Genomic DNA, 56078 nt, shown 5'->3' with positions numbered 1-56078 from the left:
TGGTAACGATTCCCAAGACGGCTTCCCCCACCCGGATGGCGGATAACCTGGAGGTGTTCGATTTCGTCCTGGACCCGCAGGATCTAGCGGATTTGGGGGCCCTGGACGAGGGCCCCGGGACAGGCAACGACTCGGACCGGACGGGACACTAAAGCCGTCCTGAACTGCACTTGTTTCCAAAAACGGGGTTGGCAAAAAGATAGTAAGCATGATTACTATTGAGCCAGAAGGATGAAGTGCCTCCGGTACCTGGAGGCCTCCTTTACCTAGGAAGAGAGCTTCAAATGGGATTTATTGCATTTCTGATTCTCGGACTTATTGCCGGTGCGATCGCTAAGGCGATCCTCCCGGGACGCCAGGGTGGCGGCTGGATCATCACCATGGTGCTCGGCGTCGTTGGCGCCTTCCTCGGTGGCTGGCTGGGCGGGATGATCTTCGGCAGTGGACTGCAGGAGTTCTTCTCGATCCAGACGTGGCTGCTGGCGATCGTCGGCTCGCTGATCGTCCTTGCCATTTACGGCATGGTCACCAAGCGCAGCGCCCGCGGCTAACGGCACGGGCACGCCAGGAAGCCGGCCTGGGGACATCATCCCCAGGCCGGCTTTCATTTTCCCCGGCAAGCGGCGTCACCGCCCCCTGCCGGGACTGACAACCTTCTCGCAGAGCAGGAGATCATCGTGAAAAACAAGCTTCTTTTGGGTGTAGGCGTTGCCGTGGGCTACGTCCTCGGATCTCGGTCAGGGCGTGCTGCCTACGACAAGCTGAAGGCCCGTGCGGCCGGCATCTGGGACAGCAAGCCGGTACAGGACAAGGTCTCCGTAGCGACGGAAACCATCAAGGAAAAAGCTCCTGACGTGGCAGACCAGTTTACGGAAGCCGCCCGCAGGGCAGGAACCGTGATCGGCTCTGCAATGCACCGCGGCAGTCCTGCGGGCCACACTGCAGCAGGCACTTCTGCTGCACCTTCCACGGACACCGGCACCCCCGGCGCCCTGGGCGGAGACCATATCCCCGCCCACAGCACCCACCCCGAGACCACCAACCTTGGCACCTCCGGTGGGACCGGCACGAAGTCCTGATTGACGCTCCACCGGTCATTCATGACGCGGGTCACGCCGCATGACATGGGAATGACCAGCCTTTGTGCTACAACTGAATCGCCTTGCCGGCCGTCGCGATCCTTGGGGGACGCGGCGGCCGGCAGTGCTTAAACCCCGGCAGTGCTTAAACCACAGTCCGGGTTTTTCGCTTAGGGGTTTCGGGGCCCGTAACGTCCGACGACCACAGTCCCGTCCAGCTCTTCCGAACGAACTGTCTGCACAGTGAATCCGGCTGCCGCCAGGATGCCGGCGGTGCCGGCTGCCTGCCGATCGCTGGTCTCGATCAGGAGATGACCGCCGGGCGCCAGCCAGAGAAGACATCCCGCGGCAAGCCGCCGATGGAAGTCCAGTCCATCAGGGCCGCCGTCGAGCGAGGCAACAGGTTCGTGCAGGCGGGCTTCCGCCGGCATCGTGCGAATTGCCTGCGTCGGGACGTACGGAGCGTTGACGGCGAGCACCCGGACCCGGCCGCGCAGCGCGGGCGGGAGGGCCGCGAACAGGTCACCCGCATGAACGTGGCCACCCAAGGGTTCCAGGTTCCGCCGGGCGCATCCCACGGCAGCAGGCGCGATATCCGCCGCATGCAGCTCCACGTGCGGGGCGCGTCGAAGGATGGCCGTGCCCACGGCCCCGGATCCGCAGCAGAGATCCACCACCACCGGAGGCGCCGGCAATGCGGCATCCGCCGGCAGGGCCAGGGCCCCCTCCGCCAGCAGGTCCAGAGCCTCGTTGACCAGGAGCTCCGTGCGCCGTCGCGGGACGAAAACGCCGGGCTCAACCACAACGCGGGCGCCGGCAAACTCAGCCCAACCCAGAATGTGCTCCAGGGGGATGCCTCCCACCCGCTGCTGGACACTGCGTAAAAGTTCCTCGGGGCCGGCGCCCTCTGCGAGGAGGAGCCGGGCCTCGTCTTCGGCGAAGACACAGCCCGCAGACCGCAGCCGGGAGACGACCTGGTTGAAGCCCAGCGGCGCGGACCGGCCGTGTACAGTCCGTAGCCCGCCAGGATGCTGAACACCGCCCTCCGGGCAGCCCACGGGCACCTCCACGCCGGCTAGGCCCAGGTCTCCGGGGAGCGCCGGGTCCCGCCAATCACCATCAATCCAGCCATAGCCGCGACCCTCTCCCTTCTGCCAGCGCCGAAAAACCCATGCTAATCGGCGGCCCGGGGTACGGGAATAGGGGACAAAGCCTTGGCAGGATTGGACCATGACCACCGATGCAGCCAACAACAAGGCCTTCAGCAGCAATGCAGCCAGCAACATTCTGTGGATCGGCCCGTACACCCCCGACGGAGGCGGCCGTGCCGACGGCATCGGCGCGGCCCGCGAGCGCCAGGACGGCAGCCTGGAATGGTTGGGGACGGCCATCGAGGCGCAATCGCCGTCGTTCATTGCTGTACACCCAGCCCTGCCGGTGGTGTACGCGGCGACCGAACAGCGCAGGAAAGTCCAGGCCTACCGCCGGCACGGCGAAGCCGCTTTGGAGGCCTGCGGGGAACCGCAGCCGGCCGGCGAGGCCACCTGCCATGTTGCCGTCGACCCGCACGGCCGCTTTGTCACTGCAGCATGCTGGGGCGACGGGCAGGTCCTCCTCTACGAGCTGGATTCCGACGGCGGCATGACCCGGCGGTTCCCCGCCGCGCCGTCGGTTGATCCCCACGCCGCCCTCTCGCCCGGAAGCCCCCGGCAAAGCCGCGCCCACGCCAGCCTGATGCTGCAGGACGGACGCATCATGACCACCGACCTGGGCCACGACACCCTCCGCATCTGGACCTACGAGGCAGGCACCGGACTGGTGCCGGACCACGAGGTCGTCCTCCCCTGTGGCAGCGGCCCGCGGCACCTGGCGCAGCACCCGAACGGGAACGTCTTCATCGTCTCGGAATACTCCGTGGAAGTCTTCGTGGTCCGCCCCGACGCCGGCATTTACGAGCTGGTATTCCGCGGGCCTGCGACGGCAGGCGGAAGCCGGCAGGGCGACTCCGCCGCCGAAATCTGCCTGGGCACGCAGGGGAACTTCGCCTACGCCGGAGTGCGAGGCTCGAACCTCATCAGTGTCCTGGAAGTCGCCGGGAACGGCACCGAACTCATCCCCGTCAGGGACTTTGCCAGCGGCGGGGACTGGCCGCGCCACCACCTGGTCCGCGGAAACTGGCTTCACGTGGCCCACGAGCGGTCGGACAACATCGCCACGTTTGAGCTGGATCCCATCACCGGCCTCCCCGGACCGATCATGCACAACGTCAACGCCGCGTCACCCACCGCACTGGTAGCCGCGGGATAGCGCTGCCGCCCCGCCGGACCACCAGGAGGGACCTTCCCCAAACACTGGAGTAATTCAGTGCAAGCGCTTACAGTTGTGACTCGGTTCACAAGGCAGCATGCTGTCCTTCGAACCCTCCTGCCGCATCCCCATGTCAACGGCAAGCCTGTACAGCAGCGCTGCTTCCCAGGAAGGTCTCAACCCCTTGTTATTCCGCACCCCTCCCGGCGCTCCCCCACGCGCCCACCAACCGGCAAGTCCAGCCGGAACACCGCACCCTTCAGTAACCAGGCCAACCCGGAAGCGCGTTGCAGCCCGATCCGCAGCCGGTCTACTTGCAGCTGCCGTCGCCGTCTCCGCGGCAGTCCTCCCGGCCCAGGCCGTGCCTAACGGTCCAGGTTCCCAGGACCCCGGCAACAAGAACCAGGGCTCCGCAGAGGCCCTGCATTCGCTCCGCGGTCCCGTGACCGACGAAAACTTCTACTTCGTCATGGCGGACCGCTTCAGCAATGGAAGCACCGCAAACGACCAGGGCGGCCTGGGACCCGACCCCATGGTCTCCGGCTTCGATCCCACGAAAAAGGGCTTCTACAACGGCGGTGACCTTGCCGGCCTCCGCAATAAGATCGACTACATCCAGGGCCTGGGCACCACATCGATCTGGCTGACCCCCAGCTTCAAGAACAAGGCATTCCAGCCGGAGGACAAGTCAGCCGGCTACCACGGCTACTGGGTCACCGACTTCACCCAGATCGATCCGCACCTGGGCACCAATGACGAACTCAAGGGCCTCATCGACGAGGCCCACGCACGCGGCATGAAGGTGTACTTCGACATCATCACCAACCACACCGCTGACGTCATCGGCTACCAGGAAGGCGACCGCAAAGGCTACGTGTCCAAAGACGCCGTCCCCTACAAAACAGCTTCCGGAGAACCCTTCGACGACCGCGATTACGCCGGCACCGGCACCTTCCCCCAACTGGACGCGAACACCTCATTCCCCTACAAGCCCGTCCTGGCACCGGGCGAAGAAAACCTCAAAGTCCCGGCCTGGCTGAACGACCCCACCCTGTACCACAACCGTGGCGACACTACCTTTACGGGCGAGGACTCCATGTACGGGGACTTCTTCGGCCTCGATGACCTGTTCACCGAAAACACCAAAGTGGTGCACGGCATGGAGGACATCTACAAGTCCTGGATCGGCGACTTCGGCGTGGACGGCTTCCGCATCGACACCATGAAACATGTGAACAACGAGTTCTGGCAGGAATTCGGCCCCAATGTCCTCACCTACGCCAAAGAGCACGGCAAGGACGACTTCTTCATGTTCGGCGAGGTCTTCGACACCAGCAAGAGCTTCACCTCGCAGTTCACCACCCGCAACAAGATGCAGGCAGTCCTGGATTTCCCCTTCCAGGACGCGGCCCGCAACTTCGCATCCAAGAGCCAGGACGCCAGGGCCCTGCAAACCTTCTTCGCCGGCGACGACTGGTACACCGACGCCGACTCCAACGTCTACGAGCTCCCCACCTTCCTGGGCAACCACGACATGGGCCGCATCGGCAGCTTCATCAGCCAGGACAACCCGGCGGCCGGCGACGCCGAGAAGGTGGCCCGCGACGAACTGGCCCACGAGCTGATGTACTTCTCCCGCGGCAACCCGGTGGTCTACTACGGCGACGAGCAGGGCTTCACCGGCCCCGGCGGTGACCAGGACGCGCGCCAGACGCTCTTCGCCAGCAAGGTGCCGGACTACCTCGACGACGACCTGCTGGGCACCGACGCCACCCACGCCACGGACAACTTCAACCCCGGCCATCCGCTCTACGCCAAAATCCGTGAGCTGGCTGCCCTGACCAAGGAGCACCCCGCACTGCGGAACGGAGCACACCAGCACCGCTACGCCTCGGATGGCCCCGGCATCTACGCTTTCTCCCGCACGGACGCCCAGGACCAGCGCGAATACGTGGTGGCCCTGAACAACAGCGCCCAGCCACAGACAGCCGCGATCCCCACCTACATCGCCAAGCGCAGCTACACACGGATATACGGGCAAGGGGCCGAGGAAGCCAAAACCTCGGAGGACGCCAAGCTGACGGTCACCGTGCCGCCGCTCTCCGCCGTCGTCTACGAATCCTCGGGGCGGATCCCGCACTCCAAGGCCGCACCCGCCGTCGCCCTCCAGCAGCCGGCCGCAGCCCCAGACGACAACGGGCGCATCAACGTGACAGCCGACGTCGACGGTTCCTCGTTCAACGAGGTGACCTTCGAAGCACGGACGGCGGGCGGCCAATGGCAGCCAATCGGCACGGACGACACCGCCCCGTACCAGGTGTTCCACGACGTCGCGGCCCTGGACGCCGGCACTCCCCTGGAGTACCGCGCCACTGTGCTGGACAACGGCGGCCACACCGCCACCAGCCAGAGCCGCCAAGCCAGCTTCCCCGCGCCCGTCCTGACCCTGCAGAAGCCCGCCGAAGGCACCAGCGTGGAAGGCAAAGTTGAGCTGAGCGCCACCGCCGATCCCGAGAAGGCTGGCAACGTCGTGTCCTTTGAGCGCAGCGTCAACGGCGGGAACTGGACGGCGGTGGGCACGGATTCGTCGTCGCCCGTGTACTCGGCAACCGACGATGTCTCCGCACTGGCTGAAGGCACGAAAGTCCAATACCGGGCCGTCATGGCCGGCCCGGGCTTCAGCGTCACCAGCGGCACCAGGACCGTCACTGTGGGCCAGGCACCGCAACCCGATTCGGTCACGGTGGCCGGATCACTGAACCAGGCCATGGGCTGTACGGCGCAGTGGGATCCCACGTGCCAGCAGGCCAAAATGGTCCTGGACCCGGCGGACCGCATCTGGCGGCTGACCGCCGACCTGCCGGCCGGGAAGTACGAGTACAAGGCAGCCCTGAACGGCGGCTGGGACGAAAACTACGGTGCTGACGGCCAGCTCAATGGCCAGAACATCGTGCTTGACCACCCCGGCGGACCGGTCACCTTCCGCTACGACAACAGCACGCATCTGCTCAGCGCCGTCTACGCGTCCCAGCAGCCGTCCGCCGTGGCGGCAGCCGGAAGCATGGACAGCGAGCTGGGCTGCGCCACGGACTGGGAGCCGGCCTGCCAGCAGGCGCAGCTGGTCCTGGACCCGGCAGACCTCGTCTGGAAGCTCACCGTGCCGGACCTGCCGGCGGGGAGCTACGAGTTCAAGGCGGCCCTGAACAAGTCGTGGGACGTCAGTTACGGGGCCGGCGGGGCAACGCCCGGAGCCAACATCGTGTTTGAGCACGACGGCGGCCCGGTCACCTTCCGGTACGACCACTTCACGCACGTGATCACCGCCGGCTAGGCCGGCGGAACAAGGACGATGGCCCCGCCGCTTGAGGAAGCGGCGGGGCCATCGTGCTTTGAGCAGCTGCTCAGGGTCTGTGCAGGGACCCCTCCACGGCGGCGAGCAGCGCGTTGAACCGCTTGTTGCCGGGAAGGTCATCCAGGTAGACGGGCCTGCCGTCCGGGCCGCCCAGGGGAACCTGCCAGTTGGGGTACAGGGCTTCCGTAGTTCCGGGCTGGTTTTGGAGCCGCCGCTCCCCCACCGCGTCCACCAACGCCACGCCCAGCAAAACGGACGGCGACTGGGCCAGCAGGAGGTGCAGCGCCTCGATGGTGTGCTCCTCCGCCGACTGCTGGCCGGGCCCGGCGGCCGTCCCCTCGGCCAGGTAACCGCGTTCACGCAGCAGGGCGAACATTTTCTCCAGCGACGCGTTGTGCTCGGCCCGCTCTTCCTCTTCGGACCGCTCCAGCAGGCCCAGCCGGCTCCGCAGCCCCACATGGTCGCCGGCAAGGTACCCGGCCGTGGGCGGAAGGTCGTGGGTGTTCACGCTGGCGAGCGCCTGCGTACGGTACTTTTCCGGCGCAAGGGGCGAATCGCCGTCGTACTCGAACCACAGGATGGACGTGCCCAGGATGCCGCGGGCCGCGAGGTAGCTACGCACCCAGGGCTCGAAGGTGCCCAGGTCCTCGCCGATCACTACGGCACCGGCGCGGTGCGCCTCAAGGGCCAGGATGCCGATCAGGGCCTCGTGGTCGTACCGGACGTAGGCTCCGTCCCCCGGCGCATTTCCGATAGGGATCCACCACAGCCGGAACAGTCCCAGGATGTGGTCCACGCGGATGCCGCCGGCGTGGCGCAGCACGTTGGCCAGCATGTTGCGGAACGGTTCGTAGCCGGCTTCGGCCAGGCGGGCCGGGTGCCATGGCGGCTGGCCCCAGTCCTGGCCCTGCTGGTTGTACATGTCCGGCGGCGCACCCACACTGGTGTTTGGGGCCAGCACGCGGCCCAGCGTCCACGCGTCGGCACTGTTGTGGTCCACGCCGACTGCGAGGTCGTGCACCACGCCCAGCCGCATGCCGGAGCGGAGCGCCGCCTGCTGCGCGCTTTCCAGCTGCTCGTCGCAGATCCACTGCAGCCAGCGGTGGAAACCGATCCGGTCCGCCAGCTTCTCCCGCAGCGCTTCCGCCTCCGGCGTTCCGATGGCGCACGCCGGATCAGCCCACAGGGGATCCCCGGGGGCCAAGTCCTCGCGGATGGCGGACCAGAGCGCGAAATCATCCAGGCCGGTGCCGGAGATGCGGCAGAACTCATCGAATGCGGCCTGCCGGGATGGTGACCGCCGGGTGTGGTACAGCATCTCCAGTGCCTGCAGCTTGGCGCCGTAAACGGCGTCGCGGTCCAGCCGGGCACCGTCCCGGTTCAGGACTGCTGCTTCCTCGTGCAGCTTTTCCAGTGCCGCGCGCTTCCGCGGCCGCAGGTACGCCAGCTCCGGGATGGCCTCGATCCGGATGTAGAGCGGGTTGAAGAACCGGCGGGTGGACGGCGAGTACGGCGAGGGCTGGACGGGCGGGACGGGTTCGGCGGCGTGCAGCGGGTTGACCAGGACGTAGTCGGCCCCGCGCGCACCGCTGATGGCCGCAAGGTCCGCAAGGTCCGCGAAGTCGCCGATGCCCCATGATCGCTTGGACCGGACCGAATACAGCTGCGTGGCCAGCCCCCAGCCGCGGCGGTCCTCAAGGGGTTTGGCCGTGTCCAGACGGGCCGGCGTGACCACCAGGACGGCACTGGCCGTGGCGCCTTCCGACTCCGCGTGCAGGGTGTGCCACCCCAAGGGCAGGTCCTCGGGAAGGGAGAATGTGGCACGTCCGGTGGAGACGCCGTCCACCTCTCGGGGCTGGATCCAGATGTCCTGCTGGACCGCCTCCCGCGATCCGGTTCCGCCTTCCAGGCTGATGGTGAGGCTCGCGGTGGCACCGTCCCGCACATGGACCGGAACCTGCGCCGGTTCGCCCTGCTTGATGACGACGGCCGGCGGCAGCATCCGCCGCCAGGGCGCCACGTCCACCTCCGCGAGGGCGGCCTCAATCTGCTGGTTGGTGTTGGCCTCGACCCCCAGCGCGGCCAGCACCTTGATCAGGGTGGCCTCGGCAACGGAGTGCGGAAGCCCGTCCCAGCCCTGGAAGGACGTACCCACGCCATGCGCGTCGGCCAGCTGCTGCAGCAGGTGCGGATCCACCGTCCCGGGGGCAGCGGTTGGAGGGTCGGCGGGCGTCATTGGCCGTGCTGCGTCCTGCTGGTCTGCTGCCGTCATGGGTGTCCGCCTCGTCTGTGATGGTCCCGGAACTTACAGTGCTGTCTGTCGTGCCGGGCGCTCACACCCCAGTGCACAACCGTTGGTTCAGATTATTGCAGGGCGGCGCAGAGGCGAAACCGGCGCGGGATCGCGGCCGGACCGTTACGTGGACGGCGAGTGGATTCGTGCAGGCTACGGATCGAAGTGCGTGCTCACCGCTCCGTCGCTGACGCGCCCGAGGACCTCAGCGGCGAGGTCCCGCAGCTTCTGGTTCCGGTGGCTGGATGCCTTGGTGAGCAACGCCATGGCCTCACCCTGGCTGCACCGGTTCTGCGCCATAATCACTCCGCAGGCGAGGTCGATCGTGGTGCGGTTTGCCATGGCCGCCTTCAGGTCGTCTGCCAGGTTTTGGGCATCGGCGATCCGCAGCGCCAGCCGCAGGGCCCTGCCGGCAAGGTCGGCAAACCCCTCCGCTGTGCGGATGACGTTGGGGGCAAAGACGCCGGGTTCCGCGGCAAAGAAGTTCAAGGCGGCGGCCTGGTCGGCGTCCAGGCCCAGGGGAACGCCCAGCACGCTGCGGCAGCCGTTGTCAGCCAGCACCTTCTGGTATTCAGGCCACCGGGTATCGGTCTCGACGTCGGACAGGATCATTGGCTGCATCGCCTCCAGCGATGCGATGCAGGGCCCTTCCCCGAGGACCTGTTCCAGCTTGTCCAGCACCGCGGCCCGTTCGCTGCTGCCGGCAATGGTGGCGTTGCGCTTGCGGCGGCGGAGCGTAACCCCGCATTCGATGAAGACGTTCGCGGCATCGCTGAGCGTGGATGCGGCAACGGTGGACAACTCGGACAGGAAGTCAGCAACGTTGGTGCTGCCGATGATGAGGTCGTGCAACTGGACAAATTGTTCATCGTTATTGAGGGTGCCCATGCCTCAATATAAGCGCTGTTTCGGGCTGTTTGAGCGCCATAAAACGTCATCCCCGCCGCTCCGGTTACTCCGTGCGACGAAAAGAGAAGGACTGCAACGGAAATCTGCGCCGGCCTGCCGGATCTGTGTAGCGTCATGACGATCCAGGGCACGGCAACTGAATGAAGGAGACCGGAGATGAGCCTGAGCGAACTGCGGGTGTTCGGACGGTCGGGAACCCCCATCAGTCCCCTCACCCTTGGGACCATGAACTTTGGCGAGGGGACCGGCAGCGGCCAGGGTGCACCCACCGGCGCTGACGAGAGCATCCGCATCATCCACGCGGCGCTGGACGCCGGCATCACCGCTATTGATACCGCCGACGTCTACTCGCAGGGGGAATCGGAGCAGGTGGTGGGCCGTGCGCTGCGGGGCCGCCGGGACGACGTCTTCGTGGCCACCAAGTTCCACGGCCAGATGAGCCCCAACCCCGCGCACTCCGGCAACTCGCGGCGCTGGATCACCCAGGCCGTGGAGGGCAGCCTGCGCCGGCTGCAGACAGACCGGATCGACCTCTACCAGGCGCACCGGCCGGACTACAACACCGACGTCCTGGAAACCATCACCACCCTCAACGACCTGATCCGCCAGGGCAAGATCCTGTACTACGGGACCTCGGTGTTTACGCCGGCGCAGCTGGTGGAGGCACAATGGCTGGCCACCACCAACCACCTGATCCCGCCGCTGGGCAACCAGGTCCCGTATTCCATGCTGGTCCGCGGCAATGAACGCCACGTACTGCCGATTGCCCAGCAGTATGGCCTGGGTGTCCTCGCCTACGGCCCCCTGGCGGGCGGCTGGCTTTCCGGCAGCTTCGTCCTGGAATCGGGCAAGCCGCCCAACCGGGTGCACACGCTTCCCGGCCGGTACGACCTGTCCGGGCCCGCCAGCGAGCGCAAGCTGTTGGCCAAGGATTCGCTGGCCCGCCTGGCGGACAAGCTGGAGCTGTCCCTGGTGGACCTGGCCGTGGGGTTTGCCCTGACGCATCCCGCCATCAGCAGCGTGATCATCGGCCCGCGCAGCGAGGAACACCTCCGGGCGTACCTTCGCGCCGCCGACGTCCAGCTGGGCGAGACGGTGCTCGACGCCATCGACGACCTGGTACCCCCGGGCACCAACTTCGTGGAGCGGGACGCGGGCGCTATCGTGCCATCCATCGAGTTCGCGGAATTGCGACGACGGTAGCCTGCTTCTGCGGGCCAGGCTCCCACTGCGCGGGGCCGGGTACGGCGGCTGCGCCTGCCTATGATGGCCGCAATGGAAACGCTGTTCACGATCGGTCACGGCACCGGCTCCCAGGAGGACTTCACAGCGCTGCTGCAAACTGCCGGGGTGACGTCCCTGGTGGATGTCCGGATCGGCCCGGGCAGCCGCAAGTATCCGCATTTCGGCAAGGACCGCATGGCGGTGTGGCTTCCGGAGGCGGGGATCGGCTACCGCTGGGAGAAACGGTTGGGCGGCTTCCGCAAACTGCTCCCGGATTCCCCCGACACTGCCCTCCGGAATGACTCGTTCCGCGCCTACGCAGGCTACATGCGCAGTGGCGATTTCCTGGCCGCAAGCGCAGAACTGGTGGCCGGGTCGCAGGTGGAAACCACCGCGATCATGTGCAGTGAAACCCTCTGGTGGCGCTGCCACCGCCGCCTCATCGCCGACCACTGCGTGCTGGTGGCGGGCCTGCCCGTTGAACACCTCTTGCCTCCCGGCAAGGCGGTTCCACACGTCCCCACCCAGGGGGTCCGGGTTGTGGGCGGTGAGCTGCGCTACGACGTCCCGGCATGAGGGCGGCCCGGGGGCAGCTGAAACTATTGACTAAGTGGTAGAAGGCTCCTACGGTTTGATACCGAAACCGCCTCCCAGGGAAGCAGGGGCCTGCCATGCCAATGTCCGACGAGGAGCGACGCCTGCTCAAGGAGCTGGAAATGGGGCTGATCGTGGATGATCCCCACCTGGCCATGGAACTGCTCTCGGGTTACCCGGCACGTCGTTTTCCTGCAGGCCTGTTCCCGGGAGTGGCGGCGGCCCTGATCGGCGTGGTGCTCATCCTCGCCGGGGCCGGGATCCCCGCGCCGGGTGCGGTGGTGCTAGGGATTCTGCTGCTGGGGCTGGGGGCCTGCCTGTTGCTGGGACCCACGGTACTGGCCCGGCGGCAGCACACCGGCTGATTCTGCCGCAGGCTGTTCTGGTGCACGCGGCTGTGCCACTGCACCTGCTGCCCGGCGGCCGCGGGGCGTCAGGATAAACAGGCTGGCCAGGACGACGGCGGCGCCAAGCCACCCGGGTGCCGGGAGCCTTTCGCCCACCACCACTACTGCCAGGACGGCGGCCACCACGGTTTCCAGCAGGGAGATACTGGTGGCGGTGCTTGCGCCGACCCGGGCCAGGCCCCAGCCGAACAGGAGGTACCCGGCAAACATGGGGACCACGGCCATGTAGGCAGCAACACTGACATTGCCCCAGGACTCCAGCAGCGGTCCGCCCGTCGCGGCGAGGACGGGCATCAGCAGGAGCCCGCCCAGCCCGAAGATGCTCCCCATCGCAGCCCTGGACGTGATGCCGCCGGCCGCCAGGCGGTGGGCCGCCCAGGAGTACAGGGCATAGGTGGTGCCGGCCAGCAGGCCAAGGAGGATTCCCGCCGTCGAGCTCCAATCCGTGGCCGCTTCCGCAGCAACCGGTGCGCCTGCTGCGGCGGCCGGCCCTGCCGGCGTGTGCCCGGCGAAGGAGAGCAGCGCGGCGCCGCCGACCCCCAGCAGGGCCCCAATGATCCATTGCCGGCTCAGCCTTTTCCGGTCCGCGAAGCGTTCGATCAGGGCTGCCGCCACGGGGGCGGAGCCGATCGAGACGACCGTGCCCACGGCCACGCCGGAGAGGTGCATGGAGCTGTAGAAGGCCAGGGGGTAGACGGCCACGGCCGCGGCACCGAGCGAAACGAGGCGCCACCGTGCGAGCAGGCTGCCGGCCTGGAGGCCGATGAGCCGTGCTGCGATGATCGCCTGCAGCAGGCCGCCCAGACCCATTGCCACGGCGCCAACAGCCAGCGGGCTCACGCCTGGGGCGAAGGTGGCTGCGGTCCCGGTGGTGCCCCAGAGGACGGAGGCGGCCACGACGGACATCGCTCCCCATGGATGGGCCTTCGGGTGGTGGCGCTCAATGCTCACAGGGCATCCAGCAACTCTCCGGCCAGGCCCCTGGCTTCCCTCAGCGGGCCGTCATTGCCTTCCAGCCCGGCGCGGGCCATGGCACCTTCGAGCAGGAACGCCAGGTGCACGGCGTTTGCGGGGACCTGTTCTTTCCGGGCCGGCAGCAACCCCGCCACATGCCCGGCCAGGAGTTCCTGGACCTCCTCCTTGTGGCGGCGCACGGCGTCCCTGCCGGGATCGCCGGCAGGGAGTTCGGCCGCGGCGTTGAGCAGGCCGCATCCCCGGAAGCCGTGCTCGTAGGTGAAGTTCGCGTGGTCCAGATAGGCATCGAAGACCGCCAGGACCTGGTCCCGCGGCGTTTGCGCCGTCTCCAGCCGCCGGCGGTACAGCCCGAGCCACTCGTCGTGCCTCGCCTCCAGGTAGGCCGCCACCAGGTCCGCCTTGGAACTGAAGTTGTTGTAGAGGCTCTTCTTGGCCACTCCAGCTTCGGCCGTGATGGCGTCGATCCCGGTGGCTGTCACGCCGTTGGCATAGAAAAGCCGCGCGGCAGCTTCCAGCAGCAGTTCGCGGGCGGGGCGGCGCGCAGCGGTTGGGCGGCCGTGGGTTGAGGGGCCTGATGCAGTCACGGGCTCTCCTCATATCGGCGGTAGGTAGACCAGTCTACCTACCACCGAGTGCGCAGGAAACCCTTAGGCAACCCAGGCGGTCTCCACGGTGGGCGCGGCCCGGGTATTCGTCGGTGTCGAGTGCGCCCCAAGCTGCCGGGCCACCGCTTCCACAAGGACATCAAGGGGCTGCGTGATGTCCGCCAGGACATGGGCCTCGTCCGCCTCCAGGTCCTCCAGGGCGGCGAACTGGGATTCCAGCAGCGTGCGGGGCATGAATTCGTGCGCGCGCGCCTCCATCCTCGCGCCGAGGGTTTCCACCGAGCCGGCGAGGTGGATGAAGACCAGGTCCGGCGCATAGCTGCGCAGCAGGTCGCGGTACCGGCGCTTGAGCGCGGAGCAGGCGACGATCGGCGGCGCTGTTGGCCCGCCGTCGGCCGTTCCTCCCGGCACCCTTGCCGCTGCCGCAGGCAACCCGTCCCGTCCCGCCAGCAGCCCGCCCAGGACGGCGAGCCAAGGTTCCCGGTCGTTGTCGGTCAGCGGAATACCGGCGCCCATCTTGTCCTTGTTGGCGGCGGGGTGGAAGTCGTCGCCGTCGAGGAACGGCTTGCCCAGGCGGTGGCCCAGGAGGGCGCCGACGGTGGACTTGCCGCAGCCCGAGACTCCCATCACGACCAGCGGAGGCAGGTGCCCGCTCATGGGGCCTGCCCCGTGTCGCCGAAGGAGAGGAGTACCTTGCCGGAGCTGGTGGAGTCCTTGGCCACCTCGAACGCGTGGAGGGCGTCGGCCAGCGGGAATTGGTGCGTGATGACGGGCTCGATGTGCAGGGAGCCGTCGGCGAGGGCGGCGATCACGTCGTCGATCTCGTCGTTGAAGCGGAACGAGCCGAGCAGTTGCAGTTCGCGGGTGATGGCCAGCGAGATGGGCACCGGCTGCATGCCGGTGGGCAGCAGCCCCACCATCACCACGGTTCCGCCGCGCACCGCGCCGCGGATGGCCGAGGCCAGCCCGTGGTGGTTGCCGGAGGATTCGATCACGACGTCGGCCTCCACGGCGGCGATGGCTTCGGTGTCCGCGGCGTTGATGACCTGGTCGGCGCCCACGGCCGTGGCGATCTCCAGCGGTTTGGGATGGAGGTCGACGGCGGTGATGTGCGCTGCGCCTGCGCGCTTGAGGACGGCGACGGCGAGGGCGCCGATGGGGCCGGAGCCGATGACCAGCGCGGTTTTCCCACGGAGGTCCCCGGCCCTGGACACGGCGTGCCAGGCGACCGATGCGGGTTCGATCAGTGCGGCGGTGCGCAGGTCGATGTTGTCCGGGAGCGGACGGAGCATCCGGACGGGCAGCGTGACGTAGCGGCTGAAGGCGCCATCCGTGTGCGGGTAGCGGGCGGCGCTGCCAAGGTACGTGCAGCCAGGTGACAGGTTGGGCCGGTCCGCCGGATAGCGCGCGGCGCCTGGACCGGGCGTTGCGGGGTGGACGGCGACGGCGGTTCCCGCCTGCGGCCCGGAGCCGTCCGCCGCCTGGCGCACCACCGTGCCGGAGATCTCGTGGCCCAGGACCAGCGGCGCCTTGAGGATGGACTCCCCCGCCGCGCCGTGCAGCCAGTAGTGGAGATCGGAGCCGCAGATGCCGCCGTAGAGGACCTCAACCACCGCTTCGTCAGGTGCGGGCTGCGGCAGCGGGACCTCGTCGATCCGCAGGTCGCCGGCGGCGTGCGCCACCAGCGCAGGACCGGTGGCGGGCAAAGCGACATCAAGGGGCGTTGCCATCAGACCACCACCGTCATTCCGCCATCGATGAAGATGGTCTGTCCGTTCACGAAGTTGGAGCCGTCCGAGGCCAGCCACACCACGGGACCGGCCAGGTCCTCCACGGTGCCCCAGCGGTGGGCCGGTGTCCGGCCCAGGATCCAGGAGTTGAATTCCTCGTCGTCCACCAGGTTCTGGGTCATTTCGGTGTGGATGTAGCCGGGTGCAACGGCGTTGATCTGCAGCCCGGAGGCCGCCCATTCGGCGGTCATGGCGCGGGTAAGGTTCCGCAGTCCACCCTTGGCCGCGATGTACGGGGCGATGGTGGGCCGGGCCAGGTCGGTCTGGACGGAACAGATGTTGATGATTTTGCCCCGGCCCCGGGTGATCATGTGGCGGGCGGCCTCGCGGCCCACCAGGAAGGCGCTGGTGAGGTCCGTGGAGAGGACGCGTTCCCAGTCCGCCACATCGAGATCCAGCATGGGGACGCGGTGCTGGATGCCGGCGTTGTTCACCAGGATCTCGAGCGGCCCCACGTTGTCCTCGATCCAGCGGATGCTGCGGGCTGCGGCGTCGTCGTCCGTGACGTCGAAGGCCACGCTGTGGATCCGGCCGGGCGGGAAACCTGCCGCCATGGCCGCCTCGGCGTCCTTGAGCCGCTCCGGGTTGACGCCGTTCAGCACCACTGTCGCTCCGGCGTCGGCCAATGCCTTGGCAAGGGCCGAACCGATGCCCCTGCTCGAACCCGTGACCAGGGCTACGCGCCCCGTGAGATCAAAAAGCCCTGTCATGTCCTGGTTACTTCCTCTTCATTGTTGTGTCGTGCCCCTGGCTGCATCAGATGCCGGCTGCCATTAGAGCGTGCCCTGCTGGAAGGGCCCCTCCTGCACCAGGTTGGCCGGGGTTCGGCCGGCGGCCAGCGCCTCGAGCTGCTGCTTCAGGAGTTTCAGGATCCGGGGCTCAAAGGCCGAGGCGTTGCCGCCCACGTGCGGGGTGATGAGGGCATTCTCGGCGGACCACAGCGGGTGGCCGGCGGGCAGCGGCTCGGGGTCGACCACGTCGATGGCGCACTGGAGGCGGCCGGAGACCACTTCGCGGGTCAGGGCCTCGGTGCTGACGACGGCGCCGCGGCCCACGTTCACCACCAGGGCTCCGTCGGGCAGGGCGGCCAGGACCTCCCGGCCCACCAGGTGGTGGGTGTTGTCGTTCAGGGGCAGGACGGACACCAGGATGTCGTGGTCCGCGGCGAGGGCAGGCAGTTCGTCCGGGCCGTGGACCTGCCCGTCGGCGTCCGTGCGGGCCGTGCTTCCCACCCGGGTGATGGTCACCTCGAAGGGTTCCAGGCGGCGCGCCAGTTCCTTGCCGATCCCGCCGATGCCCAGCAGCAGGACCTTGCGGTCGGCCAGGGACTGGCGGCGCTGCGGCTTCCAGCTCTCGACCTGCTGGTCCTTGACGGCCTGGTCGATGCCGCGCAGCTTGGCGAGGATGAGGCCAACGGCCAGCTCCGCGGTCGCAGCTGCATGGACGCCCGAGGCGTTTGCCACTGCGGCGCGCGGACCGGCGGCCTCGCACACGCCGTCGTACCCGGTTGACTGCGTCTGCACGAACTTGAGGTCCGGGACCGTCCCCAGGGAACCCAGCACTGCCCCGGCGTTGAGGTAGGGCAGGATCACGCCGTCGATGCTGCCCAGGTCCCCGCCGGGGGCTTCCGTCATGTCCCAGACCACCCCGCGCAGGCTGCCGGGAAGCGGCGACAGATCGGCCAGGAGCTGGGAATCCGGAAAGCTGACGGTGTGCACGTGCTGCATTGGGGACCTATCGTTTGGTGGTGGGTGAAGTGCGGGGCGGGCGTCAGGCGGTGGGCTCGCGGCGGTCGAAGGTCAGGCCGCCCGGGACCTGGAACGTGGGCATAAGTTCAAGCATGCCAACATTCACGTGCCGCGGCGTCTCAATGGCGTAATCAAGGGCGTTGACAATGTCGTCGGTAGTCAGCGATTCGTAGCCCTCGTAGTACGTATTCCAGGCTTCTTCCATGGCCTCGGGGCTGCCGCCGAGGTTGCGGCCGAAAATTTCGGTTTCCACCCGGCCCGGGCAGATTTCGGTGACGCGGATGCGCTTGCCCACGGTGTCGTTGCGGAGCTGGCGGGAGATCTGGTGCACCGCAGCCTTGGTGGCGTGGTAGACGGTGTGGCCGTAGAAGTTGTACACGCCGGCGATGGAGCTGATGTTGACCACGTGGCCCCGGTCCCGCTCCACCATGCCGGGCAGCACCAGCCGGGTGAGCTGCAGCAGCCCGCGGAGGTTCACGTCCACCAGTTCGTCGATGTCCTGCTCGGAGGAGTCCAGGATGTTGCCGGGCCGGGACACGCCGGCACAGTTCACCAGGACGTCCACCTTGAGGTCGCGGACGACGGCGGTGAGCGCGGCAGTGTCGGTCAGGTCCACCACATGCGGGACTGCTCCCGTGCGGTCCGCCAGTTCAGCGAGGCGTTCCTCGTTGCGGGCCACCGCGTGGACGGTCAGGCCGCGCTTGGCCAGCCGTTCGGCGATGGCGGCGCCCATGCCGGTGGAGGCTCCGGTGACGAGGGCTGTGGTGTAGTCGGAAAAAGGCATTTGGTACTCCAGAAAGTGGGAGGGACGGGCTCCTGCGTCCGGCGCGGGGCCGGACGCAGGAGCCCGCCGGTTGGCAGGGGGGTTAGGAATTGGGTAGCGGTTTGTGGGTGCGGTCCCGGGCGGCGGGAAGGGCATTCATGATGTTCAGGCTCCTGACGCCGGGCTGAGTTCGTACCAGCGCTGGCCGGCGCCGATCCCGAGGAGTCCGAAGACTGTGTTCATGGTGTTCCGGAGTTTGTCCAGTTCCAGGCAGGCTGTGCGGTGCATGACCGTTGCTTCAGCCACGGAAGTCTTTCTGAAGGTGACGGCGTGTCCGGGCCTGGACTGCGCCAGGACATCCAGGGAGCGGCTTGTGACCACTCCCAGGACCGGATAGCCCGCCGTGACGCCGCGTCCCCGGTGCAGGACCAGCAGTTCGTCCCGCGACGGAACCTCGATGGCCCCCACCGGGACACCGCGGGAGAGGACCTCGGAGGTGAGCTGGCGTTCGGGCAGTGCGCCGCCGAGCCGGAGGCCGATGTGGTTGCTTCGGGGGCTCACGGTGTATTCCGTGGTGAAAAGCAGGTCTGCGGTGTCGCCGAATTCGGCCACGTCCGGCCCGTCGGTGACGTCGATGACCGGGTGGGTGGTGAATTCCGGCTTTGCCAGTCCCAGCCGGAACAGGGGCAGGCCGAAATGCGGCTGCGTGATGGGTGCGGTGGTCTTTTGTGTTGCGAGCCGGGTGCCCTCAACGAGTTTCAGTCCAAAGCCCACCACAGTGTCCGGTGCGCAGCTGCCCAGCAGCGTGGGGACGGTGAAGGATCCGTGGACGGCGATGTAGGCGCGGAGACCCGTGCGGATTCCGCGGACCGTCACTGTTTCGCCGGCCCGGACGGAGACGGGCTCCCACTGGGGGCAGTCGCGGCCGCCCACCGTGAGGTCCAGGGGCGCGCCGGTCACGGCGATCAGCAGGTCCGTGGTGGCGCGCATCCTGAAGTCCAGGGCGGTGAGTTCCAGCAGCGGATCGTTGTCCCCGTTGCCGGCCAGGATGTTGGCGGCCTTGGCCGAGAACTGGTCCAGGGCCCCGTTGACGGGAAGTCCGAATGCGGGCCCCTTTGTCCGGCCGAGGTCTGTGACTACTGAGTGGCCGGGCTGAAGGATGACAAGGGACCCGGTCATGACCGTGCCTCCAGGAACTGCCCCTGGTAGTTTCCGAAGTCCTCAGCGGGAATGCGGTAGAAGCGCAGTTCATCGCCGGGGACGTAGGGCACCAGGGGTTCGCGTGCCGCGTCAAGGACCGTCAGGGGGGTCTGGCCGATGACGCACCAGCCTCCTGGTGCCACTGCGGGTGCGATCACGGCTTGGCGCCCGGCCACGGATACGGCACCGGCGGGAACGGACAGCCGCGGGTCCTTGAGCCGGGGGACAGGGACCGGGAAGTCTGGTCCGTCCATCATCGGAGAACCGGCCGGCGCTCCGAGGCAGCGGATGACGTAGGTCTTGGCTGTGTGCCGGGCGATGACGTCCTCAACGTCCAGGCCCTGGTGGTCTGCCACGCGTTCCAGGTCCGGCCCGTAGCTGCCGCCGTACACCACGGGGACTTCGAAGCGGCGCGGCTCCCGCATGGCGGTGCCGGTGAAGTCCAGCTGGCGCATGCCCAGGAGCACGAAGGCCCGGACCTGGCGGGCGGAGGTGAGGTAGGGGTCGAATTCCACCAGGACGGAGTCGTAGGTGGGAACGGCGCCGTGGATGCCTTCGACGCCGGCGGCTGCCAGCCAGCCTGCCAAGGAATGGACGGTGGCCCAGTTGGTTTCTGCGTCACCGGACCGTGCCACCACGCGCAGGGCGGCGTCGCCTGACTCGTAGATGTCCAGCGTTGCCTGGCTGGTGGTCGTCGTCATGGCGGCCATGGTCAGGAAACCTGCTGCTTTGCGGCGAGCACCTGCGCCAACGGGGCGATGGTGACGCCCGCGGCGATCAGTTCGCTGCGGATCAGGCGGGCAAGTTCGACGGCGCCCGGGTTGTCGCCGTGGAGCAGCACCGTGTCTGCCTCGATGGCAATGTCCCTGCCGGAGGCCGTCTGAATGAGGCCTTCGCTGACCATCCGCACGGTGCGCTGGACGATGACGGAGGGGTCGTGGATTACGGCGCCGGGCTCGCTGCGCGGCACCAGCGTGCCGTCATCCTGGTAGGCGCGGTCCGCGATGCCAACGATGGCCACCCGCAGGCCGCGCTCTACCGCCGCGGTGGCGAGTTCACCGTCCTGCGCCAGGATGATCAGCTTCGGGTCCACCCGGGCGGCGGCATCCGCTACGGCTCCGGCATAGTCCGCGCGGGTGGCCACCAGGTTGCCCAGGCGGCCGTGGGGTGCCAGGTGGGAGACGGAACCGCCGTGGTAGGCGGCAAACGCCGACAGGGCTCCGAGTTGGTAAATGACGTCGGTGCGGACCTCGTCAGCTGTGAGGTCCATGGCCCGGCGGCCGAAGCCGCGGAGATCCGGGAAGCTCGGATGCGCACCGATGCCGACTCCCGTCCTGACGCATTCAGCCACCGTGGCGTCCATGATGTCAGGGTCCCCTGCGTGGAAGCCGCAGGCGATATTGGCGCTGGACACGATTTCCAGCAGGGCTTTGTCGTCACCGATCGAGTAGGCGCCAAAACCTTCACCAAGATCTGCTACGAGATCGACTGTGGGCATTACGGGCCTTCCTCTGCTGGTACTGCGGGTGTAAATCAGTGTGGCATCGGGATTGGAGCCACACAAAGACGAATGCGGTATCACGCTATAGGGAACGGTTATGACCTTCGCCGGCGATTATCACCGGTCCAAAGAATGTACGGGGTCCTTGTTTCGTGACGAGAGAAATGGTGCTTCCAATAAACATTTTCCCTACCTATGCGCAAAACATATGCCACCATCAAAATCGGTGATGACCGGGGCGGGGATAGAATGTTCTGGTCATTGGAAAGTCATCTGCAATTAACCTATGCCCGAGACTCGGATCACACAAAGACGTAATGACTGTCCCGCCATAGCGCCAACGTATGACCCCGCATGCTGAGCCGTCCCCGGCTGGAAAAGAGGAGCGCTATGGACACCCGGAAACTGGCGTACTTCGTGAAGATCGTCGACTCAGGAAGCATCACGAAGGCGGCCGCCGCCCTCCACGTGGCCCAGCCGGCGCTGAGCCAGCAGGTGTCGGCCCTGGAAACGGAGCTGAAGCAGCGGCTCCTGATCCGCAGCAAGCAGGGCGTGGAGCCCACGGCGGCCGGCCATACCCTGTACCGGCACGCGCAGACCATCCTGCGCCAAGTGGAGCAGGCCAGAATGGATGTGGCAGCTTCGGGAGCGGCGCCTTCGGGCCGCGTCTCCATAGCGATCGCCCCCTACAGCATGGCCTCAAGCCTCACTCCACGGATTATCAGCGAAGTTGGACGGCGCTACCCCGACATCGTGCTGCACCTCACCGAGATATACGGCGGCGTGCTCAGTGAGGCCATCAAGAACGGGCGTCTCGACATGGCACTCATTTATGAACCGGGGCCCATCCGGGGGGTGCAGTTCACCACCCTCATCGTCGAGGACCTGTACCTGGTCGTGAACTCCCGGCGGGATCTTCCGGGAGCGACGGAGGCCGGCACCATCACGCTGGACGAGGTGGCCGACGTCGGGCTCTTCCTGCCGGAACAGATCCACACCCTTCGGCAGGTGGTTCAGGCGGGCATCGACAGCAGGGGCCTGAAGCTGAAGCTGGTGGGCGAGGTGGAATCAGTACCTTCCCTCACGCGGCTGCTGCGCACGGACCTCGGAGCCACCATCCTGCCAAAGTCGGCTGCGGACGCGCTGTTCCACGAGGAGGACTTCCGGGTGCTGCGGATCGTCGAACCGGCACTGCAGTGCAAAATCGCACTGTGCACCCCAGACCACGAGCCCCTGTCCGAAGCCGCGTCCGCCGTCCTGCTGGTACTCAAGGAAATGCTGCAGGAAATACTTCGGAGTAAATATCCCGCGCTCCCCACCACACCGCCCTCGGCGCCATAAGCAGGCCTTATCAGGTCACGCCGCTTTAGTCTTATTCAGGTAATTCAGCAGGTCCTAGGATAAATGCCATAAAGGTTTGCCAAAGGCGCAACCGCGGCAATTATTTTCCCTTGGAGCCCACCATGAAAAAGATCACCAGCGTGCAGTACCGGAATTCAGCTGAAAGAAGGATCCAGCTCAAAGCCGGCACCGGTTCCCACTGCCCCACCAACGGCTTCTGGCGTCCAGAGGACGCGCCCGCCACGGAACCGGTCTTCGTGTTCGAGGGAAGCATGATGCCGCCCGGAAAACGCGGCTCCACCATGTGGTACCTGGATGACGCCCAGGTGGGACCGCCCGCCCACCTGCTGCCCGGCATGAGCTGATCGGCGCAGCGGCTTCAAAGCGGCAACAGGCAAGGCCCGGAGTTCCGAAAGGAACCCCGGGCCTCTGTCGTATAAACCCATCGATTGCTGAGTATCTGCCGTTATGAGGGCTCAAAACGGCACTTACGCAGCAATCGATGGGTATGGAGCTACAGAGCTGGCTCCAGTTCGGTGTCCTCCACCAGCAGGCCCTTGGCCTTGAGCACATCGGTCAGCTTGCACAGCTCGATGGTGGTGCCGCCTTCCTTGTAGCGGCGGATGAGCTCGTCTTCGGCGTCGACGCGTGCCTGCGACAGCTTGATGACTTCCTCGATCTCATCCTTGCGGACCACCACCACGCCGTCGGCGTCACCCAGCAGGACATCGCCCGGGTAGACAATCTCGTCGCCGAACACCAGGGGGTGGTTGATGGGGCCAATGGTTTCCTTGACGGTCCCCTTGATACAGACACTGCCGGAGAACACCGGCAGTCCGAGTTCAATAAGGTCCTTGGTGTCGCGGACACCGGAGTCCGTGACCATACCGGCCAGGCCCTTCGCCTTCATGGCGTTGCCCAGCACGTCGCCGAACGTCCCGGCTTCCTGGTACTCACCGGCTGCCACCAGGACAACGTCGCCCTTCCGGGCGTAGTGGATGGCCACCTGAAGCATCAGGTTGTCCCGTGGTGCGCACACCACAGTGACCGCCGGGCCGCAGAAGGACATGCTGCGGTCGATCGGCTTGATCTTTGAACTCAGGGCACCTTTGCGGCCCTGTGCTTCATGCACGGTGGCGGAGGAGAACTTGGAAAGCCGCTGAACGGCATCTTCGGAAGGCCGGTCGAATTTCGTTTTGACGTGGATCATGGGGTGCTCCTGTTGTTGGGAAAGCATGGGCAAAGTAGTGGTTGGGTCAGGCGAGCGCCGTGACGGCCTTTTCGATCGCAGCGATGGATTCCTCGATCACCGGCAGCCCGGTGGCATAGGAAATCCGGAAGTAGGGGCTCAGTCCGTACGCCGAACCCTGGATGACGGCAACAGACGCCGCTTCCAGCAGGTACAGCGTGAAGTCCTCGTCGTTGGCGATCTTCCTGCCATCGGGCGTCGTCTTGCCGACGACCCCCGCGCAGTTGACGTACGCGTAAAAGGCGCCTTCCGGCGTCGCGCACTGCAGGCCCTTGACCGCGTTCAGCCCGGCGACTGCCGCATTGCGCCGTTCGCGGTACACCTCCACGCTTTCACGGACGAATGCCTGGTCTCCGGTGAGTGCCGCGGCGGCAGCTGCCTGGCTGATGGAGGACGGGCAGGAGGACATTTGGGACTGCAGCTTGTTGATGGCAGCCACCAGGGGCGCCGGTCCGCCGGCGTATCCCAGCCGCCATCCGGTCATCGCGTAGGCCTTGGAGACCCCGTTGGTGACCAGCACACGGTCCTTAAGCTCAGGGGCAACGGCCACGAGACTGGTGATGGGCACTTCGCCGAAGTGGATCTCGTCGTAGATCTCATCGGTGAGGACATAGACGGCAGGGTGGTCCTTGAGGACGGCGGCCAGGCCTGCCAGTTCTTCGCGGGAGTACACCGCTCCCGTGGGGTTGGAGGGCGTGTTGAGGATGACCCACTTGGTGCGCTCCGTCAGTGCCCCTGCCAGTGCCTCAGGGGTGAGTTTGAAACCGGTGTCCTCACCACAGGAAACGATGACGGGGGTGCCTTCGTTGGCGAGCACCATGTCCGGGTAGGAGACCCAGTACGGTGCGGGGATGACAACCTCGTCGCCTGCATCGAGTGTGGCCATGAACGCGGTGAAGATGACCTGCTTCCCGCCCCCTCCGATGGTGATCTCGCCCGGCGCGTACTCCTGGCCGGTTTTGCGATGCAGCGTCTGCAGGATGGCCTTTTGCAGTTCGGGCGTCCCGGTCACCGATGTGTACTTGGTTTCACCACGGCCGATGGCTGCGATGGCAGCGTCCTTGATGTGCTGGGGCGTGTCGAAATCCGGCTCGCCGACCGTCAGGTCCAGGATCCGGCGGCCCTCGGCCTTGAGCTCCCGGACACGGGCCGCCGCGGCAACGCTTGGTGAGGATTTGATACGGGTTACGCGTGATGCGGGCACGAATTCAGGCATGGTTTCTTCCAGGCTTCCGGTACGGATGAGGGTGGTTCAATCGAGCCTAGGGAAGGAGCCGCCCTCTTGGATAAGACCTAAAGTGCGTGGACAGATAAGCAGCCCTTATGACGGAGCAGCTAGAACTTTCGCCTATTGCTCCACGCACTTTCGGTATTGCCTCACCTGCCTGCCGGCGGCGTAACCTGCAGGGTGGATAACGGGCCCACTGAAGGCCCCGCAACGCCGTACAGGCAGGCGGGCCGCACCGGGAGAGGTACGCCTGCCGGCAGGAAGCCGCGCGGGCATGAAGTCACCGACGGAGACAAGGAGCAGAGGTGCCTCGCAGAGAGATGCAGGAACGGATACCTCCGCGAACAGCCGGCACCGGGTCCGGCGGGGCCGGCGCAGCAGCGTACCGGTACCGGGGCGTCCCGAAGCCGGACCCCGCCGCGGCCCGTGCCCAGCAAGCGCTGGCCATGCTGGCCCAGCTGCGGACGACCCTCGCACTTCGGTCCAGCAGGGTCCGTGCCCTCACCGCCGAGCTGGGTGACTGCCTTGCCCAGGCCGTGTGCGACGGCGTGAAGGTTGCCGCCGTCGCGAAGGCCGCCGGCCAGCCTGCCGCCAGTATCCGGTCTGCCACGCTGGCACGCGGCGAGCTGTACCCGTCCGGCCAAACCCGAAGCGGGCATCTGCACCTCATTGCGGGATTGGCTTCGGAGCTGGCGGCAGCCGAAGGCGCCCGGAGTGATGCGGAACAACAACGAACGCAGGTACTGGCACTGGCCAGGAAATCCCGGCTCCTTGACGACCACCAACTCGCGGGGGCAAGCGGCCTGAAGTCCGACGAGATCCGCAAAATGACCAGGGGGTTGGCTTGCGTGTAGCCCAGCCGCAATGACCGTCCCGGCGTGGCTTTGCCTCCCCGCTCTGGCGGCGGCTGGCGAGCAAGCGTAGCGTCTTTCGAAGAGGCCGCCGCAAGCACGGTGTCTGCTTTCCGGCGCTTCGGTAAGCCGCGGAGGAGGCCGGAATGGCGGGATGGAATGCGGATACGGCCGCCGGGCCGCTAGGAGCAGGCTCCGTGACGTTGGTCGAGGGCTCATCGTTCTGTATCTCGTCATCCAACGGGGATATCCAGGCCGATCGGCCGCATGGCCTCTTCGTGGCTGACGTCAGGATCCTTGCGATCTGGCGTCTGACTGTGGACGGACAGGCGCTTGAACCGCTCACCGCGGAGACAAAGGAGCCGTTCCGTGCAGCATTTGTTGCAAGGATCCCCCGGTCCGACGGCTACGCGGACAGCCCACTGATCGTGGAACGGCTGCGGGAGGTCGGAGCCGGCCTCCAGGAGCAACTCACCATCTACAACTACTCCCAGGAGGCGGCTGAGTGCCTCGTCGTCCTGGAAGTAGGGGCCGACTTTGCGGACCTCTTCGAGGTGAAGGAGGCTCGGATCCGGCGACGGTGGGAGGAAAGCCGGGAAGCCGACGATGGACTGCTCACCATCCGGGGCAGTTGGCAGGACGTCCGAAAAGGCACCGCTATCCACGTACCGGGTGCCGACATCTCCGGTGACACCGTCCAATATCGGGTGTCGGTCCCCGCTCATGGGCAATGGAGCACCGTACTGACCGTTCTGCCCACGGACGATGGAGGCCACGCACCGGCTTTCGTCCATTCCGGGGGAGACACCCTGTCCCCCCGGGACCGCCGCCGCCGTGAGTGGGTCGCAAAGATCCCCGTACTGCAGGTGGCCAACCGCTCGGTGGAACGGACCCTGCGCCGCAGTTATGACGACCTGGGCGCCCTGAGAATCGAGGACCCCGACCATCCGGAGCGCGTCGTCGTCGCCGCCGGGGCACCCTGGTTCATGACCCTGTTCGGAAGGGATTCCTTGTGGGCCTCGGTGATGGCGATGCCGGTGGACCCCTCGCTCGCCTTGGGTACACTCCAGACCCTCGCGGATCGCCAGGGCACCTTGGTGGATCCCATGACGGAAGAGGAACCGGGCAAGATCCTCCACGAGGTCCGGCTTGATGTCTCCAGCGGCCTGTCCCTGGGCGGCAAGTCGAACTACTACGGCAGCGTGGACTCCACGCCTTTGTTCCTGATGGTGCTCGGCGCCGTCAGCCGTTGGGGATTCGCCGCAGAGACCATCAAGGCCCTGCTGCCCCACGCCGACCGCGCGCTGGACTGGATCGTGAACTACGGCGACAAGGACGGTGACGGCTTCGTTGAGTACCAGCGGCTCAACGACCAAGGGCTGGTCAATCAGGGCTGGAAAGACTCCTGGGACGGCATCAACTTTGCCGACGGCAGCCTGGCCGAGCCGCCCATCGCGCTCTGCGAAGTACAGGCCTACGTTTACGTCGCCTACCTCTCACGGGCGTGGCTGGCGTACGACGCCGGTGACATGGCCTTGGGCGACGACCTCACCGACCGCGCCGCACGGCTGAAGAAGCAGTTCAACGAGCAGTTCTGGATCCCCGAGCGCGGGTACTATGCCATCGCCCTGGACGGCAGGAAACGGCAGGTCGATGCCTGCGCTTCCAACATGGGACACTGCTTGCTCCAAGGCCTGATCGACGAAGACAAAGCCCCGTACGTCGCCGAGCACCTGATGTCACCGGAAATGTTCAGCGGCTGGGGAGTTCGCACCCTGGCCAGCAACATGGGAGCCTACAACCCGGCCAGTTACCACAACGGGTCCGTCTGGCCCCACGACAACGCCATCATCGTCGCCGGGCTCCTCCGGTACGGCTTCATCGCCGAAGCACAGAGAATCGCCACCGGGATGATGGACGCCGCAGAGTTCTCCGACGGCCGCCTCCCGGAACTGTTCTGCGGCTTCAGCCGCGACCACCTCGCCACTCCCGTTCCGTACCCCACCGCCTGCTCACCCCAGGCGTGGGCAGCTACCGCCCCCATCCAGATCGTGTCCAGCCTGATGCGCTACGACCCGGTCGTGTCAGCCGGTGGAGTGTGGCTCGATCCCGTCCTCCCCCGTTCCTTCGGGGACCTGCACATTTCCAACGCCCCGCTTGGCAACGGCCGCATCACCATCGACATCGCGGACTCCCTCCCCTCCGTCACGGGACTACCCCCGGGCATGGGGCTTCATCGCGGCCACCGGCCCTGGATGTCCGAACTGGTCGAGGAAGCGGTCCGACGCCGTGGAAACACCCGCCCCACAGCAAACCCTCCTCGTTAAAGTCCCCGTTCCACGGCGGGCTTCCCGTTATCCAGGGTCTCCGGTTCCTCGACTCCAAGCCATAACAAATCGCTATGTAGGTACATAAAAGAGGACTTTGTGTGACCCACACCGCAAACGTTAACTTGATGTCTGGGGCCGGTCCGCAAAAGCCGTCAACACGACTTGCGAGAGAGCTCACAGCAGGACCAGCCGGATATTCCACTCAAGATCTCTTTCCGAGAGCCCAGGTTTAGCGGCAACCGGTGTTCACCCATCACCCACGGAGACGAAATGACAGAAACCACACTTCCCAGGAAGACCCCGGTCAAGGCCGCAATCGCGGCCTGGATCGGCACGACGTTGGAGTACTACGACTTCGCGGTGTACGGCACCTCGTCGGCGTTGGTTCTGAACGTGCTCTTCTTCTCACCCGAGCTGCCCCAGGGCCTCAGCGTGCTGCTCGCCATGATTACCTTCGCGGTCGGCTACGCGGTACGCCCCCTCGGCTCCCTCATCCTGGGGCCGCTGGGGGATCGTCGCGGCCGCAAGTTCGTCATGATGATCACCCTGTTCGGCATCGGCGGCTGCACCTTCCTGATCGGGTGCCTACCCACGTACGCCCAAATCGGTCCTCTCGCTCCGATCCTGCTCGTGCTGATCCGCGTCATCCAGGGACTGTGCCTTTCCGGCGAGCAGCCCAGTGCCATCACCATGAGCCTGGAGCATGCTTCCGAAGGCCGACGCGGGTTCCTCGCGAGCTTCACCACGTTGGGTTCCTCCTCAGGCACGCTGCTCACCCTGCTGGTCTTCATCCCGATCGCCGCCATGCCCTCGGAGCAGTTGCTGAGCTGGGGTTGGCGGCTGCCGTTCTGGGCCTCCGCCATCGTGGTCGTTGCTGCTTACCTGATCCGCCGCCACGTTCAGGAGCCGCCCGAGTTCGTAAAGGCCCAGGCCGCCAATGTGAACGTTGCCCCGCTCCGGCATCTTCTGCGCTTCCACTGGCGTGCGGTGCTGCGGATCGTCTTCTGCGCCCTCATCGCGGGCACCAGCTACATGATGCAGACCTTCTCGGTGGCATTCGGAACCGCCGGGTACAAGCTGGATAAGCCAACCATGCTCCTGACGACCACAGTCTCGGCAGTGATCGCCCTCGGAATCACGCCCCTGGCGGGATTCCTTGTGGACAAGATCGGCCGCAAAACGATGTTCCTTATCGCAACGGGCGGCGCAGGCATCACTATGGTGCCCTACCTGTGGTCAATCACGACCGGCAACTGGTCGCTGATCTTCCTGTTTGGCATCATCAACTACTCCCTCTTCTACTCAATGGTGAACGCGTCCTGGCCGTCATTCTTCGCGGAGATGTTCCCCGGCCGGCTGCGCGTCTCCGGACTCGCACTGGGCACCCAGATCGGCTTCGCCATCTCGGGCGTCATCGGCCCCGTTCTCTCGACAGCCCTCGCTGGCCCCGACCTGAAAGATTGGGTTGGACCGTCCATGGTCGCCCTTGGGTTCATGGTCCTGGCAGGAATCTCGGCCCTCACCGCTAAGGAAACCAAAAAGTACACCCTTAGGGAGCTCGACGAGGTGCAGCAGAGCGAGCAGGAAACGTCCGTCCTCACGGCCGCGGCCATATCCCCAAGCACAGCTGCCCGCGGCCTCGCTGGCTAGCCGAAAAGCAGAGGTGAGAAATTTTCGCCCCTGAGCTGATGTGAACAAGTGAAGACCTCTTAGTTACGGCACCAACACAGCCAACAACTAAGAGGTCTTCCTGTTCCGCCTGTAATGCCCCCGGGCTGTACTGCCGAAGCGGCCACGCCGCCCTGGTCCAGGCCGCGCTGGCCCTGCGGGACAACCGCGCCACCCGGAATGGGAATTAGTTGCGCCCATCCGGCGTTGTCGATCTGTCCAGAACAATCTGGACACCAGCAGCTGGACAGGAGAACACACCACATGTCAGTTGACTACGACGCTCCGCGGGTGGCTCCCGAGGAGGAGCCGAATGTCGCCCTGGAGGAGCTGAAGTCCGATAAGTCCGGCCGCCGGGAGGCCGGTCCCGATATGGACGAAACGGACCTCGCGGACAGCTTTGAGCTGCCCGGCGCCGATCTCTCCAACGAGGAACTCCTCATCCAGGTGGTTCCGGTGCAGGCCGACGAATTTACGTGCATGTCCTGCTTCCTGGTACACCACCGCAGCCAGTTGGCGCGTGAGAAGGACGGCAAGAAGTACTGCAAGGAATGTGAAGGCTAGCAGGGGGACAATGCCGGCCAGGTTTGGATTTCAACTAATGGAATCCGGGCTCGTGGCCGGGGCGTGGGGCGGCCATGCTGGAAGTCACGCTCCGGCAAGGCCGGCCGACTGGAAAGAAGGAAACCATGTCCCTCAGCGTTGAGGAAATGAACAAGCAGCTCCCGGTGGCCAACGCGCTGCCCGGCGAGGCGGTCCCGTATTACATGGCCTCGGGCGAAGGCGCGCGCTACGAAATCAACGGCCAGCTGGTCACGGTCATCGCCCGCGCTGCCGACACCGGGGGCATCTTCAGCGCTGCCTACATCTCCGGCGGCATGGGTGCCGAATCCCCGTTCGTCAGCCACAAAGTGGAGCACAAGACGCTCTACGTTTTCGACGGGATCCTGCACGTCTGGCTGCCCGGCGAGAGCCGCATCCTCACCCCCGGCGACTCGGTGGTCATTCCGCCGAACACCCCGCACGCCTACCGGATAGCCAGCCACTACACCCGCTTCCTGAACTGGATGACCCCCGGCGGCGGCGAGGCCTACTACGAGCGGGTGGGCACGCCCATCGATTCGCACGTCCCGCCGGTGCGCCCCGGCCACAAGGCCAGCCTGCAGGAGCAGGCAGAGGTGGGCGCCGAGTTTGGCATCACGTTCCCTGACGTTGAGCGCGTGGCGCCGTCGTTCAAGCACGACGCCGGGCTGCCGCCCACGCAGAGCCCATACTTCCTCAGTGCCGGGGAGGGTGAGCGCCTGGTCAGCTACCAGACCATGTTCACCTACCTGTCCCGGCCCGCCAACACCGGTTCCAACTACTTCGCCGTGCACACCAAAGGCGCCAAAACCCCCTACATCCCGCTGCACTTCCACTCCCAGCACACGGAGAACTTCCTCTGCACCGAGGGCCGGATGTGGCTCTACGCCAACGGCCGCGAGATGCTCCTCACCAAGGGCGACTTCGTGCACGCGCCCGCCGGGACCATCCACTCGTTCGCGCTCGACGCGCACAACACGCAGATGGTGGGCTTCCTGACGCCGTCGATGTTTAACGGCTTCTTCGAGTACTTCAACACGCCCACCGAGGACTACATGTACACCGAGGGCGGCGAGCCGTACATGGACATGGAGGGCTTCGGCCGCGCCCAGGCTGAGATGGACCTGACCGTTGTCGGCCCTCCGCCGCAGCGCCGCGCAGCCCTGGACATCCCCTAACCCACATCCAACACAGAAGGCCCGGACTTCCGAGAGGAAATCCGGGCCTTCTGGTCTTTTAAACCCATCGATTGCTCCGTAACTGCCGTTATGGCGCCCCAAAACGGCAGTTACGGAGCAATCGATGGTGGGTGGGGGGAAGGTGGGTGGTGGGTTCGGGGATGGTGAGTGGGGGTGGGTCGGTAGGTCAGGACGTGGCTTGCCGGACGAGTTCGCGGCCGTAGTCGTTGCCGTTCGGGGTGCGGACCACGGTGTGCATGTGGAACGGGGCGGGCTCGTCGTTGCTCAGGAACACGCCGGTGTGGTGGTCCAGTTCCAGCACGACCACAGGGCTCTGGACCCGGACGTAGAACGCTTCCTCCCCTTCCCAGCCGCCGATCCAGCTGAAGAATGTTTCGCCGTAGTGTTCCTGGATCTCCCGGCGGCGGGCGGCACGGGGGCCGTCCGGCAGGTAGGCGATGAAATCCTCCACCACGGCGTCGAGCAGTTCCCGGGTTCCGGGCGGCATGTCGGCCACCCGGATGCCCTCGTACGGGATCACCCGGTTGTCCTGGAAGCAGCCGCCCAGGTGCCGTTCGTCGCCCGGGTGGAGGCGGCCCGCGGGCATGGCCGGGTCCACCATCTCCGCATAAACAACAGCACGGTCCCGCAGGTCCGCAGGCAGGGCGGCCATCAGCTGCCGGGCCAGGGCGATGCGCTCCTTGAACACCTTGACGCCCTGATGTGGGCCGGCGTCGATCATGTCCGGCTCTGCGCCCATGAACACCGGCGAGACCACCAGCTGCGTCCCGGCCACCAGGCAGTTCAGCGCCGCGTGGTGGCCGAACAGCTGCCACCCCCACGGCTCCGTCTCAGACGGCTCCCCATACAGCGCGAAGTTGTAGCTGAACTCGTTCATGAGCAGCGGCAGCTCCACCAGGTCACCCAGGAAGCCGTTGATCCGCATCAGGTTCCGCACCAGTTCAAAGCCGGCCGGGCTCAGCGAAGCCTCCACCACGCCCAGCACCGCATCCCGGACAGGAAGATCCAGCTCGTCCAGCCGCAGCCCGGTGTCGTGCTGCATGAACTCGGGGTTGGCCCAGCTCTGCCACTCCGGCGCGTCCACGGCGTAGCAGAGCTTCCCGGCCTGGTCCGCTGTGAGAGTGCCCAACAGCTTCCGCGCCGCAGCCACCATGTCAGCGGTCGGTGCTTCCTCCCCGGGCCGGGCAGGCGCCAGCGGGTAGAGGCCTTCCCGGCGGACGCCGTCGCTGGTGATGCCCGTGAACGGCTGCGGATAGAGCTTCCGCCAGCCCTCGATCATGGGCCCGGCGAACGCATCGGCCTTGGCGGCCTCGGCGTATTCGCGGGCGTCCAGCCCGCGGATGGCCGCCACGCGGGGGTGGTCCGGGGCAAAGAGGAAATCACGGAATGACGGCGTCGACACGGGCGCTCCTGGTCTCGATGGAAGGTGCAGGTTCTTCAGGACGTGCGGAAGGAAAAGCGGTCGCCCAGCCCGCGGCGGCGGACAGCGCGGCGGCGGCCTCCACCGGGGAGCTGCCGCGCCAGGCCACATGCTGGTCCGGACGGACCAGCAGTGTAGTCGCGCCCCACAGGTCCGCAAGGTGCGTGCCGTCGTCGGAAGGCCCGACCACGGCGACGGTCACCGGGATGCCCTGCCGGGCACCGGCTGTCAGGACCGGCTCGAAAACTTCGGCGGCGTCCACCCCGCCCAGCGATCCGGCGTCGGCCAGCAGTGTGAAGCCCGCGCCAAGGGCGCTGTAAAGGGACCGGGAATCCGCCAGCCAGGCGTGGGGCAGCAGGGCCCCCGGAGCAGCGGACGGGACGTAACGGATGGGGTCCTCGTCGGGGAGGGCCGAACCGTCCGGCACCACCACTGATGAACCGCCGTAGTCGTAGCCCAGCACCAGGCCCAGGGAATCGAACTCGCTCTGCTTCACGGCGAGGACCCGGTGCGCAGCCCCGCGGGCGGCATCTCCCGCAGGGCCGGTCGCAACCAGGTCCGGGTCTGCGAAGTGGTAGGCCAAAGCCTTGCCGTTGGTGGCGGCGTCGCGGATGGTGCGTGCAGCCACCGGCCGGCGCTCTGCCCCGTAGCTGGCGAGGAGTCCGGGGCCGGCCCAGCCGTTGATGGTGGCGGCGAGCTTCCAGGCCAGGTTGGCGGCGTCGCCAATGCAGGTGTTGAATCCGTGGCCGCCCCAGGGCGGGTTGAGGTGCGCGGCGTCCCCCACCAGGAAAACCTTGCCGCGGCTGTATTCGGGAGCCAGCAGCATCCGGGCCGTCCAGGGGTCGGTGGCCACCACCTCGATGTCCATGTCCGAGCCCACCAGGGAGCGGACCATCGCTGCCGCGTCCCCGGCAGTGACCGTCACGGACGGATCCACGCCTTGGACAATAGCCCACCACGTGCCGTCGCGGTCCATGGGTCCCACCATGCCGGAGGTCTCCGAGCCCACCACCCAGTACTGCACCGCAGGATCCAGGGAGACAGCGGACGCCAGCGACTTCGAGCGGAAGAGGATGCTGATGTTGGACAGCTCGGCGGAGCCGCCCTCCAGCCGCAGCCCCAGGCTGCGGCGCACGGCGGAGGACCCGCCGTCGGCCCCGATGACGTACTCCGCGTCGATGGTGCGTTCGGCACCTTCGGGATCCCCAACGACAACGGCGCAGGGTGCCGTGGCGGCCCCGCCATCCGGGACGCTCACGCCAGTGACGGTCCAGCCGGCCAGGAACGTCACCAGCGGGTGGCTTTCGACGGCGGCCCGGAGCACCTCCTCGAGGATGGGCTGCGGTACCTGCTGGCCGCACTCCGGCTGCGGCCCGTACCGGCCGGGAACCAGCTGGAAAGCGTTGCGGAACCGGCGCAGCTCGTACGCGGAAGGCCCGGTGAGGCCGGTGCAGAAGATGACGTCCTGGGCGTACTCCACGGGCAGGGGCGCCGCGTCCCGGAGGACCTCGGCGAGGCCCAGCCGGCGCAGGTGGGTCATGGTGCGGGCGTTGGTGGTCTTGGCACGCGGCCGGGTGTGGTCCAGCGCTTTCCGCGGTTCGATGACGGTGCTGGGCACACCGCGGGAGGCGAGGTCCAGGGCCAGGAAGAGTCCGCTCGGGCCGCCGCCGGCGATCAGGACCTGAGCCTCCGCCGGTAGGTCCGCCGCGGTAGGGAAGGCGTTCATCAGGCACGGCTCCGGAGGGAGATGTCGCCCACCGGCGTGGTCAGGGTGCCGAGCTTCTCGATCTCCACTTCGACGGTGTCGCCGGGCTGCAGGAGCCATTGCGGGGTGCGGGCGTAGCCCACGCCTTCGGGGGTGCCGGTGGCGATGACGTCGCCCGGGTGCAGGGTGAAGGTTTCGCTGATGAGCGAGATGATGGCCGGCACGGAGAAAATCATGTCCCGGGTGTTGCCGTTCTGGACTTCGATCCCGTTGACGCGGGTGCGGACCTGGAGCCCGTCGCGCAGGTCGCCCACCTCGTCGCGGCTCACCACGGGACCCAGGGGGCCGCTGAAATCGCCGTTCTTTCCCAGGGTCCACTGCGAAGTGAGCTTCTGGGCCCTGCGGGAGGTGATGTCGTTGAACGTGGAGTAGCCAAAGACGGCATCCGCGGCGGTGTCCTCGTCGGCGGACTCCACGCGGCGGCCGATGTAGGCGGCCACTTCGCCTTCCCAGTCCAGCCCTGCCTCGCCCGCCGGGACCGGGACCGGGACGTTGCCCACGGACAGGGAGGCTGTCCACCGGGCGAACAGGGTGGGGTACGGCGGGAGTTCCTGGTCCTTGAAGCTGCCCTCGGCCACGTGCGCCTTGTAGTTCAGCCCCACGCAAATCACCCGCGCGGAGGCGGGGACCAGCGGCACCTCGGTGACGCTGCCGCGCTTGAGCCAGCCCTCGCCGTCGGACGCTTCAGCGTGTGCCGCGCCGGCAACCAGGGCTGCTGCCTTGTCCTGCCAGCCCTCGGCGTCGGCCCAGAAATCGTCGGCCGGCGTGAGCGGGAGGACCCGGGAGCCGGCGAGCGCCGCTGCCCAGGGTCCGCCGTGGTGGGTGATGCCGATGAACTGCATGGGAGGCCTTTCGGTCTGGTCCGGGGTGCGCGTATTGCCCCGGCATGGTGGTGGGAAATCAGTGCTGTTCCGACTGGCGGCAGAGGAAATCGATGGTGGCGGCAATGGCCTGCTCCGCGGCGCCGCTGTTGCCGTCCGGGCTGGCCCACATGTGGTCCGCGCCCTCCAGCAGGAGGAGTTCGACGGCGCTGCCCGCGCCTTCCAGCGCCCCGGCCAGGGAGGTGGACTGCGCCACCGGGACGAAGCGGTCCGCCGTTCCATGGATAAGGAGGAAAGGCGGGGCGCCCGCGTGGACGTAGCTGAGGGGGCTTGCGGCCCTCGCTTTGTCCGGGTCGTCGGCCGGCTGCGCGCCGATCAGCAGTGCTTCGCGGGATCCGGGATCATCCGCCCGGGCCACGGCGTCCGGCCGCGCCTGTGCGCCCATCCTGAGCAGGTCCGTGGGCGGGTACCAGGCCACGACGCCGGCAACGGAGTCGTCGTCCGGCGCGTCGTTTCCTGCACGGACCGGGAAATCCGCGGTCAGGCCCAGGAGGCTGGCCAGGTGGCCGCCGGCCGAGTCGCCCCAGGCGTAGATGCGGTGCGGGTCCACGCCGTATTCGGCCGCGTGGGTGCGGAGCCAGCGGACAGCTGCCTTGGCGTCCAGCAGCTGGGCCGGGAACGTGGCAACCGTGCTGAGCCGATAGTCCGCCGAGGCCACTACGAACCCGGCATCTGCCAACTGCTCGATGGGGCTGAGTCCGAAACCGTCAACAGCGGGGCCCAGCGAAGACCGCTCCCCGGTCCGCCAGCCGCCGCCGTGGAAGTGGACCACCGCCGGCCGGCCGCCCTGGCGCGTTCCTCCCGCGGGAAGGTAGAGGTCCAGCAGCAGCGGCTCCGCGTTCTGTGGCCGGGCGAACTCGATCCCCTTGAGGATCCGCCGTCCCGTCATCGTTGACTCCATGTGTAGCGCGCCGTTCTTTCCCGTACTGGTCTGTGCGCGGCCCCTGATGCGGTCCGCCTTCATGGACTCAAGCCTGTGCCATGGGCGTGTCAGCACGCGCCGTCAGTTTCACTGAATGAAACTGGTTCGCTCCGCAGCGGATCCCGCCAAGGGGATGCCTGCGAGGGGGTTGAACCTGAGGCGGCGTCAGGTCCTACGGTGGGCGGTATGGAGCAACCGGAAGAACCCCCGCTGGAGCATCGGCGAGCTGGCCTCGGCCATGCCCTGCAGCTGCAACAGCTCCAGCACACCATCCGCGAGCTGCTGGCACGCCTCGGCGGACACGGACACGGGCACGCCGAGCCGGCCTATTTCATGACTGTTTTGGAAAGGATGACCATGTTCGAGAACTACTTCGCCGGGGACCAGCGCCGGGAGCTTGAGGAGCAGCGTGCCCGGCTGGGGAAGGAGGCAACGGACGATTCACGAAGTTGAGCCGGGCCCTGCCGTGGACCGCAGAGCAACTGCAGGCCCTGGTGGCCCACCTCCAGGCGGCCCGGGAGGCGGTTCCCGAAGCCGGCCCCTAGCTGACCAGGATCTGGGTGGCGGATTCCTTCAGTTTCCCGTTGGCCCACTTCATCTGGCGGATGGTCTGCGGGTGGCACTTCTCCGCCAGGGCCAGGAGGTTCTTGTCCTTCATCCCCTGGGCGGCCTGGGCCAGCAGTTCCCAGTCCGCTGACACCCCGCAGGCCTTCAGGTAGAGCTCGCGGAGGTCGCGCAGCAGCAGCATGCCGGTTTCCGGGCGCCGGCCCACCATCTCGCTGCCCTTCTCCCGGATGGTTTCCATCAGCTCTGCCTCGCCGCGGGGCTCCGGGTCCAGGTCCTTGCCGTAGTTCTTGGCGATGTCCGCGATGTCCCGGACGTGCTGCTGCGACCAGCGCGCCAGGTCCCGGGCAAGGTGGTAGATCTCGTGGTCCACCTTGTGCCGCTCGGAGATGACCAGCAGGTGGTGCGCCAGGTCGTTCTCCGAGCGGTGCATTTCCTCCAGTACCAGCCCGAATTTCATCGTGCCCCTCCTGCCGTGCCGGTTGCCTCGTCCGCCAAAGCGGTGGCGATGCCCTTAGTCCTGGCGCCTTCCGGGAAGTCGCCAGCAGGGGCTGAAGCCGTGGTGGTGGGCGCCGGGGAAGGGCCGTCGCCGCCGGAAACCCTGGTGATGCGTGCTGCCGCGGTCTTGAAGATGGGCTGCTTGGATGCCGCATCCCAGTCGGTGATGGTCAGTTCGTTCGCCGCCCTGCCGGCGCCGTCCGGCTGGTGCCCGCCGTCGGTGTCCCAGTAGCCGTAATGGAACGGCAGGAACAGCACGCCGTTCCGGATGCCGCTGATCCGCACCCTGGCACGGACGGCCCCGCGGGGCGTCGCCACCTCCGCAAGGTCGCCTTCGGCAATCCCGTACGCGCCGGCGTCGTCCGCTGACAACTCCACCCAGACGTCCGGCGCGGCCGCCTGCAGTTCCGGTGCCCGGCCCGTCTTGGTGCGGGTGTGGAACTGGTAGAGCGTGCGGCCGGTGATGAGCTGGAGCGGGAAGTCCTGGCTGGGCAGCTCGTGCGGCGGCATGTATTCGGCGGCCTTGATGATGGCCTTGCCCTCCGGGTTCAGGGCCTTGTACTCCGTGGGTTCCACGGGGGCGCCGGTGATGAGGTCGCGGCCGTAGGTCTCGCAGTACTCGGGGTGCGCCCAGAACTTTCCGTCAGCGTAGATGCGTTCCGTGCCGTCCGGGTTCTCCTCGTTGCAGGGCCACTGGATGCCGGAGCCGCCGCGCAGTTTGTCATAGGTGATGCCCGTGTAGTCGCAGGGCCGGCCGCGGGTACATTCCTTCCAGGCCTCGAAGGCGGATTCGGGGTCGTGCCACTTGATCAGGGGCTGCCCGTCCTTGTCCTGCAGGCCCATGCGGTGGGCGTAGTCGATGAAGATCTCCAGGTCCGGCCGGGCCTCGCCCGGCGGGTCCACGGCCTTCTCGGAGAGGTGCACGGTGCGGTCCACATTCGTGAAAGTGCCGGTCTTTTCGCCCCAGGTGGCGGCGGGAAGGACGACGTCGGCCAGCTGGGCCGTCTCGGACAGGAAGATGTCCTGCACCACCAGGAACAGGCGGTCCTGTTCCAGGATGCTGCGGATGCGTGCCAGCTCGGGCAGCGAGACGGCGGGGTTGGTGCCGCTGACCCACAGCATCCGGATGGAGCCGTCCTCCGCGTACCGCATCATCTGCATCACGTGCGTGGGCGGGGAGTAGTGCGGGATGGACATGGGGTCGATGTTCCAGACCCGGGCCAGGTCCTGGATGTGCGCGTCGTTGGACCAGTTCCGGAAGGCGGCGAGGTCGCCGTCGGCCCCGCATTCGCGGGTGTTCTCGGCGGTGGGCTGGCCGTTCATCTGCAGGATGCCGCAGCCGGGTTTGCCCAGCATGCCGCGGATGATGTTGACGTTGTTGACCTGCACGGCGGCGGCCGTGGCCTGGTTGGACTGGTAGAAGCCCTGCAGCACCGTGGACAGCAGCCGCTCCGCGTGCCCGATGATGCTGGCCGCCTCGGAGATCTGTTCCGCCGGGACACCGCAGATCTCCGCCACGAGGGCCGGCGGGTAGTTCTTGACCTCTTTTTCGAGCTCGGAGTACCCCACGGTGTGCGCCTGGATGTACTCCTGGTCCACCCAGCCGTTGGTGATGATCTCGTGCAGGATGCCGTTCATGAGGGCCACGTTGGTGCCGGGCCGCGGCGCCAGGTGCACGGTGGCGGACCTGGCCACGGGCGTCCTGCGCGGGTCCACGCAGATGATTTTGGGCGGGTTGGGGCCGGCCAGCCGGTCCAGCATCCGGGTCCAGAGGACGGTCTGGGTTTCGGCCACGTTGTGCCCGTACAGGGCGATGACATCGGCGTGGTCCACGTCAGTATAGGAGCCGGGCTGCCCGTCGCAGCCGAAGGATTCCTTCAGCGCCTCGCCAGCCGTCGCCGTGCACAGCCGCGTGTTGCCGTCCACGTGGTTGGTGCCGATGCCGCCGTGGGCCACAGTGCCCAGGGTGTAGTACTCCTCGGAGAAGAGCTGGCCGGTGGTGTAGAAGCCAAGGGCGCTGGGGCCCTGTTCCGCGAGCAGCGCCTTGGACTTGTCCACGATGCGCTTCATGGCAGTGTCCCAGTCCGTTTCCACCAGCTTCCCGCCCTCACGGATAAGGGGTTTGGTGAGCCGGTCCGGGGAAGCGTTGGCCTGCCAGCCGTACAGGTCCTTCGGGCCCAGGCGGCCGTGGTTGACGCGGTCCACGGCCCGTCCCCGCACGCCGACGATCCTGTTGTCCTTGACGGCGATGTCCATGGCGTCGCCGTTGGAGTGCAGGAGCGAGGCCGTCTGGACCCACCGGTCCACGTCCTCCGGGGCCACGCCTTCGGCCAGGTGGGTATCCACCCTGACCGGCCAGTCAGCGCCGCTGCCGTACGGCGTCCGTGTCCCCCATGGTTCAGCTATCCGGTCAATCCGAGCCATCTGTCCATCTCCTTACAGGCACTGGCGGACAACAACTGCGACGTTGTCCCTACCGGATTCCGTACCCGGAATGGCTGGCCGGAAACGCGCCCCTTAGGGCTGGTTTTCCTGCAGCGGGCGCCGGGCGAGCCAGGCGGCCACGATGGCGCCGGAGATGTTGTGCCACAGCGAGAAGACCGCGGACGGCAGGGCAGCGAGCGGGGTGAAGTGGGCGGTGGCGAGCGTCGCGGCCAGGCCGGAGTTCTGCATGCCCACTTCGAAGGCCAGAGCGCGGCGGGCTTTGTCGTCCAGGCGGCCCAGCCTGCCGGCCAGGTAGCCAAGGCCCAGCCCGAACCCGTTGTGCAGCACCACGGCGAGGAACACGATGGCCCCGGCGTCGATGATCTTGTTGGCGCTGCCGGCCACCACGATGGCCACGATCAGGGAGATCACGACGGCGGACGCCCATGGCAGCGCGGGCAGCACCTTAGCGACGAGCTTCTTGAGGAAGACCCGGGCGAGGAGGCCGGCCACCACCGGCAGCAGCACGGTCTTGACGATGTCCAGGACCATGCCGGCGGCGTCGATCTGCAGGTAGGAGCCTGCCAGGAACAGGACCAGCAGCGGGGTGACGATCGGGGCGACCAGGGTGGAGACGGAGGCCACCGCCACGGAGAGGGCAACATCGCCCTTGGCCAGGAAGGCCATGACGTTCGAGGCCGTGCCGGAGGGTGCGCAGCCCACCAGGATCACGCCGACGGCCAGTTCAGGCGGAAGGTTCAGGGCGCCTGCGATCAGCCAGCCGGCGCCGGGCATGATGACGTAGTGCGCCACGATCCCCAGGGCCACAGCCCACGGCCGCTTGGCCACCGCGGCGAAGTCCGGCGGGGTGAGGGTCAGGCCCATGCAGAACATGATGATGCCCAGCAGGTAGGGCACGCTGGGGGCCATGGGCTTGAAGACCCCGGGGAGCAGGAAACCGAGGATGCCGGCAACAACTACCAGGATGGGGAACACCGTCACCGCGATGCGGGCGATTTTGCTTTCCGCTTCGAGCGCGGGGTTGACGGGCGTCCCGTCCGGGGACTTCTGGGGTTTAGTTGCCTCAAGCATCCAATAATGGTGGCACTGTCCTATAGGATTCCGCCAATTGATGACCGTGAACGGTAACAAGGCCGGGCCCCCACGGCAATGCGCCTTTGAGGTCGACGCCTTGCCCGCCGAAGCGCAGCGCGAGTGACCTCACGACGGCGCACCTGGGATCTGGGCGGAACGGGAAGCAATGTTCCGAGGGTAGTCGTTGACTTGCAACGGCAGCGCCACGGACCGGAGCTGGTTCGTGGCGCTGCCACAGAGGCGGGTGCTAGGGACTTAGGGCGAGAGTTCCTCGAGGACCCGGCCTTTGGTTTCGATGGCGAAGAAGATAGTCACCAGGCCTCCGATGAGGGCAACGGCTGCGAAGACGGTGAACACCAGGCTGATTCCGTAGTTGTCCACGATCCAGCCGACCAGGATGGGTCCGATGGCGGAGCCTGCCCGGAGCCAGGCGCTGCCGAAGCCCGTGCCGATGGCGCGGAGCCGGGTCGGGTACAGCTCGGCGGAGTAGAGGTAGAGCGAGAAGGAGATGGTCTGCAGGATGGCGTAGGCGATGCTGGCGAATACTACGACCTGTGTCGCCGACACGGCGCCGAGGGCTGTGAGGATGACAAGAGGGACGGTCGCGGCCAGGAAGGCGAATGTGTACCAACGTTTACGGCCTACGCGGTCGATGAGCAGCGCGCAGAGGACGGAGGCCACAACACCGACAGCGGACGTGACCCAGCCGTAGGCGAGGCTGGTTTGCAGGGGAAGGTTGAAGGTTTGCTTGTAGAGCGTCGGCAGCCAAGTGACTAGGCCGTTGTTGACCATGTATACGCAGATCCAGAGCATCCATATCATGAAGGTGCGCTTTTTGTATATCCCGGAGAACAGTTCACGCCAGTCGGTGCGGGCCGTGGCCTTGGGGTCAACGGGCCGAACCACGGGTTCGGAGAGTGTATGTCCTGCCTTGACCGCTTCCTTTTCGAGCATTGAGACGACAGTCTCGGCCTTGTGGACGTGACCCCTGGATGCCAGCCAGCGCGGTGATTCAGGCATCAGCCAGCGCATGGGGATTGTGAGCAGGGCAGGCACGATGCCGACGATGAACATGGCTTTCCAGCCCACGACAGGGACCAGGAAGTATCCGGCGATGCCGGCAAACATCAGGCCGACCGGGAAGATTACCTCGTATAGGAGGAAGAACCTGCCACGCTTCCTGGCACCGACGAATTCGTTGATGTAGGCACTGGCGACCGGTACTTCGCCGCCAGTGCCGATGCCCTGGATAAAGCGGAAGATGATCATGGACGTGGCGCCCCACGCGAAGAGGCAGGCGATGTCCATGGAGACGAAGAGCAGGATCGTAAAGAGCAGGACGGGCAGTCGGCCGATCCTTTCGGCGAGGTGTCCAAAGAAGAGGGACCCGAAGATCTGGCCGACGTACCCTGCGGAGAGGATCATGCCGATTTCCCCGGCATTCAGGTGCCATTCCGAGGACAGTTGGGGCATCGCGAAGGCGATTGCCAGGACGGTGTAGGCGTCGAAGAACGTCGCTGACCCGATGACCACGCGGATCACGGTCAGCCGTCGCGTGAGCGGGAGCCGTTCAAGGCGGGCTACCAGCTCTGCATTGATCCTGGCGGCATTGGCGCCGCCGGCCATAGTTTTAGTGTTGTTCGGCTCGCGCATGGCGAGTCCTCCTTCTCCAGCAGCGATGCTGGGGTCCTCATTGACCAAGAGTGGAGATGGCTAAAGCCTAGGGGAGGATGGCGGGAGTTGCTCCCGCCATCCTCAGGATCCGTGGATCAGGCGCTGACGGTGACCTTGCCGATGTTCGCGGCAGCGAAGGCTTCCGCGATTTCGGTTTCGGCGCCCTGGGGCAGGGGCAGGAGCGGGGTGCGCACTGTCGCGTGGTCCAGGATCCCCCGGTTCACGAGGCCCCACTTCAGGGCGACCGTGCCTTCCATGTGGGAGCCGCGGTGGTAAACGTTCTTCGTTACCGGGAGCAGCCGCTCATGGATTGCGTGGGCTCGCGGGTAGTCCTGCGCCTTGCCGGCTTCGATCAGTTCGACGAGCAGTTCGGGGGCGATGTTGCCGTAGCCCACGAGCAGGCCATCGACGTCGAACATGGTGGGCAGCAGGTATTCGTCGTGGCAGGACAGGATCTGCAGTTCGGGGTACGCGGCGCGCAGCGCGGGGATCTCGGTGTACCACCGGCGCATGTTCCGGACACCGTTCTTCGTCGCAAAGACTCCCTCCTGGCCGGCAATCTCCAGCTGGGTTTCGAGGTCGTAGCTTGCCTTGGTGTTGTCCGGGTACTGAAACAGGATCAGCGGCAGACCGGATTCGTCGTAAATCTCCTGATAGCGCGACTGGGGTGCCCCCTTCTGGTAGCCGAAGCGCAGCCACCCGTGCGAGGGGTAGACGAGACCAGCTGACGCGCCGGCATCGACGGCCTTTCTGGCTTCGAGGGCCGCTGTCTTATTGCCCTCCTTCGTGATGCCCGCTACAACCGGTACCCGGCCGTCGGTCGATGCCACGAACGCGCGGATCACGTCCAGCTGCTCCTCTTCGGTGAGGAACGTCCCTTCGCCGGCGTGCCCCAGAACGACGAGGCTCTTCACGCCCTCAATCGATCCGAGCCACGAACCCAGGCGCTGGATTGCAGCGAAGTCGACGGCGCCATCTTCGGTGAACGGGGTGACAGGTGCGGGGTTGAGTCCGCGGAGATCGAGTGCCATTGCAGCTACCTTCTTGTTTTCTTTGATGGTCGGTAGTCCCGCTATGATGGGAACGTTTGCGGGAACGTTTTCAAGTTTGCACGTGTCGCAGCTCACTGTCAAGAGAACGTTTGCAAGAAGGAGGAATAGAGTGGCTGTAACACCCTTGCTGAAGAGGAGAACCGCGATGGAACGTCCCGCCCCTGCAGGGATTGTCACGCTCAAGGATGTCGCGGCTGCCAGTGGCGTGAGCATCTCGACCGCCAGCCGCGCGCTGGATGAACGCACCACCTCCAGATCCGCGGCGGCAGCCCATGTCCGGAAGATCGCGGAAGAACTCGGGTACCGCCGGAACTCTTTTGCTTCAAGTTTGCGGCGTGGTGAGACCCGCACCCTTGGTGTCCTTGTCCCGCGTTTGAGCGACACGGTCATGGCGCTGATGTTCGAAGAACTCGAAAAGGCGGCGTCATCCCGGGGCTACTTTGCGATGGTCGCCACCAGCGGAGATGATCCCGTGGATGAACGCAGCGCGGCCGAAACACTCCTCGATAGAAACGTCGATGGGTTGATTCTCGCCACGGCGCGGCTCGATGACGAGCTCCCCCGACTGCTGCGTGAGCGCCGCGTAGCGCATGCGCTGGTGCTCCGAACTGACGGCATCAGTCCCTCGGCGCTCGGAGACGACGAGGTCGGCGGCTACCTCGCCACACGTCACCTCATCGACCTGGGCCATCGCAACATTGCTGTCGTTACCGGCCCCGCTTTCACCTCCACCGGAACCGCACGCTTGGCGGGAGCACGCAGAGCACTGAATGAAGCAGGCATCCAGCCACGCCAAGAATGGCTTATCGCTGCCGGGTACGGCATCGAGAATGGCTACACGGCCGGCGAAACACTCCTCGCAGTCACGCCGCAATCCCGCCCGACAGCCATCTTCGCCGCCAATGACAACATCGCCATGGGTGTGATGGCGGCAGCACACCGTAATGGGATCAGCATCCCCGACCATCTGGCATTGGTCGGATACAACGACACGCCGCTGTCCGCCCGGCTGCCGACGCCCCTAAGCTCGGTGCACGTTCCCCTGGACCAAATAGCAGCCACCGCCATTGATCTCATCGTCAACCCAGGCATCGAACCACTCATCCGCCGGTCCATGCCCACTCTCATCCCACGGCAGTCCAGCGGAGCGCCCCAGCGCACCGTTACGTGAAACAGCACCCTGTGCTGCCCCTGGGGTTGCCTGGGTTGCGAAGTCGTTGACATCCACGGAAGCTCCGCTGTTGTCGAAATGGAGGTGGCGCGCTTCCTCCCACCGCGGTCTCGGTGTCACTGTCCAGACGGGCGCCCGTGGACGTGCCGCCTGACAATGCCCATCGCCCCATAAGACAAACGCCCGCTCCGGGATACCGGGGCGGGCAGCTGTATGTCACTGACATCAGAGCTGCTTGCGGAGCTCCATCTTGCGGATCTTGCCGCTGGCGGTGCGCGGCATGTCCTCCACCACCACCAATGACTTGGGGATCTTGTAGCGGGCAAGCCTGCCGTCGAGGAAGCTGCGCAACTGCTCCGCGGTCAGCGATTCCCCTTCGCGCAGGGTCACGATCGCCTGCGGGACCTCGCCCCATTTGTCATCCGGGACGCCGATGACGGCCACGCTGCCCACGGCACCGTGCTCGGAAATGACCGCCTCCACCTCCGCCGGGTAGATGTTCTCCCCGCCGGAGATGATCATGTCCTTAAGCCGGTCCGAGACGAACAGGAAGCCTTCCTGGTCCCGGTAGCCCATGTCGCCCGAGCGGAACCAGGCGCCGTCCGCATAGCTGGCGGCTGTGGCCTCCGGCCGGTTCCAGTACTCCTTGATCACGTTGGGTCCGGAGATCTGGATTTCCCCCACCTCGCCCTGGGCCACCATGCCGCCCATGGGATCGGCGATCCGGACGTCCGTGAAGAAGTGCGGCAGGCCGGCCGAGCCCGCCTTTTCCCGTGACCTGTCCACGGGGAGCATGGTGACGCCGGGGGCTGTTTCGGTCATGCCGTAGCAGCTGGTGAAACCGATGCCGCGGTCCTCGTACGCTTCCAGGACCCGGCGGGGAATCGCCGAGCCGCCGCAGGTCAACTTGTCCAGCGAGCTCAGGTCGGCCGCGGCCCAGCCCGGATCTTCGCAGAGCAGCTGGAAGGTGGTGGGCACCCCGTTGAGAGTGGTCACCTTGTGTTCCTGGATGAGTTCCAGGACGCGGGCGGGATCGAACCTGGACTCGAGGACCACGGTGGCGCCCTTGAGGAGCATCGGCAGCAGCCCCATGTCCAGGGACGCCACGTGGAAGAGCGGCGAGATCATCAGCGCCACGTCGTTGCGGTTCAGGTCCATGTCCACAATGGTGTTGATGCAGTTCCACGTGATGTTTCCGTGCGTCAGCAACGCACCTTTGGGCTTGCCCGTGGTCCCGGAGGTGTACAGGATCATCGCGCCGTCGTCGTGGCCCACGGCCACGTCGGGGTGTTCAGGGCCAGCTGCCTGCAGCGCCTCCCCGTACTGTTCCACCGTGACGGAGTGTACGACGGCGGCCGGCGCCGTGGCGGCGGAAGGTTCCGTCCCGCCGTCGGCCGTTACCACCAGGCGGTGGGTCACCGCCGTTCCGTCCAGCGCAGCGGAGGCGGAGGTTTCCAGGGCACCGGCGTTGACCAGCAGCCGGGCTCCGGAGTCCTGGAGCTGGAACTGCAGCTCCGGCGGTGCCAGCCGGGTGTTGAGCGGGACGAAGATGGCGCCGAGGAGGCCGCAGGCGAAGAACGTTTCCACGAACGAGGGGTGGTTCTCCCCCAGGTATGCCACCCGGTCCCCCTTGGCCACGCCCCGGTCGCGGAGCGCGTTGGCCAGGCGGTCGGTCCGCCCGGCAAGCTCCTCGTAGCTCAGGGTGCCCCCTGCTGACAGCAGGGCCGTCTTGGTGCCCGACTTGCGGCGGCGGCGCTGCAGCCAGGAGCCAACTCCGTTGTTGTCCATTGGTTCTCCTAACGGACCGTGGTGAGGTCGTTGTTCTTAGATTCCCGCGTCAGGGCGATGAAGACAATCGAGACCAGCGCCATGACGGAGAGGAACACCACCACGGGGAGGATGTTCTGGCCGGAATCCTTGTAGAGGCCGGCGATGATGCCCGGGGTGAAGCCTGCGCCGATGAGGGTGGCCAGTTGGTAGCCCACAGCGGCGCCGGTGTAGCGGGAGGTGGTGCCGAACTGTTCGGAAACGAACGCTGCCAGCGGCCCGTAGAGGGAGGAGTGCAGGATCAGCGCCACGGTGAAGGCCACGAACACCATGCCGACATTGCCCGAGCCGAGCATCCCGAACATCGGGAAGAGGTAGGCGATGAACAGTGCCAGGCCGGCGATCATCACGGGGCGGCGGCCGAAGCGGTCCGACAGGCGGCCGCCCAGGAGGACGAAGACGATGGAGATGGCCGAGGCTCCGGCGAAGGCGTAGAGCACGCCCTGCTGGGGTGCGCCCTTGGAGACGGCGTAGGTCACCGAGAAGGTGGGCAGCACCACCTGGAGGCCGAATCCGGCAGCTCCGGCGAACATGATCATGATCAGTGCCTTGGGCCGGCGGAGTACATCCAGCAGCGGGATCTTGCGCTTGGCGCCCTGTGCTTCTTCCTTGGCCACGGCCTCGGCGAAGATGGGGCTTTCGGAGACCCGGAGGCGGACGAACATGCCCACGATGAGGAGCACGAAGGACAGCAGGAACGGCACGCGCCAGCCCCAGGCCAGGAAGGCGTCCTGCGGCAGGGCCGAGAAAGCGCCCATCACCAGGGTGCCCAGCACGGCGCCGGTGGGGGCGCCGGCGTTGACGAACGACGCCGCGAAGCCGCGCCGTTTCGGGTCCGAGTGTTCCAGCGCCATGAGCGCGGCCCCGCCCCATTCACCGCCGACGGCGATTCCCTGGCAGACCCGCAGCAGCACCAGGATGACGGCGCCCCACGGCCCGATCACGCCGGCGCCCGGAATCACACCGATGAGCGTGGAGGCGATGCCCATCATGGCCATGGAGATGATCAACATCCCCTTGCGGCCCACCTTGTCACCGAAATGGCCGAAGATAATGCCGCCCAGCGGCCTGGCCACGTATCCGGCAGCAAAGGTGGCGTAGGCGGCAACGACGCCCACCCATTCATCCGTGCCGGCGAAGAAGACCTTGGGGAAGGCCACTGCTGCGGCCGTGGCGTAGAGCAGGAAGTCGTAGAACTCGATGGTGCTGCCCAGATAGCTGGACAGGATGACCGTGCGCGCTTCCTTGCGCTTGGCGGCCGTGCCCGCAGGTGCGAGCGTGGTGTGTCCGGACATGGCTGTTCCTAAAGACGGAGGAATGTGGGGGTTTTTGGGGTTGCCTGAGGCGGCGGCGCCGGGGCGCGCCGCCTGGGGTTGGCGAACTGTTGTTCCTTGCGGGTGCGGCTTACTTGTTGAAGCGGACTACCTGAAAAAGCGGCTTACTTGTAGAAGCGGGCCAGGAATTCGGCCACGACGGCAGGGCGTTCCTGGCCTTCGATCTCGATGGTGGCGTTGACCTTGATCTGGGCGCCGCCCTTGACCTCGGTGACGTCGGCGATGGTGGCCTGCATGCGGACCTTGGAGCCCACCTTCACGGGAGAGGTGAAGCGGACCTTGTCCAGGCCGTAGTTCACCTTAGTGGTGACGCCTTCGACGTCGAACAGCTCGCCCCAGAACGGGATGATCAGTGACAGCGTGAGGAAGCCGTGGGCGATGGGGGCGCCGAAGGGGCCGTCCTTGGCGCGCTCGGGGTCGGTGTGGATCCACTGTTGGTCGTCCGTGGCGTCTGCGAACTGGTTGATCTGGTCCTGGGTGATCTGGCGGTAGTCGGTGGTGCCGAGGTCCTTGCCGGACAGGGTGAGCAGGGTGTCGAAATCGACGACGAGATTGGGCATCGTTGCCTCCTGGGCTGGTGTGTGGTTGTGGTGCTGTGCTGGTGTTGCAGGGCTTAGCGGGTGAAGGCGCCCTCGCCGGTGAGGGCGCGGCCGATGATGAGGGCGTTGATCTCGTGGGTGCCCTCGTAGGAGTAGACGGCCTCGGCGTCAGCGTGGAAACGCGCGACGTCGGTTGCCAAGGTGATGCCGTTGCCGCCCACCACCTCGCGGGCCAGGGCTACGGTGTCGCGCATGAACAGGGACGTTTGCATCTTGGCCAGGGCGGAGTCCTGGTCGCGGTAGATGCCTTTGGCCTGCTGTTCCGTGAGCCTGACCACCAGGGAGAGGCTGGCCGTGACGTTGCCGAGCATGCGGGCCAGTTTCTCCTGGACCAGCTGGAAGGAACCGAGGGTCCGTCCGAATTGCCGGCGTTCGTTGACGTAGGCGAGGGCGGCCTCGAAAGCGCCGGCGGCGATGCCGGTGGCGATCCAGGCCACGTCCGAGCGCATGGCCCGGAGCATTGCCGCTACATCCCGGAAGGAGTTCACGTTGTGCAGGCGCATGGCCTCGGGGACGCGGACACCGGCGAGGGTGATGTGGGCGTTCTGCATCATCCGCAGCGAGGTCTTGCCCTGGATTTTCTCCAGGGTGACGCCGTCGGCTGTGCGGTCCACGAGGAAGGCTTTGACCTGCCCGTCCGCGGTGTCCCGGGCGAATACTGCGAGGACGTCCGCGGTGGCGGCGCCGCCGATCCAGCGTTTGGCGCCGTCGAGGATCCAGCTGCCGTCGGGCTGCCGCCGGGCGGTGGTGGAGAGTCCGCCGGCGATGTCCGATCCGGATTCCGGTTCGGTCAGCGAGAACACGCCCTTGAGCGAGAAGTCGATGACCTTGGGCATCCATTCGGCCAGCTGTTCCGGCGAGGCACCCACGCGGATGGCGGTGCGGAACAGGCCGGCCTGGGCGGTGTACCAGGTGGCCAGGGACGCGTCCGTGCGGGCAAGTTCGAAGATCCGGAAGCCCTGGTAGATGCCGCGGGCCGGGCTGTGTTCTGCACCCTCGGCGCCAGTGAGTTCGGCTGGTTCCATGAGGTCCAGGTCGATCAGCGGCCGTGCGAGCTGCTCCGGAAACTCGCCGCGTTCCCAGTACTCGGCCAGGAGTGGCTTGGCTTCAGAATCGAGGAAGGTCCGCAGGCGGGACAGGACCTGGCGCTCGTCGGGCGTGAGGAGGGACTCGGCGTCATACCAGTCCGCTGCCTCGTAGAGCCGGGCACCCAGGCCGGCCTCCGCCGTCGTCAACGTGCCCATTTCAGGCCCCCAGCCCCAGGAGGCGGACCGCGTTGTCTTTGAGGATCTTGGGCCGAACCTCGTCCTGCAGCGGCAGGTCCGCGAAGGCGCCGAGCCACTTTTGCGGGGTGATCAGCGGGAAGTCGGTGCCGAACAGCACCTTGTCCTGGAGGTAGGAGTTGGAGGCCTTGACCAGGGATTCCGGGAAGTACTTGGGTGACCAGCCGGAGAGGTCGATGAAGACGTTGGCTTTGTGGGTGGCGATGGAGTTGGCCTCGTCCTGCCAGGGCACGGACGGGTGGGCCATGATGATCTGCAGGCCCGGGAAGTCCGCGGCCACAGCGTCCAGCAGCAGGGGGTTGGAGTAGGCCAGCTTGATGCCGAAGCCGCCGGGAAGGCCCGCGCCCATGCCGTTTTGGCCGGTGTGGAAGATGGCGGGCAGGCCCAGTTCCTGGAGGGTTTCCCAGAGCGGGTAGAAGCGCTCGCTGGAGGGGTCGAAGCCCTGCAGGGAGGGGTGGAACTTGAAGCCGCGCGCGCCGAGCTCGGTCGCCTGGTGCTTGGCTCCGGCGATGGCGTCCTCGCCGGTGCGCGGGTCCACACTGCCGAACGGGATCAGGACGTCATTGTTCCGGGCGGCGCCGGCGATGAGTTCGGGGATGCTGTTGGGCTCGTGCTTGAGCTGGGTTCGGGCGTCCACGGTGAAGACGACGGCGGCCATGTTCAGTTCGCGGTAGACCTCGGCGATGCGGTCCAGGGACGGGGTGCGGTCCTCGGCCTTGAAGTATTTGGCCGAGGCTTCGGTCAGTTCCTCCGGCAGGGAGCCGTGGCCGCAGCTGTCGACTTCGAGGTGGACGTGCATGTCGATGGCGTCGAGTTTCGCCGGGTCGATGGCGAGTTCGTAACGGTCGGCCATGGTCAGCGGGCCTCGGCGGGCTGTGCGGGCTTCAGGTCCTCCGGCAGCGGGAGGAATTCCTCGCCAAAGGTCTGGAGAGTTTCCGCAGTGAACAGCTGGCCGGCGTTTTCCTGCAGCGCCTCATAGCTCCAGCCGCCCTCACGGTACTCGGTGGTGGCGGCCTCCGGGTGGGTCCAGACCTGGAGCCGGTCACCGCCGGCGCCGATGGCCTGGCCGGTGATGTTGGCCGCCTCGTCGGAGGCGAGGAAGGCAACCAGTCCGGAGACGTCGTCGGCCGTTCCAAAGCCCAGGTCGTGGCGGAAGAAGGACGGCATGGCCTCGCCGCGCTCGTCCGCCTCCACCGCCTTCTGGAAGTAGGGCACGGTCTTGGTCATGGCGGTGGCGGCGACTGGGATGACGCTGTTGACCGTTACGCCGGCCTTCTTCATTTCCAGCGCCCAGGTGCGGACCATGCCGACGATGCCTGCCTTGGCGGCGGCGTAGTTGGTCTGGCCGAAGTTGCCGCGCTGGCCGGTGGGCGAGCCGATGGTGATGATGCGGCCCTGGATGTTGTGTTCCTTGAAGTAGGCGTAGGCCTCGCGGACGCAGGTGAAGGTGCCCTTGAGGTGGACGTTGATCACCAGGTCGAAGTCCTCGTCCGTCATCTTGAGCAGGGACTTGTCGCGGAGGATCCCGGCGTTGGTGACCAGGATGTCCAGGCCGCCGAAGGCGTCCACGGCGCCGGCCACCAGGGCCTTGGCTGCGTCCGTGGTGCCCACCGGAACCACCACTGCGGTGGCGCGGCCGCCGTCGGCCTCGATCTGGGCGACGGCCTGCGCGGCCGTGTCGGCGTTCACGTCGTTGATGACGACGGCGGCGCCCTGGCGGGCGAGTTCCCTTGCGTAGGCAAGGCCGAGGCCCTGCCCGCTGCCGGTGACGATTGCAACCTTGCCGTTCAAGCTCATGGCCTGCTCCTTCGCATGCGCCGGCCGAAGCCGTTGGGGTGGTCCCACTGCGGTGTGAGATCCTTGTTGAAATCAATGAAATTACGGATCATTGAAAAAGTCAACGATTGTTTTTTACACCGGAGTTGTGATGGCTACCTTGGGCACCGAAGTTCAGACACCCCGCCTTGCGGCAGCCAGGATCGGCAGTGATGTGGGCCTGCTGCTCGCCAAGCTGCACGCCGCCGGCTCGGTGCTGAACAACAAGGCCCTGGCTGACTTCGGGCTGCGCGAGCGTTCCTTCTCCATCCTGACGCTGGCGTGCAGCGGGCTGGAGCCGACACAGCGGGAATTGGCGGATTTCCTCAGCCTGGACCCCAGCCAGGTGGTCACCCTGGTGGACGACCTTGAACGCCGCGGCCTGGTGGAACGGGCGCAGGGCAAGCAGGACCGGCGTGCCAAGATCATCGTGTCCACAACTGAGGGACGCAAGATGCATGCGAAGGCCCGCGCCGCGATGGACGAGGCCGAGCTGAACCAGCTGGCCGGGCTGTCCGGTGAGGAGCCGCAGGAATTGAAGCGGCTGCTCCGGAAAGCTCTATGGGGCGCTTCGGAGTAGGCAGCTGTTTTTTGGGTTTAACTGCACGAGCTTGGGGCAACGCCGTGAACCCGTTCGAGGACCATTAAGGCGTCTCACATTCCAAGGGTTTCGAGACAATCTGGAGCGTTGCGGTTAGGGCACCTTCACCGTGCATTTCATCGTGCGGGGTAAACGTGCATGTGGTGTCAGCAACGGTTGCGATACAAGAATCCATACCTGACTGCGCGGTAAACGACCGGCTTACGGGCGGTGCTTCGACTGCGTAGGACGCCTGACCATGTCAAGCCTTTTGGCCCCATTCAGGACGTTATCCGGCCACCGCGATATATGGTCAGGAATAAGGTCCTCAAAACTCCGTAGGTGCGACCAGTCGATGGAAGGTGCGTCATCAAGACTCTCCGGGCGATCAAACGTCTCTTTACAGAATTGCCCCAACCAGCCAGGGCCTTCTACTGGTGCTTCATCTCGCTTTTCTTGGGGACCTTCCTTCTTGGCGTCATAACCAGGGTGAACTGGGTTGCCATCGGTGTGAGCATAGCTGGGCTGTTCTTGTTCCTGTTTGGGCTGCACGTGTTCCGAGATATCAACGGAACCGCGAGCACGTGGTCGAGGGTTTATAGGGAGAGCCGTGGAATCAGGCCTGAGGGCTTCACATTCGCCGACGTCCCGACGATTAAGCGCATGGGATTTATGTACATGCTCATGGGCGTATTTTTCGCAGTCGGAGGGATCGGGTTTTCTTTATCATGACCCAGGACGCGGCAGGGGCGCCGCATAAGACAGGTCAAGCGATAACCGCTCCTAAGCGTCCGTAAGGCGATCCATTACCGGGCGCCGTTGTCTCCAACGGCGCCCGCAAGCCGATCGTTTACCGGTCCTTGCTTTCCAGAACACGAAGGTTTCGCCTAGCCAAGTCGCTCAGGTGGTCTTTCCGTGAATGCAGCCGCCAGGTCTCAGGGCCCTAGGCTAGTGCTGACCACGTATGACAGGGGGTAAGGCTTGGGCACCGTAAAAGCAGTGGATGCTCACTATGAGATTCATTTCGGCGGCGAGCCGGAGTACTGGAAATTTAATGACCATCCAGAAATGGTCGGAGTTCTCGAATGGCCCAAAGGAGTATCACTAAAGCCATTTCAACTCTACGCGACGCTTGGCCTTCATGGCTTAGTTCACGGTCCGCTGAACCACAACCATGGGTTCGAGCTCTACACATGCGTGGCGGCAGGAACAGATGACGTTAGGTTGTCATTTGGCCTGATGGCCAACTATGTAATCGCCGAGCAAATCGTCCTGGAAGCCGGCCATATGGTTACACCGGCAGATGAGCGTATCCTCGACGGCCGCGACTTTAGATCATGGCTAATGCTCGAAAGAGCAGATGATTTCATCCCGCCCCTTCGGCTCGACAACGGTCACCACGTGGTCTTCCTGGACGCCACACCGGTCTTCCCTGAAGAAGCCCGGACCGTGAAGGAACACGGATTGGACGCCTTGTTTGAAGTCTGGGACCAGGATCCACCCAGACTCTCCGACATGAACCGCGAACTCCCACGCCCGCTGCGTGCGTAGTGCACTTCTAGCTGAATCCCCCGCCCGTTGAACGATCCCTTATCGGGCCCGGCGGCAAGTCATTGGCCCAGTTCTTCTCCGGACGGCCAGGTTGTGTAGCCCAGGGCTCTCTCTGACCGGTACTTGGGGATAGCCAGAAACGCTGCACACCCCATGACAGCGAGTTCGAGAAACAGGACCGCAGAAACCAGGTAAAAAAGCCATTGCGGGAACCAAGTGCTCCTCGTGGATGTTGCGAATGCTCCCACCATGAAAACCGGGAGCGTTCCGAAGAGGATCCTGGTGCCGTAAAAGGTGATTAGCCGATAGTTTCCGGCCGCTGGTTGTACCGGCATGGCCTTCCATCTCGTTCTTGGTATCACCTGGATGTCCTGGCTTGTCATCTGGTCCTTCACCTGACATGTAGCGCTAGTTGTAAATCGGCGATGGTTGCCGGTTCTCTCCGCTGATCTTCGCTCAGCGACGTTGCCTCGGCAAGGGCGTGCCGCGGGCGGTAAAGGATCCTTCGCCGGGCACCCGAATCCCGTAGGAAAGTAAGTTGTGCGCCCGCCGGCATGATCATTGTCCTGCAGGCGGGCTGATCCGTCAGGCGCGTTCTACTGGGAGCCACAATTCGCAGCTCGCTGTGCTGAAGTCGGCGGCGCGATCAAGGACTGCCACGATCGAGGGGCCCGGGCGCAGTCGCCACGGGTTGGACGGGAACCAATCGGTGGCAGTGGAGGCCCAGACGGACTGCAGAACCGCCGGGTACGCCCCTTCGGTGTGGAACACCGCCCAGATGCCCGCGGGGACCTCGATCGCGTCGAGCTCCTCGGGCACCGTTGTAGTTTCGGTGACGGCGACGCCATGGAGGTAGGTCAGCTCGCTGCCCTCCGTGTAGTCCGGGTCGACGTCGGCGCTCACCTGGAGCAGGCCAGCGGGGTCTGTGTTGTTCAATTCCTTGAGCCGGGCGTGCTCTGCTGCTGGTAGTGAGGCGATGTGCGCCTGGATTTGCGGGTTTGGGCCGTGGTAGATAAGCGCCACGCGGGCCGAATGGCCGATGAGTCGGAATGCCGGCCGATCTGCGATACGAGTGTCCATTGTGGTGTTCCCTTCTACGGTCAGGCGGAACCTGAGCTGCGGTTGCGTGCGAAGGGGGCCTCCGTCCCGGCGCACGTCGCCGGGGCCGACGCCATGCACTGATCGGAATGCCCGACTGAAAGCCTCGGTCGAGCCGTAGCCATACCGCACTGCGATTGCCAGCAGCTCGCCCTTTTCGAGAACCTCCGTTGCAGCCATCGTCATGCGGCGCCTGCGGACGTACTCGGAGAGCGGCATACCGGCCAGCGACGAGAACATTCGGCGGAGGTGGTACTCCGTTGTGCCGAGACTGACAGCCAAGTCATCAATATCGATCTCCTCAGTGAGGTGACCGTCGATGAAATCGACGAGTTGATTGAGCGCTGAGATCACGGTTCCCCCTTCGACTACAAGCCTGCCCGTCTGGTTCACGTCGCACCCTACTATTGCGGTCCGATTCGATCGCCGCTTAACTGCAGACCGTCCGTAAGCCGGTCCTCTATCGGGACAACCAGGTGCTGGCCTGCGGCTTTGTGAAGCCGCAGGTCAGGGTGTCCCGTATACCCCGCCCGCAAAACTGCCCGGTGAAGGTGCCCTATTCGCTACACACAAAGTTGCCTCGGATCCCTAGGGTTTTGAGACACCACACAAAGGCTGAGGCCCTGCAGCACACGGCTGCGAGTAGAGGCTTAGGGCCGCCGGAACCTATGAGGCCTGGGCGCCGGGCCTGACCCGATAATCACGACCGCGAGCACACGAACATGACGGTCCGGATGCGCCGCTCTGCGAGGTTGTCCACCTGGTTGGCTGTAATCTGCGCGAAGCTGTCGCCAAGGAAGGTCGCGAAGGTCACCGGTGGTGGCCCTTTCCGCTGGATTTTGGCACGCATGCGCTGGAACCAGGAAAGGCTTTCGTCCGAGGAGTCGACCTCCGAGATGACGTCAAAACCTGCCGAAGGGAGGAGACGGCGCATGTCCTCCAGGGTCGCGGGAAAGCTCGTTGAGGGGTCGGCGGCCCACGGCACAGGGTAATGCGCCTCGCCGCCTTCACCCTGCAGCACGTCGTAAACCACCAACCTGCCGCCGGGCCGCAGGACCCGGAAGGCCTCGGCATACAGCGCGTGCTTGTTCCGGGATGTTCATCCCCACATGCACGGTCATTGCGGCATCCAAAGACTCGTCCGGAAGGCCGGTGGCTGTGGCGTCCCCAACGTGGAAGCGGGTGCGGCCGGACAATCCTGTCCACTCCGAAAACGCCGCCGCTACCTGGCAGAACTCCGGTGCCAGGTCCACCCCTGTCACCGTGCACCCCGTCACCTCGGCGAGCGTCCGGGCAGGGCCGCCCAATCCGCTGCCGAGATCAAGCACAT

53 protein-coding genes (1 of these 53 only partly in view) are annotated in these 56078 nt (G+C 66.1%); 20 read left to right on the top strand and 33 right to left on the bottom strand.

The features are described from left to right. The 3 genes from AC1DIP_RS11030 to AC1DIP_RS11020 all read left to right on the top strand — a co-directional run. Positions 1-152 carry the 3' end of an aldo/keto reductase gene (locus tag AC1DIP_RS11030; RefSeq protein ID WP_477733751.1) on the top strand. It extends 682 nt beyond the left edge of the window, so the window shows 152 of its 834 coding nt (coding positions 683-834); its start codon lies off the left edge, out of view; its stop codon occupies positions 150-152. A gap of 132 nt (positions 153-284) precedes the next feature. After that, positions 285-551: a GlsB/YeaQ/YmgE family stress response membrane protein gene (locus tag AC1DIP_RS11025; RefSeq protein ID WP_141158447.1), complete on the top strand. Its 267-nt coding sequence runs from the start codon at positions 285-287 to the stop codon at positions 549-551. Positions 552-677: 126 nt separating this feature from the next. Beyond that, a complete protein-coding gene (locus AC1DIP_RS11020; protein ID WP_477733750.1) occupies positions 678-1079 on the top strand; it encodes a YtxH domain-containing protein in 402 nt (133 codons plus the stop codon). A gap of 170 nt (positions 1080-1249) precedes the next feature. On the opposite strand, the gene AC1DIP_RS11015 is transcribed toward AC1DIP_RS11020, so the two are convergent. Continuing rightward, complete coding sequence (locus tag AC1DIP_RS11015; protein ID WP_477733784.1) at positions 1250-2068, bottom strand: putative protein N(5)-glutamine methyltransferase; 819 nt, start codon at positions 2066-2068, stop codon at positions 1250-1252. A gap of 241 nt (positions 2069-2309) precedes the next feature. On the opposite strand from AC1DIP_RS11015, the gene AC1DIP_RS11010 reads away from it, so the two are divergent. After that, a complete protein-coding gene (locus AC1DIP_RS11010; RefSeq protein WP_477733749.1) occupies positions 2310-3386 on the top strand; it encodes a lactonase family protein in 1077 nt (358 codons plus the stop codon). Between the two features lie 184 nt (positions 3387-3570). Next, positions 3571-6717 carry an alpha-amylase family glycosyl hydrolase gene (locus AC1DIP_RS11005; RefSeq protein WP_477733783.1) on the top strand — a complete coding sequence of 1049 codons (3147 nt, stop codon included), beginning with the start codon at positions 3571-3573 and terminating at the stop codon, positions 6715-6717. A 70-nt stretch (positions 6718-6787) separates the two neighbouring features. Here AC1DIP_RS11005 and malQ read toward each other — a convergent pair whose 3' ends face one another. Continuing rightward, complete coding sequence (malQ, locus tag AC1DIP_RS11000) at positions 6788-9010, bottom strand: 4-alpha-glucanotransferase (protein ID WP_477733748.1); 2223 nt, start codon at positions 9008-9010, stop codon at positions 6788-6790. Between the two features lie 174 nt (positions 9011-9184). Then, entirely contained in the window at positions 9185-9919 is a 735-nt protein-coding gene (locus tag AC1DIP_RS10995; RefSeq protein ID WP_476208764.1) for an ANTAR domain-containing protein, read from the bottom strand. Positions 9920-10096: 177 nt separating this feature from the next. On the opposite strand from AC1DIP_RS10995, the gene AC1DIP_RS10990 reads away from it, so the two are divergent. From AC1DIP_RS10990 to AC1DIP_RS10980, 3 genes are all read left to right on the top strand, one after another. Then, complete coding sequence (locus AC1DIP_RS10990; RefSeq protein WP_477733747.1) at positions 10097-11143, top strand: aldo/keto reductase; 1047 nt, start codon at positions 10097-10099, stop codon at positions 11141-11143. Between the two features lie 72 nt (positions 11144-11215). Continuing rightward, a complete protein-coding gene (locus AC1DIP_RS10985; RefSeq protein ID WP_477733746.1) occupies positions 11216-11740 on the top strand; it encodes a DUF488 domain-containing protein in 525 nt (174 codons plus the stop codon). 95 nt (positions 11741-11835) lie between these two features. Further along, positions 11836-12123, top strand: coding sequence for a DUF3040 domain-containing protein (locus AC1DIP_RS10980; RefSeq protein ID WP_476208758.1), 288 nt, complete (start codon positions 11836-11838; stop codon positions 12121-12123). On the opposite strand, the gene AC1DIP_RS10975 is transcribed toward AC1DIP_RS10980, so the two are convergent. The 10 genes from AC1DIP_RS10975 to AC1DIP_RS10930 form a co-directional block, all read right to left on the bottom strand. Then, positions 12043-13071, bottom strand: a complete 1029-nt coding sequence (locus AC1DIP_RS10975) for a DMT family transporter (RefSeq protein WP_477733782.1) — start codon at positions 13069-13071, stop codon at positions 12043-12045. The genes AC1DIP_RS10980 and AC1DIP_RS10975 overlap by 81 nt on opposite strands. A gap of 41 nt (positions 13072-13112) precedes the next feature. Next, the gene (locus AC1DIP_RS10970; protein WP_477733745.1) at positions 13113-13724 is read right to left on the bottom strand and encodes a TetR/AcrR family transcriptional regulator; all 612 of its coding nucleotides are present in this window, start codon (positions 13722-13724) and stop codon (positions 13113-13115) included. 63 nt (positions 13725-13787) lie between these two features. Next, positions 13788-14402: a gluconokinase gene (locus tag AC1DIP_RS10965; RefSeq protein WP_477733744.1), complete on the bottom strand. Its 615-nt coding sequence runs from the start codon at positions 14400-14402 to the stop codon at positions 13788-13790. Next, a complete protein-coding gene (locus AC1DIP_RS10960; RefSeq protein ID WP_477733743.1) occupies positions 14399-15475 on the bottom strand; it encodes an L-idonate 5-dehydrogenase in 1077 nt (358 codons plus the stop codon). The genes AC1DIP_RS10965 and AC1DIP_RS10960 overlap by 4 nt, the downstream gene beginning before the upstream one ends. Next, a complete protein-coding gene (locus AC1DIP_RS10955; protein WP_476208751.1) occupies positions 15475-16245 on the bottom strand; it encodes an SDR family oxidoreductase in 771 nt (256 codons plus the stop codon). Before AC1DIP_RS10955 ends, AC1DIP_RS10960 begins: the two co-directional genes overlap by 1 nt. A 63-nt stretch (positions 16246-16308) precedes the next feature. Further along, the gene (locus AC1DIP_RS10950; RefSeq protein ID WP_477733742.1) at positions 16309-17262 is read right to left on the bottom strand and encodes a 2-hydroxyacid dehydrogenase; all 954 of its coding nucleotides are present in this window, start codon (positions 17260-17262) and stop codon (positions 16309-16311) included. Positions 17263-17305: 43 nt separating this feature from the next. Beyond that, the gene (locus AC1DIP_RS10945) at positions 17306-18067 is read right to left on the bottom strand and encodes an SDR family oxidoreductase (protein ID WP_477733741.1); all 762 of its coding nucleotides are present in this window, start codon (positions 18065-18067) and stop codon (positions 17306-17308) included. A 144-nt stretch (positions 18068-18211) separates the two neighbouring features. After that, positions 18212-19225 (bottom strand): 5-oxoprolinase subunit C family protein, encoded by a 1014-nt coding sequence (locus AC1DIP_RS10940; RefSeq protein ID WP_477733740.1) that lies wholly within the window; start codon positions 19223-19225, stop codon positions 18212-18214. Continuing rightward, positions 19222-19947 (bottom strand): 5-oxoprolinase subunit B family protein, encoded by a 726-nt coding sequence (locus AC1DIP_RS10935; protein WP_477733739.1) that lies wholly within the window; start codon positions 19945-19947, stop codon positions 19222-19224. The genes AC1DIP_RS10940 and AC1DIP_RS10935 overlap by 4 nt, the downstream gene beginning before the upstream one ends. A gap of 11 nt (positions 19948-19958) precedes the next feature. After that, a complete protein-coding gene (locus AC1DIP_RS10930) occupies positions 19959-20744 on the bottom strand; it encodes a 5-oxoprolinase subunit PxpA (RefSeq protein WP_476208742.1) in 786 nt (261 codons plus the stop codon). Between the two features lie 393 nt (positions 20745-21137). Here AC1DIP_RS10930 and nac point away from each other — a divergent pair, with 393 nt between their 5' ends. Both nac and AC1DIP_RS10920 read left to right on the top strand, forming a co-directional pair. Beyond that, the gene (nac, locus tag AC1DIP_RS10925; RefSeq protein WP_476208740.1) at positions 21138-22088 is read left to right on the top strand and encodes a nitrogen assimilation transcriptional regulator NAC; all 951 of its coding nucleotides are present in this window, start codon (positions 21138-21140) and stop codon (positions 22086-22088) included. A gap of 122 nt (positions 22089-22210) precedes the next feature. Beyond that, positions 22211-22453, top strand: coding sequence for a hypothetical protein (locus tag AC1DIP_RS10920; RefSeq protein WP_476208738.1), 243 nt, complete (start codon positions 22211-22213; stop codon positions 22451-22453). A 149-nt stretch (positions 22454-22602) separates the two neighbouring features. On the opposite strand, the gene AC1DIP_RS10915 is transcribed toward AC1DIP_RS10920, so the two are convergent. Both AC1DIP_RS10915 and AC1DIP_RS10910 read right to left on the bottom strand, forming a co-directional pair. Beyond that, positions 22603-23298, bottom strand: coding sequence for a 4-carboxy-4-hydroxy-2-oxoadipate aldolase/oxaloacetate decarboxylase (locus tag AC1DIP_RS10915; protein ID WP_477733738.1), 696 nt, complete (start codon positions 23296-23298; stop codon positions 22603-22605). A gap of 46 nt (positions 23299-23344) precedes the next feature. Next, positions 23345-24553 (bottom strand): aspartate transaminase, encoded by a 1209-nt coding sequence (locus AC1DIP_RS10910; RefSeq protein WP_476208735.1) that lies wholly within the window; start codon positions 24551-24553, stop codon positions 23345-23347. A 317-nt stretch (positions 24554-24870) separates the two neighbouring features. On the opposite strand from AC1DIP_RS10910, the gene AC1DIP_RS10905 reads away from it, so the two are divergent. The 5 genes from AC1DIP_RS10905 to AC1DIP_RS10885 all read left to right on the top strand — a co-directional run bounded on the left by AC1DIP_RS10905 (position 24871) and on the right by AC1DIP_RS10885 (position 31174). Further along, entirely contained in the window at positions 24871-25419 is a 549-nt protein-coding gene (locus tag AC1DIP_RS10905) for a hypothetical protein (RefSeq protein ID WP_477733737.1), read from the top strand. Positions 25420-25562: 143 nt separating this feature from the next. After that, complete coding sequence (locus AC1DIP_RS10900) at positions 25563-27743, top strand: glycogen debranching N-terminal domain-containing protein (protein WP_476208732.1); 2181 nt, start codon at positions 25563-25565, stop codon at positions 27741-27743. A 273-nt stretch (positions 27744-28016) separates the two neighbouring features. Further along, entirely contained in the window at positions 28017-29396 is a 1380-nt protein-coding gene (locus tag AC1DIP_RS10895; protein WP_477733736.1) for an MFS transporter, read from the top strand. Between the two features lie 282 nt (positions 29397-29678). Then, on the top strand, positions 29679-29978 hold the full coding sequence (locus AC1DIP_RS10890) for a DUF4193 family protein (RefSeq protein WP_476208729.1): 300 nt from the start codon (positions 29679-29681) through the stop codon (positions 29976-29978). A 125-nt stretch (positions 29979-30103) separates the two neighbouring features. Beyond that, positions 30104-31174 (top strand): quercetin 2,3-dioxygenase, encoded by a 1071-nt coding sequence (locus tag AC1DIP_RS10885; RefSeq protein WP_477733735.1) that lies wholly within the window; start codon positions 30104-30106, stop codon positions 31172-31174. A gap of 187 nt (positions 31175-31361) precedes the next feature. Here the strand turns inward: AC1DIP_RS10885 and AC1DIP_RS10880 are convergent, their stop codons facing one another. Genes AC1DIP_RS10880 through AC1DIP_RS10865 form a run of 4 tightly spaced genes read right to left on the bottom strand, consistent with a single transcriptional unit; the run spans position 31362 to position 36150 of the window. After that, positions 31362-32597 carry a DUF3500 domain-containing protein gene (locus AC1DIP_RS10880; RefSeq protein WP_476208725.1) on the bottom strand — a complete coding sequence of 412 codons (1236 nt, stop codon included), beginning with the start codon at positions 32595-32597 and terminating at the stop codon, positions 31362-31364. Next, positions 32575-34341 carry an FAD-dependent monooxygenase gene (locus AC1DIP_RS10875; protein ID WP_476208723.1) on the bottom strand — a complete coding sequence of 589 codons (1767 nt, stop codon included), beginning with the start codon at positions 34339-34341 and terminating at the stop codon, positions 32575-32577. Before AC1DIP_RS10875 ends, AC1DIP_RS10880 begins: the two co-directional genes overlap by 23 nt. Further along, positions 34341-35222: a fumarylacetoacetate hydrolase family protein gene (locus AC1DIP_RS10870; RefSeq protein WP_476208721.1), complete on the bottom strand. Its 882-nt coding sequence runs from the start codon at positions 35220-35222 to the stop codon at positions 34341-34343. The genes AC1DIP_RS10875 and AC1DIP_RS10870 overlap by 1 nt, the downstream gene beginning before the upstream one ends. Positions 35223-35280: 58 nt before the next feature. After that, positions 35281-36150, bottom strand: coding sequence for an alpha/beta hydrolase fold domain-containing protein (locus tag AC1DIP_RS10865; RefSeq protein WP_477733734.1), 870 nt, complete (start codon positions 36148-36150; stop codon positions 35281-35283). 219 nt (positions 36151-36369) lie between these two features. On the opposite strand from AC1DIP_RS10865, the gene AC1DIP_RS10860 reads away from it, so the two are divergent. After that, positions 36370-36636, top strand: a complete 267-nt coding sequence (locus AC1DIP_RS10860) for a hypothetical protein (protein WP_477733733.1) — start codon at positions 36370-36372, stop codon at positions 36634-36636. 88 nt (positions 36637-36724) lie between these two features. Here the strand turns inward: AC1DIP_RS10860 and AC1DIP_RS10855 are convergent, their stop codons facing one another. The 5 genes from AC1DIP_RS10855 to AC1DIP_RS10835 form a co-directional block, all read right to left on the bottom strand. Further along, complete coding sequence (locus AC1DIP_RS10855) at positions 36725-37207, bottom strand: hypothetical protein (protein WP_477733732.1); 483 nt, start codon at positions 37205-37207, stop codon at positions 36725-36727. Then, positions 37204-39669 carry a molybdopterin oxidoreductase family protein gene (locus AC1DIP_RS10850; RefSeq protein WP_477733731.1) on the bottom strand — a complete coding sequence of 822 codons (2466 nt, stop codon included), beginning with the start codon at positions 39667-39669 and terminating at the stop codon, positions 37204-37206. The genes AC1DIP_RS10855 and AC1DIP_RS10850 overlap by 4 nt, the downstream gene beginning before the upstream one ends. 93 nt (positions 39670-39762) lie before the next feature. Continuing rightward, positions 39763-40761 carry a bile acid:sodium symporter family protein gene (locus AC1DIP_RS10845; RefSeq protein WP_477733730.1) on the bottom strand — a complete coding sequence of 333 codons (999 nt, stop codon included), beginning with the start codon at positions 40759-40761 and terminating at the stop codon, positions 39763-39765. A gap of 258 nt (positions 40762-41019) precedes the next feature. Then, positions 41020-42417 carry an MFS transporter gene (locus tag AC1DIP_RS10840; RefSeq protein ID WP_159634002.1) on the bottom strand — a complete coding sequence of 466 codons (1398 nt, stop codon included), beginning with the start codon at positions 42415-42417 and terminating at the stop codon, positions 41020-41022. A gap of 116 nt (positions 42418-42533) precedes the next feature. Further along, positions 42534-43469, bottom strand: coding sequence for a dihydrodipicolinate synthase family protein (locus AC1DIP_RS10835; RefSeq protein WP_477733729.1), 936 nt, complete (start codon positions 43467-43469; stop codon positions 42534-42536). A gap of 166 nt (positions 43470-43635) precedes the next feature. On the opposite strand from AC1DIP_RS10835, the gene AC1DIP_RS10830 reads away from it, so the two are divergent. After that, complete coding sequence (locus AC1DIP_RS10830) at positions 43636-44661, top strand: LacI family DNA-binding transcriptional regulator (RefSeq protein WP_477733728.1); 1026 nt, start codon at positions 43636-43638, stop codon at positions 44659-44661. 225 nt (positions 44662-44886) lie between these two features. On the opposite strand, the gene menE is transcribed toward AC1DIP_RS10830, so the two are convergent. From menE to AC1DIP_RS10800, 6 genes are all read right to left on the bottom strand, one after another. After that, positions 44887-46449 carry an o-succinylbenzoate--CoA ligase gene (menE, locus tag AC1DIP_RS10825; RefSeq protein WP_477733727.1) on the bottom strand — a complete coding sequence of 521 codons (1563 nt, stop codon included), beginning with the start codon at positions 46447-46449 and terminating at the stop codon, positions 44887-44889. Positions 46450-46457: 8 nt separating this feature from the next. Further along, the gene (locus AC1DIP_RS10820; RefSeq protein ID WP_477733726.1) at positions 46458-47783 is read right to left on the bottom strand and encodes an MFS transporter; all 1326 of its coding nucleotides are present in this window, start codon (positions 47781-47783) and stop codon (positions 46458-46460) included. Between the two features lie 143 nt (positions 47784-47926). Then, positions 47927-48382: a MaoC family dehydratase gene (locus tag AC1DIP_RS10815; RefSeq protein WP_141183076.1), complete on the bottom strand. Its 456-nt coding sequence runs from the start codon at positions 48380-48382 to the stop codon at positions 47927-47929. Positions 48383-48435: 53 nt separating this feature from the next. After that, complete coding sequence (locus AC1DIP_RS10810) at positions 48436-49665, bottom strand: acyl-CoA dehydrogenase family protein (protein WP_477733725.1); 1230 nt, start codon at positions 49663-49665, stop codon at positions 48436-48438. 1 nt (position 49666) lies between these two features. Further along, complete coding sequence (locus AC1DIP_RS10805) at positions 49667-50557, bottom strand: amidohydrolase family protein (RefSeq protein WP_477733724.1); 891 nt, start codon at positions 50555-50557, stop codon at positions 49667-49669. Between the two features lie 2 nt (positions 50558-50559). Beyond that, entirely contained in the window at positions 50560-51501 is a 942-nt protein-coding gene (locus AC1DIP_RS10800; protein WP_477733723.1) for an SDR family NAD(P)-dependent oxidoreductase, read from the bottom strand. Between the two features lie 130 nt (positions 51502-51631). On the opposite strand from AC1DIP_RS10800, the gene AC1DIP_RS10795 reads away from it, so the two are divergent. From AC1DIP_RS10795 to AC1DIP_RS10785, 3 genes are all read left to right on the top strand, one after another. Further along, positions 51632-52099 carry a MarR family winged helix-turn-helix transcriptional regulator gene (locus tag AC1DIP_RS10795; RefSeq protein WP_477733722.1) on the top strand — a complete coding sequence of 156 codons (468 nt, stop codon included), beginning with the start codon at positions 51632-51634 and terminating at the stop codon, positions 52097-52099. 342 nt (positions 52100-52441) lie between these two features. Then, a complete protein-coding gene (locus AC1DIP_RS10790; RefSeq protein ID WP_476208697.1) occupies positions 52442-52831 on the top strand; it encodes a hypothetical protein in 390 nt (129 codons plus the stop codon). Between the two features lie 249 nt (positions 52832-53080). Next, on the top strand, positions 53081-53650 hold the full coding sequence (locus tag AC1DIP_RS10785) for a suppressor of fused domain protein (protein ID WP_477733721.1): 570 nt from the start codon (positions 53081-53083) through the stop codon (positions 53648-53650). A gap of 585 nt (positions 53651-54235) precedes the next feature. On the opposite strand, the gene AC1DIP_RS10780 is transcribed toward AC1DIP_RS10785, so the two are convergent. The 3 genes from AC1DIP_RS10780 to AC1DIP_RS10770 all read right to left on the bottom strand — a co-directional run bounded on the left by AC1DIP_RS10780 (position 54236) and on the right by AC1DIP_RS10770 (position 56076). Continuing rightward, the gene (locus tag AC1DIP_RS10780) at positions 54236-55102 is read right to left on the bottom strand and encodes an AraC family transcriptional regulator (protein WP_477733720.1); all 867 of its coding nucleotides are present in this window, start codon (positions 55100-55102) and stop codon (positions 54236-54238) included. A 346-nt stretch (positions 55103-55448) separates the two neighbouring features. Then, positions 55449-55769: a hypothetical protein gene (locus AC1DIP_RS10775; RefSeq protein ID WP_477733719.1), complete on the bottom strand. Its 321-nt coding sequence runs from the start codon at positions 55767-55769 to the stop codon at positions 55449-55451. Continuing rightward, positions 55756-56076: an SAM-dependent methyltransferase gene (locus tag AC1DIP_RS10770; RefSeq protein ID WP_477733781.1), complete on the bottom strand. Its 321-nt coding sequence runs from the start codon at positions 56074-56076 to the stop codon at positions 55756-55758. The genes AC1DIP_RS10775 and AC1DIP_RS10770 overlap by 14 nt, the downstream gene beginning before the upstream one ends. Positions 56077-56078: the final 2 nt, after the last annotated feature.

The organism is Pseudarthrobacter sp. 05T312, assembly GCF_056396685.1.
The sequence above is the reverse complement of the archived record's forward strand: the minus strand, read 5'-3'. Positions and strand labels throughout refer to the sequence as shown.

Bases quoted from the DNA above. Each gene is read 5' to 3' on its own strand.
- AC1DIP_RS11025 (WP_141158447.1), top strand. From the start codon at position 285: ATGGGATTTATTGCATTTCTGATTCTCGGACTTATTGCCGGTGCGATC.
- AC1DIP_RS11010 (WP_477733749.1), top strand. From the start codon at position 2,310: ATGACCACCGATGCAGCCAACAACAAGGCCTTCAGCAGCAATGCAGCC.
- malQ (WP_477733748.1), bottom strand. From the start codon at position 9,010: ATGACGGCAGCAGACCAGCAGGACGCAGCACGGCCAATGACGCCCGCC.
- AC1DIP_RS10995 (WP_476208764.1), bottom strand. From the start codon at position 9,919: ATGGGCACCCTCAATAACGATGAACAATTTGTCCAGTTGCACGACCTC.
- AC1DIP_RS10990 (WP_477733747.1), top strand. From the start codon at position 10,097: ATGAGCCTGAGCGAACTGCGGGTGTTCGGACGGTCGGGAACCCCCATC.
- AC1DIP_RS10985 (WP_477733746.1), top strand. From the start codon at position 11,216: ATGGAAACGCTGTTCACGATCGGTCACGGCACCGGCTCCCAGGAGGAC.
- AC1DIP_RS10980 (WP_476208758.1), top strand. From the start codon at position 11,836: ATGCCAATGTCCGACGAGGAGCGACGCCTGCTCAAGGAGCTGGAAATG.
- AC1DIP_RS10975 (WP_477733782.1), bottom strand. From the start codon at position 13,071: ATGTCCGTCGTGGCCGCCTCCGTCCTCTGGGGCACCACCGGGACCGCA.
- AC1DIP_RS10965 (WP_477733744.1), bottom strand. From the start codon at position 14,402: ATGAGCGGGCACCTGCCTCCGCTGGTCGTGATGGGAGTCTCGGGCTGC.
- AC1DIP_RS10960 (WP_477733743.1), bottom strand. From the start codon at position 15,475: ATGGCAACGCCCCTTGATGTCGCTTTGCCCGCCACCGGTCCTGCGCTG.
- AC1DIP_RS10955 (WP_476208751.1), bottom strand. From the start codon at position 16,245: ATGACAGGGCTTTTTGATCTCACGGGGCGCGTAGCCCTGGTCACGGGT.
- AC1DIP_RS10950 (WP_477733742.1), bottom strand. From the start codon at position 17,262: ATGCAGCACGTGCACACCGTCAGCTTTCCGGATTCCCAGCTCCTGGCC.
- AC1DIP_RS10945 (WP_477733741.1), bottom strand. From the start codon at position 18,067: ATGCCTTTTTCCGACTACACCACAGCCCTCGTCACCGGAGCCTCCACC.
- AC1DIP_RS10940 (WP_477733740.1), bottom strand. From the start codon at position 19,225: ATGACCGGGTCCCTTGTCATCCTTCAGCCCGGCCACTCAGTAGTCACA.
- AC1DIP_RS10935 (WP_477733739.1), bottom strand. From the start codon at position 19,947: ATGACGACGACCACCAGCCAGGCAACGCTGGACATCTACGAGTCAGGC.
- AC1DIP_RS10930 (WP_476208742.1), bottom strand. From the start codon at position 20,744: ATGCCCACAGTCGATCTCGTAGCAGATCTTGGTGAAGGTTTTGGCGCC.
- nac (WP_476208740.1), top strand. From the start codon at position 21,138: ATGGACACCCGGAAACTGGCGTACTTCGTGAAGATCGTCGACTCAGGA.
- AC1DIP_RS10920 (WP_476208738.1), top strand. From the start codon at position 22,211: ATGAAAAAGATCACCAGCGTGCAGTACCGGAATTCAGCTGAAAGAAGG.
- AC1DIP_RS10915 (WP_477733738.1), bottom strand. From the start codon at position 23,298: ATGATCCACGTCAAAACGAAATTCGACCGGCCTTCCGAAGATGCCGTT.
- AC1DIP_RS10910 (WP_476208735.1), bottom strand. From the start codon at position 24,553: ATGCCTGAATTCGTGCCCGCATCACGCGTAACCCGTATCAAATCCTCA.
- AC1DIP_RS10900 (WP_476208732.1), top strand. From the start codon at position 25,563: ATGGCGGGATGGAATGCGGATACGGCCGCCGGGCCGCTAGGAGCAGGC.
- AC1DIP_RS10895 (WP_477733736.1), top strand. From the start codon at position 28,017: ATGACAGAAACCACACTTCCCAGGAAGACCCCGGTCAAGGCCGCAATC.
- AC1DIP_RS10890 (WP_476208729.1), top strand. From the start codon at position 29,679: ATGTCAGTTGACTACGACGCTCCGCGGGTGGCTCCCGAGGAGGAGCCG.
- AC1DIP_RS10885 (WP_477733735.1), top strand. From the start codon at position 30,104: ATGTCCCTCAGCGTTGAGGAAATGAACAAGCAGCTCCCGGTGGCCAAC.
- AC1DIP_RS10875 (WP_476208723.1), bottom strand. From the start codon at position 34,341: ATGAACGCCTTCCCTACCGCGGCGGACCTACCGGCGGAGGCTCAGGTC.
- AC1DIP_RS10870 (WP_476208721.1), bottom strand. From the start codon at position 35,222: ATGCAGTTCATCGGCATCACCCACCACGGCGGACCCTGGGCAGCGGCG.
- AC1DIP_RS10865 (WP_477733734.1), bottom strand. From the start codon at position 36,150: ATGACGGGACGGCGGATCCTCAAGGGGATCGAGTTCGCCCGGCCACAG.
- AC1DIP_RS10860 (WP_477733733.1), top strand. From the start codon at position 36,370: ATGGAGCAACCGGAAGAACCCCCGCTGGAGCATCGGCGAGCTGGCCTC.
- AC1DIP_RS10855 (WP_477733732.1), bottom strand. From the start codon at position 37,207: ATGAAATTCGGGCTGGTACTGGAGGAAATGCACCGCTCGGAGAACGAC.
- AC1DIP_RS10850 (WP_477733731.1), bottom strand. From the start codon at position 39,669: ATGGCTCGGATTGACCGGATAGCTGAACCATGGGGGACACGGACGCCG.
- AC1DIP_RS10845 (WP_477733730.1), bottom strand. From the start codon at position 40,761: ATGCTTGAGGCAACTAAACCCCAGAAGTCCCCGGACGGGACGCCCGTC.
- AC1DIP_RS10840 (WP_159634002.1), bottom strand. From the start codon at position 42,417: ATGCGCGAGCCGAACAACACTAAAACTATGGCCGGCGGCGCCAATGCC.
- AC1DIP_RS10835 (WP_477733729.1), bottom strand. From the start codon at position 43,469: ATGGCACTCGATCTCCGCGGACTCAACCCCGCACCTGTCACCCCGTTC.
- AC1DIP_RS10830 (WP_477733728.1), top strand. From the start codon at position 43,636: ATGGAACGTCCCGCCCCTGCAGGGATTGTCACGCTCAAGGATGTCGCG.
- menE (WP_477733727.1), bottom strand. From the start codon at position 46,449: ATGGACAACAACGGAGTTGGCTCCTGGCTGCAGCGCCGCCGCCGCAAG.
- AC1DIP_RS10820 (WP_477733726.1), bottom strand. From the start codon at position 47,783: ATGTCCGGACACACCACGCTCGCACCTGCGGGCACGGCCGCCAAGCGC.
- AC1DIP_RS10815 (WP_141183076.1), bottom strand. From the start codon at position 48,382: ATGCCCAATCTCGTCGTCGATTTCGACACCCTGCTCACCCTGTCCGGC.
- AC1DIP_RS10810 (WP_477733725.1), bottom strand. From the start codon at position 49,665: ATGGGCACGTTGACGACGGCGGAGGCCGGCCTGGGTGCCCGGCTCTAC.
- AC1DIP_RS10805 (WP_477733724.1), bottom strand. From the start codon at position 50,557: ATGGCCGACCGTTACGAACTCGCCATCGACCCGGCGAAACTCGACGCC.
- AC1DIP_RS10800 (WP_477733723.1), bottom strand. From the start codon at position 51,501: ATGAGCTTGAACGGCAAGGTTGCAATCGTCACCGGCAGCGGGCAGGGC.
- AC1DIP_RS10795 (WP_477733722.1), top strand. From the start codon at position 51,632: ATGGCTACCTTGGGCACCGAAGTTCAGACACCCCGCCTTGCGGCAGCC.